The sequence below is a fragment of the Methylomicrobium lacus genome (assembly GCF_041897535.1).
GTDB lineage: Bacteria > Pseudomonadota > Gammaproteobacteria > Methylococcales > Methylomonadaceae > Methylomicrobium > Methylomicrobium lacus_A.
The window spans coordinates 3776065-3832844 of sequence record NZ_CP169217.1 but is presented as its reverse complement, the minus strand read 5'-3'; the positions used below and the strand labels follow the sequence as shown (position 1 = coordinate 3832844).

Annotated in this window: 58 protein-coding genes and 3 tRNA genes (2 of these 61 only partly in view); 39 read left to right on the top strand and 22 right to left on the bottom strand. The window is 54.9% G+C overall.

Going from position 1 to position 56780, the window contains the following annotated elements:
• From ACEPPP_RS17225 to argB, 12 genes are all read left to right on the top strand, one after another.
• Positions 1–183: the end of an NADP-dependent methylenetetrahydromethanopterin/methylenetetrahydrofolate dehydrogenase gene (locus ACEPPP_RS17225; protein ID WP_374088595.1), read on the top strand. 675 nt of this gene lie to the left of the window's left edge; only the last 183 of its 858 coding nucleotides appear in the window; the start codon falls outside the window, past its left edge; it ends in the stop codon at positions 181–183.
• Between the two features lie 28 nt (positions 184–211).
• Positions 212–1588, top strand: coding sequence for a glycerate kinase (locus tag ACEPPP_RS17220; RefSeq protein ID WP_374088594.1), 1377 nt, complete (start codon positions 212–214; stop codon positions 1586–1588).
• 60 nt (positions 1589–1648) lie between these two features.
• Positions 1649–2905, top strand: coding sequence for a serine hydroxymethyltransferase (gene glyA, locus ACEPPP_RS17215; protein WP_374088593.1), 1257 nt, complete (start codon positions 1649–1651; stop codon positions 2903–2905).
• Between the two features lie 113 nt (positions 2906–3018).
• On the top strand, positions 3019–4692 hold the full coding sequence (locus ACEPPP_RS17210; RefSeq protein ID WP_374088592.1) for a formate--tetrahydrofolate ligase: 1674 nt from the start codon (positions 3019–3021) through the stop codon (positions 4690–4692).
• Between the two features lie 150 nt (positions 4693–4842).
• Positions 4843–6423: an alkaline phosphatase gene (locus ACEPPP_RS17205; protein ID WP_374088591.1), complete on the top strand. Its 1581-nt coding sequence runs from the start codon at positions 4843–4845 to the stop codon at positions 6421–6423.
• 113 nt (positions 6424–6536) lie between these two features.
• A complete protein-coding gene (locus tag ACEPPP_RS17200; RefSeq protein ID WP_374088590.1) occupies positions 6537–6674 on the top strand; it encodes a hypothetical protein in 138 nt (45 codons plus the stop codon).
• Positions 6675–6884: 210 nt separating this feature from the next.
• Entirely contained in the window at positions 6885–7550 is a 666-nt protein-coding gene (locus ACEPPP_RS17195) for a hypothetical protein (protein WP_374088589.1), read from the top strand.
• A 320-nt stretch (positions 7551–7870) separates the two neighbouring features.
• On the top strand, positions 7871–8302 hold the full coding sequence (locus ACEPPP_RS17190) for a YeeE/YedE family protein (protein ID WP_374088588.1): 432 nt from the start codon (positions 7871–7873) through the stop codon (positions 8300–8302).
• Positions 8299–8715, top strand: coding sequence for a DUF6691 family protein (locus ACEPPP_RS17185; protein WP_374088587.1), 417 nt, complete (start codon positions 8299–8301; stop codon positions 8713–8715). Before ACEPPP_RS17190 ends, ACEPPP_RS17185 begins: the two co-directional genes overlap by 4 nt.
• 170 nt (positions 8716–8885) lie before the next feature.
• The gene (dut, locus tag ACEPPP_RS17180; RefSeq protein WP_374088586.1) at positions 8886–9344 is read left to right on the top strand and encodes a dUTP diphosphatase; all 459 of its coding nucleotides are present in this window, start codon (positions 8886–8888) and stop codon (positions 9342–9344) included.
• A gap of 117 nt (positions 9345–9461) precedes the next feature.
• Positions 9462–12065, top strand: coding sequence for a phosphomannomutase/phosphoglucomutase (locus ACEPPP_RS17175; RefSeq protein WP_374088585.1), 2604 nt, complete (start codon positions 9462–9464; stop codon positions 12063–12065).
• Between the two features lie 19 nt (positions 12066–12084).
• Complete coding sequence (gene argB / locus ACEPPP_RS17170) at positions 12085–12975, top strand: acetylglutamate kinase (protein ID WP_374088584.1); 891 nt, start codon at positions 12085–12087, stop codon at positions 12973–12975.
• On the opposite strand, the gene ACEPPP_RS17165 is transcribed toward argB, so the two are convergent.
• The 5 genes from ACEPPP_RS17165 to ACEPPP_RS17145 form a co-directional block, all read right to left on the bottom strand.
• Positions 12958–13986: a DUF4124 domain-containing protein gene (locus ACEPPP_RS17165; protein WP_374088583.1), complete on the bottom strand. Its 1029-nt coding sequence runs from the start codon at positions 13984–13986 to the stop codon at positions 12958–12960. The genes argB and ACEPPP_RS17165 overlap by 18 nt on opposite strands.
• 118 nt (positions 13987–14104) lie before the next feature.
• Positions 14105–14683 carry a YggT family protein gene (locus ACEPPP_RS17160; protein ID WP_374088582.1) on the bottom strand — a complete coding sequence of 193 codons (579 nt, stop codon included), beginning with the start codon at positions 14681–14683 and terminating at the stop codon, positions 14105–14107.
• A complete protein-coding gene (proC, locus tag ACEPPP_RS17155) occupies positions 14683–15510 on the bottom strand; it encodes a pyrroline-5-carboxylate reductase (RefSeq protein WP_374088581.1) in 828 nt (275 codons plus the stop codon). Before proC ends, ACEPPP_RS17160 begins: the two co-directional genes overlap by 1 nt.
• 257 nt (positions 15511–15767) lie before the next feature.
• A complete protein-coding gene (locus ACEPPP_RS17150) occupies positions 15768–16250 on the bottom strand; it encodes a YchJ family protein (RefSeq protein ID WP_374088580.1) in 483 nt (160 codons plus the stop codon).
• Between the two features lie 27 nt (positions 16251–16277).
• On the bottom strand, positions 16278–16700 hold the full coding sequence (locus ACEPPP_RS17145; protein WP_374088579.1) for a type IV pilin protein: 423 nt from the start codon (positions 16698–16700) through the stop codon (positions 16278–16280).
• 319 nt (positions 16701–17019) lie between these two features.
• On the opposite strand from ACEPPP_RS17145, the gene ACEPPP_RS17140 reads away from it, so the two are divergent.
• The 4 genes from ACEPPP_RS17140 to ACEPPP_RS17125 are packed head-to-tail and all read left to right on the top strand — an operon-like array spanning position 17020 to position 21757.
• Positions 17020–17559, top strand: a complete 540-nt coding sequence (locus ACEPPP_RS17140) for a GspH/FimT family pseudopilin (protein WP_374088578.1) — start codon at positions 17020–17022, stop codon at positions 17557–17559.
• An 11-nt stretch (positions 17560–17570) separates the two neighbouring features.
• Positions 17571–18224, top strand: a complete 654-nt coding sequence (locus tag ACEPPP_RS17135) for a prepilin-type N-terminal cleavage/methylation domain-containing protein (RefSeq protein WP_374088577.1) — start codon at positions 17571–17573, stop codon at positions 18222–18224.
• A 32-nt stretch (positions 18225–18256) separates the two neighbouring features.
• Positions 18257–19528 carry a PilX N-terminal domain-containing pilus assembly protein gene (locus tag ACEPPP_RS17130; protein ID WP_374088576.1) on the top strand — a complete coding sequence of 424 codons (1272 nt, stop codon included), beginning with the start codon at positions 18257–18259 and terminating at the stop codon, positions 19526–19528.
• 24 nt (positions 19529–19552) lie between these two features.
• Positions 19553–21757: a hypothetical protein gene (locus ACEPPP_RS17125; RefSeq protein ID WP_374088575.1), complete on the top strand. Its 2205-nt coding sequence runs from the start codon at positions 19553–19555 to the stop codon at positions 21755–21757.
• A gap of 143 nt (positions 21758–21900) precedes the next feature.
• Here ACEPPP_RS17125 and ACEPPP_RS17120 read toward each other — a convergent pair whose 3' ends face one another.
• Together ACEPPP_RS17120 and ettA are read right to left on the bottom strand one after the other, a co-directional pair.
• A complete protein-coding gene (locus ACEPPP_RS17120; protein WP_374088574.1) occupies positions 21901–23049 on the bottom strand; it encodes a hypothetical protein in 1149 nt (382 codons plus the stop codon).
• 361 nt (positions 23050–23410) lie between these two features.
• Complete coding sequence (gene ettA / locus ACEPPP_RS17115) at positions 23411–25078, bottom strand: energy-dependent translational throttle protein EttA (protein ID WP_374088573.1); 1668 nt, start codon at positions 25076–25078, stop codon at positions 23411–23413.
• A gap of 329 nt (positions 25079–25407) precedes the next feature.
• On the opposite strand from ettA, the gene csrA reads away from it, so the two are divergent.
• The 6 genes from csrA (at position 25408) to ACEPPP_RS17085 (ending at position 27732) form a co-directional block, all read left to right on the top strand.
• Entirely contained in the window at positions 25408–25605 is a 198-nt protein-coding gene (gene csrA, locus ACEPPP_RS17110) for a carbon storage regulator CsrA (RefSeq protein ID WP_374088572.1), read from the top strand.
• Positions 25606–25616: 11 nt separating this feature from the next.
• A tRNA-Ser gene (locus tag ACEPPP_RS17105) sits at positions 25617–25709 on the top strand.
• An 89-nt stretch (positions 25710–25798) separates the two neighbouring features.
• Positions 25799–25875: transfer RNA gene (locus tag ACEPPP_RS17100), tRNA-Arg, on the top strand.
• A gap of 23 nt (positions 25876–25898) precedes the next feature.
• A tRNA-Asn gene (locus ACEPPP_RS17095) sits at positions 25899–25974 on the top strand.
• 337 nt (positions 25975–26311) lie between these two features.
• Positions 26312–26935, top strand: a complete 624-nt coding sequence (locus ACEPPP_RS17090; protein ID WP_374088571.1) for an N-6 DNA methylase — start codon at positions 26312–26314, stop codon at positions 26933–26935.
• Positions 26932–27732 (top strand): hypothetical protein, encoded by an 801-nt coding sequence (locus ACEPPP_RS17085; protein ID WP_374088570.1) that lies wholly within the window; start codon positions 26932–26934, stop codon positions 27730–27732. The genes ACEPPP_RS17090 and ACEPPP_RS17085 overlap by 4 nt, the downstream gene beginning before the upstream one ends.
• A 29-nt stretch (positions 27733–27761) precedes the next feature.
• Here ACEPPP_RS17085 and ACEPPP_RS17080 read toward each other — a convergent pair whose 3' ends face one another.
• On the bottom strand, positions 27762–27965 hold the full coding sequence (locus ACEPPP_RS17080; protein WP_374088569.1) for a tyrosine-type recombinase/integrase: 204 nt from the start codon (positions 27963–27965) through the stop codon (positions 27762–27764).
• Entirely contained in the window at positions 27962–28564 is a 603-nt protein-coding gene (locus ACEPPP_RS17075; RefSeq protein WP_374088568.1) for an excalibur calcium-binding domain-containing protein, read from the bottom strand. The genes ACEPPP_RS17080 and ACEPPP_RS17075 overlap by 4 nt, the downstream gene beginning before the upstream one ends.
• A 1051-nt stretch (positions 28565–29615) precedes the next feature.
• Between ACEPPP_RS17075 and ACEPPP_RS17070 the strand changes: the two genes are divergently transcribed.
• Positions 29616–30065, top strand: coding sequence for a GNAT family N-acetyltransferase (locus ACEPPP_RS17070; RefSeq protein ID WP_374088567.1), 450 nt, complete (start codon positions 29616–29618; stop codon positions 30063–30065).
• Positions 30066–30186: 121 nt separating this feature from the next.
• On the opposite strand, the gene ACEPPP_RS17065 is transcribed toward ACEPPP_RS17070, so the two are convergent.
• Positions 30187–31350: a lytic transglycosylase domain-containing protein gene (locus ACEPPP_RS17065; protein WP_374088566.1), complete on the bottom strand. Its 1164-nt coding sequence runs from the start codon at positions 31348–31350 to the stop codon at positions 30187–30189.
• A gap of 246 nt (positions 31351–31596) precedes the next feature.
• On the bottom strand, positions 31597–31890 hold the full coding sequence (locus ACEPPP_RS17060; RefSeq protein WP_374088565.1) for a hypothetical protein: 294 nt from the start codon (positions 31888–31890) through the stop codon (positions 31597–31599).
• On the opposite strand from ACEPPP_RS17060, the gene ACEPPP_RS17055 reads away from it, so the two are divergent.
• The 3 genes from ACEPPP_RS17055 (at position 31878) to ACEPPP_RS17045 (ending at position 35382) form a co-directional block, all read left to right on the top strand.
• Positions 31878–32027 (top strand): hypothetical protein, encoded by a 150-nt coding sequence (locus tag ACEPPP_RS17055; RefSeq protein WP_374088564.1) that lies wholly within the window; start codon positions 31878–31880, stop codon positions 32025–32027. The two genes, ACEPPP_RS17060 and ACEPPP_RS17055, sit on opposite strands and share 13 nt — an antisense overlap.
• Positions 32028–32181: 154 nt before the next feature.
• The gene (locus ACEPPP_RS17050; RefSeq protein ID WP_374088563.1) at positions 32182–33024 is read left to right on the top strand and encodes a murein L,D-transpeptidase family protein; all 843 of its coding nucleotides are present in this window, start codon (positions 32182–32184) and stop codon (positions 33022–33024) included.
• 513 nt (positions 33025–33537) lie between these two features.
• Positions 33538–35382 carry a HEAT repeat domain-containing protein gene (locus tag ACEPPP_RS17045; protein ID WP_374088562.1) on the top strand — a complete coding sequence of 615 codons (1845 nt, stop codon included), beginning with the start codon at positions 33538–33540 and terminating at the stop codon, positions 35380–35382.
• A gap of 756 nt (positions 35383–36138) precedes the next feature.
• On the opposite strand, the gene ACEPPP_RS17040 is transcribed toward ACEPPP_RS17045, so the two are convergent.
• The 3 genes from ACEPPP_RS17040 to ACEPPP_RS17030 form a co-directional block, all read right to left on the bottom strand.
• Positions 36139–37164 carry a proline racemase family protein gene (locus ACEPPP_RS17040; RefSeq protein WP_374088561.1) on the bottom strand — a complete coding sequence of 342 codons (1026 nt, stop codon included), beginning with the start codon at positions 37162–37164 and terminating at the stop codon, positions 36139–36141.
• An 11-nt stretch (positions 37165–37175) separates the two neighbouring features.
• Positions 37176–38066 (bottom strand): DMT family transporter, encoded by an 891-nt coding sequence (locus ACEPPP_RS17035; protein ID WP_374088560.1) that lies wholly within the window; start codon positions 38064–38066, stop codon positions 37176–37178.
• A gap of 139 nt (positions 38067–38205) precedes the next feature.
• The gene (locus ACEPPP_RS17030) at positions 38206–40167 is read right to left on the bottom strand and encodes a PAS domain S-box protein (protein WP_374088559.1); all 1962 of its coding nucleotides are present in this window, start codon (positions 40165–40167) and stop codon (positions 38206–38208) included.
• Positions 40168–40421: 254 nt separating this feature from the next.
• Here ACEPPP_RS17030 and hisB point away from each other — a divergent pair, with 254 nt between their 5' ends.
• From hisB to tatC, 9 genes are all read left to right on the top strand, one after another.
• Entirely contained in the window at positions 40422–41015 is a 594-nt protein-coding gene (hisB, locus tag ACEPPP_RS17025) for an imidazoleglycerol-phosphate dehydratase HisB (RefSeq protein ID WP_374088558.1), read from the top strand.
• An 88-nt stretch (positions 41016–41103) separates the two neighbouring features.
• On the top strand, positions 41104–41739 hold the full coding sequence (hisH, locus tag ACEPPP_RS17020) for an imidazole glycerol phosphate synthase subunit HisH (RefSeq protein ID WP_374088557.1): 636 nt from the start codon (positions 41104–41106) through the stop codon (positions 41737–41739).
• Positions 41740–41799: 60 nt separating this feature from the next.
• Positions 41800–42531, top strand: coding sequence for a 1-(5-phosphoribosyl)-5-[(5-phosphoribosylamino)methylideneamino]imidazole-4-carboxamide isomerase (gene hisA, locus ACEPPP_RS17015; RefSeq protein ID WP_374088556.1), 732 nt, complete (start codon positions 41800–41802; stop codon positions 42529–42531).
• 2 nt (positions 42532–42533) lie between these two features.
• Complete coding sequence (gene hisF / locus ACEPPP_RS17010) at positions 42534–43310, top strand: imidazole glycerol phosphate synthase subunit HisF (protein WP_374088555.1); 777 nt, start codon at positions 42534–42536, stop codon at positions 43308–43310.
• A complete protein-coding gene (gene hisI / locus ACEPPP_RS17005) occupies positions 43307–43699 on the top strand; it encodes a phosphoribosyl-AMP cyclohydrolase (RefSeq protein WP_374088554.1) in 393 nt (130 codons plus the stop codon). Before hisF ends, hisI begins: the two co-directional genes overlap by 4 nt.
• Positions 43696–44013 carry a phosphoribosyl-ATP diphosphatase gene (locus ACEPPP_RS17000; RefSeq protein WP_374088553.1) on the top strand — a complete coding sequence of 106 codons (318 nt, stop codon included), beginning with the start codon at positions 43696–43698 and terminating at the stop codon, positions 44011–44013. Before hisI ends, ACEPPP_RS17000 begins: the two co-directional genes overlap by 4 nt.
• Positions 44014–44274: 261 nt before the next feature.
• The gene (gene tatA, locus ACEPPP_RS16995; RefSeq protein ID WP_374088552.1) at positions 44275–44487 is read left to right on the top strand and encodes a twin-arginine translocase TatA/TatE family subunit; all 213 of its coding nucleotides are present in this window, start codon (positions 44275–44277) and stop codon (positions 44485–44487) included.
• A gap of 3 nt (positions 44488–44490) precedes the next feature.
• The gene (gene tatB / locus ACEPPP_RS16990; protein ID WP_374088551.1) at positions 44491–44817 is read left to right on the top strand and encodes a Sec-independent protein translocase protein TatB; all 327 of its coding nucleotides are present in this window, start codon (positions 44491–44493) and stop codon (positions 44815–44817) included.
• Positions 44804–45571, top strand: coding sequence for a twin-arginine translocase subunit TatC (gene tatC / locus ACEPPP_RS16985; RefSeq protein WP_374088550.1), 768 nt, complete (start codon positions 44804–44806; stop codon positions 45569–45571). The genes tatB and tatC overlap by 14 nt, the downstream gene beginning before the upstream one ends.
• A gap of 30 nt (positions 45572–45601) precedes the next feature.
• Here tatC and ACEPPP_RS16980 read toward each other — a convergent pair whose 3' ends face one another.
• The gene (locus ACEPPP_RS16980) at positions 45602–45973 is read right to left on the bottom strand and encodes a winged helix-turn-helix transcriptional regulator (RefSeq protein WP_374088549.1); all 372 of its coding nucleotides are present in this window, start codon (positions 45971–45973) and stop codon (positions 45602–45604) included.
• Between the two features lie 113 nt (positions 45974–46086).
• Here ACEPPP_RS16980 and ACEPPP_RS16975 point away from each other — a divergent pair, with 113 nt between their 5' ends.
• The gene (locus ACEPPP_RS16975; protein WP_374088548.1) at positions 46087–46806 is read left to right on the top strand and encodes a glutathione S-transferase family protein; all 720 of its coding nucleotides are present in this window, start codon (positions 46087–46089) and stop codon (positions 46804–46806) included.
• Between the two features lie 20 nt (positions 46807–46826).
• On the opposite strand, the gene ACEPPP_RS16970 is transcribed toward ACEPPP_RS16975, so the two are convergent.
• The 3 genes from ACEPPP_RS16970 to ACEPPP_RS16960 form a co-directional block, all read right to left on the bottom strand.
• Positions 46827–47165 carry a DUF2956 domain-containing protein gene (locus tag ACEPPP_RS16970; protein ID WP_374088547.1) on the bottom strand — a complete coding sequence of 113 codons (339 nt, stop codon included), beginning with the start codon at positions 47163–47165 and terminating at the stop codon, positions 46827–46829.
• 88 nt (positions 47166–47253) lie between these two features.
• The gene (locus tag ACEPPP_RS16965; RefSeq protein WP_374088546.1) at positions 47254–47838 is read right to left on the bottom strand and encodes a class I SAM-dependent methyltransferase; all 585 of its coding nucleotides are present in this window, start codon (positions 47836–47838) and stop codon (positions 47254–47256) included.
• Positions 47810–48877 carry an NAD(P)/FAD-dependent oxidoreductase gene (locus tag ACEPPP_RS16960; RefSeq protein ID WP_374088545.1) on the bottom strand — a complete coding sequence of 356 codons (1068 nt, stop codon included), beginning with the start codon at positions 48875–48877 and terminating at the stop codon, positions 47810–47812. Before ACEPPP_RS16960 ends, ACEPPP_RS16965 begins: the two co-directional genes overlap by 29 nt.
• Before the next feature lie 241 nt (positions 48878–49118).
• Here ACEPPP_RS16960 and ACEPPP_RS16955 point away from each other — a divergent pair, with 241 nt between their 5' ends.
• On the top strand, positions 49119–50105 hold the full coding sequence (locus ACEPPP_RS16955; protein ID WP_374088544.1) for a MerR family transcriptional regulator: 987 nt from the start codon (positions 49119–49121) through the stop codon (positions 50103–50105).
• A gap of 60 nt (positions 50106–50165) precedes the next feature.
• On the opposite strand, the gene ftsH is transcribed toward ACEPPP_RS16955, so the two are convergent.
• From ftsH to smpB, 4 genes are all read right to left on the bottom strand, one after another.
• Positions 50166–52073, bottom strand: coding sequence for an ATP-dependent zinc metalloprotease FtsH (gene ftsH / locus ACEPPP_RS16950; protein ID WP_374088543.1), 1908 nt, complete (start codon positions 52071–52073; stop codon positions 50166–50168).
• Between the two features lie 118 nt (positions 52074–52191).
• The gene (locus ACEPPP_RS16945) at positions 52192–53568 is read right to left on the bottom strand and encodes an RNA polymerase sigma factor RpoD/SigA (protein ID WP_374088542.1); all 1377 of its coding nucleotides are present in this window, start codon (positions 53566–53568) and stop codon (positions 52192–52194) included.
• A 562-nt stretch (positions 53569–54130) separates the two neighbouring features.
• Positions 54131–54484, bottom strand: a complete 354-nt coding sequence (locus ACEPPP_RS16940) for a HopJ type III effector protein (protein ID WP_374088541.1) — start codon at positions 54482–54484, stop codon at positions 54131–54133.
• 40 nt (positions 54485–54524) lie between these two features.
• Positions 54525–55010 carry an SsrA-binding protein SmpB gene (smpB, locus tag ACEPPP_RS16935; protein ID WP_374088540.1) on the bottom strand — a complete coding sequence of 162 codons (486 nt, stop codon included), beginning with the start codon at positions 55008–55010 and terminating at the stop codon, positions 54525–54527.
• Positions 55011–55116: 106 nt separating this feature from the next.
• Between smpB and ACEPPP_RS16930 the strand changes: the two genes are divergently transcribed.
• Both ACEPPP_RS16930 and ACEPPP_RS16925 read left to right on the top strand, forming a co-directional pair.
• Complete coding sequence (locus ACEPPP_RS16930; RefSeq protein ID WP_374088539.1) at positions 55117–56478, top strand: sodium-dependent transporter; 1362 nt, start codon at positions 55117–55119, stop codon at positions 56476–56478.
• 2 nt (positions 56479–56480) lie between these two features.
• On the top strand, positions 56481–56780 hold the 5' portion of the coding sequence (locus ACEPPP_RS16925; protein ID WP_374088538.1) for a type II toxin-antitoxin system RatA family toxin. Its footprint extends 132 nt past the window's final position; the window shows 300 of its 432 coding nt (coding positions 1–300); the start codon lies at positions 56481–56483; its stop codon lies beyond the right edge, outside the window.

Sequence of the window (56780 nt, the reverse complement as noted above, 5' to 3'; positions counted from 1 at the left end):
ATCGGCGGCATCGACGTCTTCGACAAAGGCCTGGAACGCCACGGCAAGATCGTCTGGGGCGCGCTCGGCTTCGGCCCGTTGAAACTCGAACTGCACCGTGCCTGCATCGGCAGACTGTTTACCGATAATAAGCTGGTTTTCGACGCGGAAAACATTTTCGAATTAGCCAAGCAAATGGCTTGATCGCCGCTTCCGTACACCGACTCAATCAGTGAAAAACGAATCGACCCTCGCGTTGCGCGATGATGCCCTCGCCATTTACCAGGCGGGCGTGGCGGCGGCCGATCCGTATCTGGCGGTCAAGCACTGCCTGTCGGCCGAAGCGGAGCATTTGGCGATCGGTCTGGATAGCAGTGATCCGAACCCGCAGCGCCGGGGCAACTGGCGGAAAATCCATCTGATCGCTTTCGGCAAGGCCGCCTCGGCGATGGCGAAAGCGGCCGAAGAGGCGATTCCCGAAGCGTTGTGGGCCGGCAAGGGCATCGCGGTGACCAACTACGAGAATGTCGCTGAACTGACTCATACCGATGTCTTCGGCGCGGGCCATCCGTTGCCGGATGCGGCAGGACTCGACGCCGCCAGGCGGATCGCCGAAAAAGTCGGCCAGGCAGAGGCCGGCGAACTGGTGCTGACGCTGGTCAGCGGCGGCGGCTCGGCCCTGATCCCCTGCCCTGTCGAATCCGTATCCTTGTCCGAAAAATGCGCGGTCACGGGCTTGCTCCTGGCCAGCGGCGCGGACATCAACGAGATCAACTGCGTACGCAAGCATTTGTCGCAACTGAAAGGCGGCGGCCTCGCAAGACTCGCGGCGCCTGCCGACCTGCATGCGCTGATTCTCTCCGATGTGCTCGGCGACGATCTGAGCGCGATCGCCAGCGGCCCGACCGTGCCCGACCCGAGCACCTTCGGCGAGGCAATCGCTATCTTGCAAAACCGGCAGATTTGGGAACGGCTTCCCGATGCGGTCCGCGACCATTTACAAAACGGTGCAAAGGGGCAAGTTCCTGAAACCCCGAAATTGAATGATCCCGTCTTTCAGAAAACCGACCACACGCTGATCGGCAGCAATGCGATCAGCCTGCATGCCGCCGCCAAACACGCGCGGCAACTCGGTTACGAGACCCGAATCTACAGCGAGCGCTTGTGCGGCATCGCCCGGGAAGTCGCAGAGCAATGGGTCAACACGATCGCCGCGCTGCCGCCAGTCGGCAGGCCGAACGCCTTGCTGGCCGGCGGCGAAACGACGGTCAGACTGACCGGCGACGGCCTCGGCGGCCGCAATCAGGAAATGGCGCTCGCGTTCGCCTTGGCCGCGGAACGCCAACAGCTCGACGCGGACTGGGTGTTTCTGAGCGCCGGCACCGACGGCCGCGACGGCCCGACCGATGCAGCGGGCGGACGGATCGACCCAGGCTCCTTGGCGAGGATGCGCGCCGAAGGCGTCGATCCCGACGCCCGGCTCGCCAACAACGATTCGTATCACGCCCTTCAGGCATCCGGCGATTTGCTGATCACCGGCGCGACCGGCACCAATGTGGCCGATTTGCAGATTTTACTGCTTTACCCGAAAACGACGGCCGGTCGATAACGCTTTGCACCGCAGCCCCGACAAGCCCTAAAATATCCCAAATTCTTTATGGAGATTTGCATGTTTAATAAATCGATGACTATCGAAGGTTACGACGATGAACTGTTCCAGGCGCTCGAAGACGAACGCCGGCGCCAGGAAGACCACATCGAGCTGATCGCATCCGAAAACTATTCCAGCCCGCGCGTTCAGGAAGCGCAAGGCAGCGTGCTGACCAACAAATACGCGGAAGGCTATCCGGGCAAGCGCTATTACGGCGGCTGCGAGCACGTCGATGTCGTCGAGCAATTGGCCATCGACCGCGCCAAGCAACTGTTTGGGGCCGACTGGGCGAACGTACAGGCGCACTCCGGTTCGCAAGCCAATGCCGCCGCCTATATGGCGCTGATCCAGCCGGGCGACACCATTCTAGGCCTGGCGCTGTCCGACGGCGGCCATTTGACGCACGGCGCGAAACCGAACTTCTCCGGCAAGATCTACAACGCCGTGCAATACCATCTGGATCCCGCCACCGGCCGGCTCGACTATGATCAAATCGAAGCCCTGGCGCGCGAACATCAACCGAAAGTAATCGTCGCCGGTTTCTCCGCGTATTCGCGGATCATGGACTGGGCGCGTTTTCGCGCGATCGCCGACGCGGTCGGCGCCTACCTGCTGGTCGATATGGCGCACGTCGCGGGCCTGGTCGCCGCAGGCGTTTACCCGAACCCGGTGCCGTATGCCGACATCGTCACCACGACCACGCACAAGAGCCTGCGCGGTCCGCGCGGCGGCATCATCCTGGGCAAGGCGAACGCCGAAATCGAAAAGAAAATCAATTCGATGATCTTCCCCGGCATCCAGGGCGGCCCTTTGATGCACGTGATCGCGGCCAAGGCCGTCGCCTTCAAGGAGGCCCTGGATCCTGAATTCAAGACCTATCAGCAGCAAGTGGTGAAGAATGCGCAGGCGATGGCGAAGGTCTTCATCGATCGCGGTTTCGACGTGGTCTCCGGCGGCACCGACAACCATTTGATGCTGGTATCGTTGATTCCGAAAGGCATCACCGGCAAGGCCGCCGACGCGGCGCTCGGCAAGGCGCATATCACGGTCAACAAGAACGCGGTGCCTAACGACCCGGAATCGCCGTTCGTGACCAGCGGCATCCGCGTCGGCACCCCGGCGCCGACCACGCGCGGCTTCAAGGAAGAACAGGTGATCGAAGTCGCGCACTGGATGTGCGACGTGATGGAAAACATCGACGATGAAAACGTGATTGCGGCGGTGCGCGAGAAGGTTGCGGCCTTGTGCGCGCGGTTTCCGGTTTACGGCGGCTAATTAAGCCTGCCCGGCAACATCCAATTTTTTAAAGCGGACAAACCGCTTTACGTTCGCCCCTTAAAATATTCACTTACGGTGGGCAGCAAAGCTGCCCACCCTACGAGGAAAGCATGTCAGACATAGAAATCGCCCAACAGGCCAAAATGAAACCGATCATCGACCTGGCGCGCGAACAATTCGGCATCGACGCCGAACATCTCGACCCTTACGGTCATTACAAGGCCAAACTGTCGCTGGATTATGTGGGCAGCCTCGCCGACAAGCCGGACGGCAAGCTGATCCTGGTCACCGCAATCAGCCCGACACCCGCCGGCGAAGGCAAGACCACCACCTCGGTCGGCCTCGGCGATGCGCTGAACCGGATCGGCAAGAAGACGATCATGTGCCTGCGCGAGCCTTCGCTCGGCCCCTGCTTCGGCGTGAAAGGCGGCGCCGCCGGCGGCGGCCATGCGCAGGTCGTGCCGATGGAAGACATCAACCTGCATTTCACCGGCGACTTTCATGCGATCGGCGTCGCCCATAATTTGCTGTCGGCGCTGATCGACAACCACATCAACCACGGCAATGCGCTCGGCATCGACCCGCGCCGGATTCAATGGAAGCGCGTCGTCGACATGAACGACCGCGCGCTGCGCCACATCGTGGTCGGCATGGGCGGACCCGCGAACGGTTACCTGCGCGAAGACGGCTACGACATCGTGGTCGCCTCGGAAGTGATGGCGATCCTCTGCCTCGCGACCAGCCGCGCCGATTTGAAAGAACGCCTCGGCCGCATCGTGATCGGCTACAAGACCGACAACAAGACGCCGGTATACGCGCGCGACCTGAATGCGCACGGAGCGATGGCCGCCTTGTTGAAAGACGCGATCAAGCCGAACCTGGTGCAGACGCTCGAAAACAATATCGCCTTCATCCACGGCGGCCCGTTCGCGAACATCGCGCACGGCTGCAACACCGTCACCGCGACCCAGACCGCGCTGAAACTGGCCGATTATGTAATCACCGAAGCCGGCTTCGGCGCGGACCTCGGCGCGGAAAAATTCGTCGACATCAAATGCCGGATGGCCGGCTTGAAGCCGTCGGCGGCGGTGCTGGTCGCGACGGTGCGGGCGCTGAAATTCCACGGCGGCGTCGCGAAGGAAGAATTGAATCAGGAAAACCTGAGCGCGCTCGACAAAGGCTTCGCAAACCTGGAGCGGCATTACCGTAACATCACCGAACATTACGGCCTGCCCTGCGTGATCTGCATCAACCATTTCACCTTCGACACCGAGGCCGAACTGGACTTGTTGCAGGGCAAGTGCCGGACGCTGGGCGCGGTCTGCATCATATCGAAACACTGGGCCGAAGGCGGCAAGGGCGCCGAACAACTCGCGCATGCGGTCGCCGAAACGGCCGACCATCATCACGACGGCTGCCGTTTCGTTTACGACGACCACCTGAGCCTCTGGGAAAAAATCGAAACGATCGCGACCAAGCTGTACGGTGCGGCGAATGTCACCGCGACAGCGAAGGTCAAGGCCCAGCTTGCGGCCTGGAATGCCGAATACGGCCATTTCCCGATCTGCATGGCGAAGACGCAAATGTCGTTCTCGACCGACGCCACGGTCAAGGGCGCGCCCTCCGGACACACGGTCGAAATCAGGGAAGTCAGATTGGCGAACGGCGCCGGCTTCATCGTCGCGATCGCAGGCGACATCATGACCATGCCCGGCCTGCCGAAAGTGCCGGCGGCCGAGAAGATCGACATCGACGAGAACGGCCGGATCAGCGGCTTGTTTTAAGTAGCGGGAAGCCTCGATGTCATGCCACGGCATCGAGGCTTCCGCGATGCGTCTGTCCGACCGGCTTTAGCCCCCCATAAACTCATGGCGGCGGCGTCCCGGCAGTCGACAGAAATGATTCCCCATCCTTGCCCCCTCACGCTTAAACCGATGAAAGATTACCCGTCTGCGTTACCGAAACTCATCCTGTTGGGAATCGCCGGTTTTTTGCTGACTGGCTGTTCGACAATTGCCGAGAAAACCGCCGCAGCCCCGAAGATCAAGAACGTGATCATGATCATCGGCGACGGCATGGGGCCGCAGCAGGTCGGCTTGCTGCTGTCCTATGCCCGGCAGGCGCCGCATGGGGTGCTCAGGAATCACAAAACCGCGCTGGACAGGATAATCGAAAACGGACGCATCGGCATCTCGCTGACCTATCCCGACGGCGCCTTGGTCACCGATTCGGCGGCTTCCGCGACGCAACTCGCGACCGGAAAATTCGCCAAGGCCGAAATGGTCGGGCTGGATGCGGAGGGGCGTCCCGCGGAAAACATCATCGAAAAAGCCAAACGCTGGGGCAAGGCGACCGGCCTGGTTTCGGACACCCGGATCACGCATGCGACGCCCGCCGCATTCGCCGCGCACGAAACGCACCGCAGCCACGAAACCATCATTCCGGAAGGCTTGCTCGCCACCGACGCCGACCTGATGTTTTCGGGCGGCCTCGATTATTGGCTGCCTAAGGCCGCCGCCGAAAAAGATTCGGCCGTGCATCGACAGCTCGAAACGATGACCGAACATGCCTTCAAGATCGGTTCGGCGCGCAAGGACGACAAGAACTTGCTCGATACCGCCCGGAAACAGGGCTACCGACTGGTCTTCAACGCCCGGCAATTGCGCCAGGCAACCGGCAAAACCCTGGGCCTGTTTGCAGGCTCAGGGATGAGCGACGGCATTATGGAAAGCCGAAACCGGCTGAACCCTAACCATGCCGAGCCGACGCTCGCGGAGATGAGCGAACAGGCCTTAAAGATTCTGGAGCGCGACGAACAGGGCTTCTTTTTGATGATCGAAGCGGGCCAGATCGACTGGGCCGGGCACCGGAACGATGCCGGACTGATGCTGCATGAAATGCTCCGCTTCGATGCGATGCTGCACAAGGTTCTGGACTGGCTGGGCGAGCGGGAAGACACCTTATTGATCGTGACCGCGGATCATGAAACCGGCGGCTTCGGTTTCAGCTATTCGGGCAAGAATATTCCCGAACCGAAACGTCTGGCCAGCGGCCATGTCTTCAAGCCCAATTTCAATTTCGGCAGTCCCGACATTCTCGACAAACTGTATGCGCAAAACCTCAGTTATCAAGAGATCTTTGCCGAATTCGACGCGCTGCCGCCCGCGCAAAAGACGGCGGGCGTCCTGGCCGAACGGGTCAACCGCCATACCGGATTCAAGATCGATACCGACGAAGCCAATAGTCTCCTGGTGACCCAAACGAATACCAACAAATTGCCGGGCAACAGCACATTTTTAGTGTACACGAAGGACAATCGCGAAAAACTTCTCGCCGAAATTCTGAGTGCAAAACAACAGGTCGTCTGGGCCAGCGGCGCGCATACCAGCACGCCGGTCTTCGTGTTTACGAAAGGCAACGAGCGCGCGACCGAGCCGTTTGCGAACATCCTGCATCACACCGACATTGGCCGCTTGATGATCGATGCGCTGAAGCCCCAAGGCGCGGTGGATTAAGGCATTTCCCATGGGCTCAGGCGCGGTTCACGTAACTGTCACCGAACCGTCGTGAAACTGTAACTCAAGCGCCGCACAATGAAATCCTCTGCAACTCGACAGGAATCATTGTGATGCAAACCACCCAACGCAACCCTTGGCAGGATATCCGCATCAACCTGCTCTATGCGGCGCTCGGCTTGTCGGCGTTCAGCCTGCTGGTCGCCTGGTCGGTCGAACGTCTGGCCGAAACGCTATTTCTGAACTGGTAATCCTCCGTTTTGCCCTGCATCACGCAGGGCTTCCCGCCCCTCGTCTCGTCCGGAACACCGCCGGCATGAAGCAACTCCCATCCTTTTTTCTCTACGTTTCATTACCCATATCTCTCTTTTATTCAATAAATTAAGCAATAAATCTATTTTAAATTATAGTTTTCGGGGTATGATTAGGCTTAACCTTTTTTTAATCGTAGGTGATGTGCCATGAAACGCTTCTTCGCATTATGCCCTTTAATTTTTTTGGCCTGGGCGACTTCTTCGCATGCTGAGTTCATAACAATGGAACTGCCGGTTGATAATAAGGATGTCGACATTGTTTATTATGATCTGCCGAAAAATTCTGACGATAATTTTACCGGCAGGGACAAGAAAAAGCTGGACGGCAAGGACCTTTTGAAAGACCCCAAAAACAACCATTTGGAACTTGTCGTTAATTATGACCGATTGAAAACCGCCGATAACATCACATGGACTCTGGAAGAATGGGAAGGGCCAAGTCATTACGACCGTGACCCGACTACCGAGCTAGTTGCCGAAAGTGAAATCTTCAAAGGCAACGGAAGATTATTTATCAAAAAAAGATTGCACGGTACCATCCAGGGAGATGATCTGAAGAACAAAAAAGTGCTTGGAACCACTAATTTTGAAGCCGGCAATGCGGCTTTGTTACCCTTCCAAGCCGATACGATTTCGCTCGGTGGACACCAGGGTTCCGTTTCCGTAACGGGTAAACTGGATTCCGCTGGCGAAGCCAAAATCGTCCAGTTCAAAGGCGATGTCACCGGCACGGCCTTCATTGGCGATCCTGCGGCTAATCATCAAGTGACTTTGACCATCAAAATCAAAGCCAAACTCAAAAAGTCGCTTTGACCCAAAAAATCAAAGCTAAACTCAAACGCTAGCATAAGGGTTTACCTAAATTCCCTCCTCTCGATTGAATCCGGCATGGATTGCCGGAAGCCAAGGAAGGCCCCTGATTCCTATCCCTTCCGCTCCCGAATCAATGACGGCAACTCATGGAGAGGAAGCAAGGAAAATGCCGGCAAAACCTAGAGACAGGCTAACGGAAATTTGCTATTCTCAGCAGCAAATAGAATTTCACTTTGATTTAAAAGTAGAATATACTAATGTTCTACTTTTAAGCAGACCCACTGTTTGCTCCTTTTTATTTAGCCTGCGGAGGCCAAGCAATGGAAAATTTCACCCCTTATTCCGCTCTCGCCGGCGGCGCCCTGATCGGCATCAGTTGCGCCTTGCTCCTGTTTTTTAACGGCCGCATCGCCGGTATCAGCGGCATCATGAACGGCGTGTTCTTCGCCCCGAAAAACGACAGGGCCTGGCGCCTGTTGTTCCTGGCCGGACTGGTCATCGGCGGATTGTTTCTGCAAGGGCTTTTGCCAGGCTTCAATACGCCGCGGCAAGGCTACCCGATCGGCTTGCTCGGCATCGGGGGCTTCCTGGTCGGGTTCGGAACCCGCATGGCGAACGGCTGCGTCAGCGGTCACGGCGTGTGCGGCATCGCCCGTTTGTCGATCCGCTCGATCGCGGCGACGCTGACCTTTATCGCCAGCGGTATGGTAACGGTCTATGTGATCCGTCATCTGTTGGAGGTGGCCGCATGAAAACCCATCTGATCGCGCTCCTGAGCGGTATCTTATTTGGCGCGGGCTTAGCGCTCGCGCATATGGTCGACCCGAATAAGGTGCTGAATTTTCTCGATGTGACAGGCCACTGGGATCCCAGCCTGCTGTTCGTGATGGTCGGTGCCCTGTCCGTTGCGATGATCGCATTCAAATTGATTCTCAAACGCCCCGCGCCGCTTTGGTCGGCGTCTTTTCATCTCCCCCCAAAGACGTCGATCGACTTGAAGCTGATCGCCGGGGCGGCCATTTTCGGCATCGGCTGGGGCATGAGCGGCTACTGCCCAGGCCCTTCGGTCACCGGCTTGAGTTTGTTCTCGTCTGAATCGGTGATCATGATATTCACGATTTATCTTGGCTTTTTCGCCTATGACCGCTTGCTGAATCGGCCCTAACCCATCCCCATCCCGGCAATGATCCACCCGGATCGTTGCCGTCTTGCTTCCGTTTTTGGCTTCATCATGGATTTATAGGATGTCCGCAAGGAACAGGAATGTTAAAATTGCGCTTTTGCCCACGCCAATCAGGCGCTTTTTTAGCCAAGCGAATTCCCCATCCCTGTACCATGAAGCGATTGATAGAAACCAAATTAGTAAATCCCCTGCTCGAACAATACGGCGTTCCGTCCTATAAAACCGTAGGCTCCGCAGGCATGGATCTGGTGGCGTGCATTCCCGAACCGGTCGCGATCGGCGGCCGCCAGCACAAGCTGATCGGCACCGGCCTTGCGATCAATATCCAGGATCCCGGCTTGGTCGCGGTCGTCGCGAGCCGTAGCGGGCTGTGCCTGAATCATCAAATCCGGGTCGGACAAGGAATCGGCATCATCGATTCCGATTATCATGGCGAAATCGGCGTGATCCTGCATAATGACGGCGAAGACGATTATGTCGTCAATCCGGGCGAAAGAATCGCGCAACTGCTTTTCATGCCGGTAGTGCAGGTCGCGCTCAAAATCGTGCCTGAATTCACCACCCTCAGCGAGCGCGGCAGCGGCGGCTTCGGCTCGACCGGAAAAGCCTAATCCTATTGCGGTTATCGACTATCCTTAAGCGAATTTGAGATGCGTTGACTCATTAAAGTTGGCCCGCGCCGCTCGTTCATAACCTGTCAGTTTAATTTCTATTTGAAGGGATAGAGAATGTTTCGACTTTTCTCTTATTTGGCCGCCTTATCCGCGCTGTTGCTTCTGCTATCGAGCTCCGGCGTTTTCTGGATCGCATCCAGCGCCATGGAACAAGCGAAAGAGGACGCAGTCGCCGGGCTCGCCAAGGGTATCGGCCTATCGATTGCCACGCAAATCGACCTGCTGGATAACAGCCTCGACAAATTGGCGCAGGACGCCGAAACGGTGCAGGTGGTCGCCGGTCAAAACCCGGAATCGATGCGCCTGACTGCGGCCAAGCTAATGCAGCATCTTCCCCACGCGTTGAATGTCCGGCTGCTGCTGCCCGGCATCACCGAACTGGACGACAAGAGTTCGCCGCCGATGACTTACGCCGATCTGAATATGGTGCGCGAAACGCTCTCCACCAACCGCAACCCTTTGCCGGCAATTCATCAGGGTGACGATCCGGCCAACAGACACCTGGCGATAGCCAGAAGGGTCGTGCAGGGCGAGCAAACGATCGGCGTGCTTCTGGTCAGTTTCGACGATGACATCATCCGCAAAAGCATAGCGCAGGCGCAGGTCAGCGATGGCTATATCCGCCTGCATCAGGAGAAATTGTTATTGGGCGCGTCCGGCGAGCCCCCCGCCGGAGAGGACGGCAGCCGCCTGCAAATCCCGATTGCAAACACCAATTGGGAAATCAGTTACGGGACGTCCGGCTCGGCGGTCACGCTCGACTACGGCCTGATGCTCAGTTTCATCCTGATTCCGCTGGGCCTGATGGCGGCGGCTTTTCTGCTGAGCTATCGTCTGTTATCGAAGATGCTGAGCGAAGACTTGAGCAGCACGATGCGGGCATTCAAAGATTTGATGAAAAACAAATTTCAAGGCAGCTATTCGACCAAGCTGACCGAAATGCACGGCTTTATTTCGACCTTGTCGCAATACAAGCGGGTTTTGGACCACGACGGCAACGATGTCGCCGTTGCCCCACTTAACGCAGCCGAAGACGACCTCGGATTCAGCGACTTTTCATCGGATATGGGCGATTTCGGATTCGACACGCAACCGGCAAAGAAGGCAAAACCCAAGACTCCCGAACGCCGCAACGAAAAATCCGAAATATTTAAGAAGCCTGTCCCGGCTTCACTCGGCAAAAAACCGGAGCCCAAGCCGGCGGCAAGCGCCTCGAACGAGCCCATCGCTTTAGACAAACCGAAAATCGAAGCCACGATCGTCCCTTCGGCAAAAGCCGTTGACCCTAAGGACGCCATCTTCAGGGCCTACGATATCCGCGGTATCGCCGGTGAAGCCTTAACGAAAGACATCGTCTACGATGTCGGCCGCGCGCTCGGTACGGAAGCCAAAGCGCGAGGTTGCGATACGATCGTACTGGCGCGGGACGGCCGCAACTCGAGTCCCGAACTGTCGGAAGCGGTCGCCCGCGGCATCGTCTCCACCGGTTGCGACGTGCTCGACATCGGCATGGTACCGACGCCGGTGCTGTATTTTGTCGCGCATCACACCGAAGACCGCTGCGGCGTGATGATCACCGGCAGCCACAATCCGGCCGAGTATAACGGCATCAAGATGATGATCAAGGGGGAAACGCTCGCGGAAGAGCGCATTAAAAGCCTGAAAAGATGCATCGACAACCAGGCCTTTACCGTCGGCGGCCCCGGCACGATCGAAACAGACAGCCGCTACGGCAACGAATATATCGGCACGGTCGCAGACGACGTGCACCTGGGCCGGCCGATGAAGGTCATCGTCGATTGCGGCAATGGCGTGGCCGGCGACATGGCGCCCAAATTGCTCAGAACGATCGGCTGCGAGGTGATCGAATTGTGCTGCGAGATCAACGGTGCGTTCCCGAATCATCATCCCGATCCGAGCCAACCCGAAAACCTGGAAGAGCTGATCATGGCGGTCAAGCATTACCAGGCCGACCTCGGCCTGGCCTTCGACGGCGACGGCGACCGGCTTGGCGTGATCGATTCGAACGGCAAGATCATCTGGCCGGACCGGCAAATGATGCTGTATGCACAAAACGTATTGGCCGCGCGGCCGGGCGCGGAGATCATTTTCGACGTCAAATGCAGCCGGCATTTGGCCGTCCAGATCAAAAAATTAGGCGGCCGGCCGACGCTCTGGAAAACCGGACATTCGCTGATGAAGGCGAAAATTCAGGAAACCGGCGCCAGCCTCGCCGGCGAAATGAGCGGGCACATTTTCTTCAATGACCGCTGGTTCGGTTTTGACGACGCCTTGTACACCGCCGCCCGCCTGATCGAAATCCTGTCCGAGGATACCCGCACCAGCGCGGAAGTCTTCGCGGCGCTGCCCGACAGCATCAATACCCCGGAATTGAACATCACGCTGGAGGAAGGCGAGAATTTCAGGATCATCGAAAAACTGTTGCAGACCGCCCAATTTTCGGGCGCCGAAGCCACCACGATCGACGGCCTCAGGATCGATTTCCCTGACGGCTTTGGTCTGGTACGGGCCTCCAATACGACGCCATCCTTGATGTTCCGTTTCGAAGCCGACAACCGAGAGACATTGAAAAAAATTCAGCAACAATTTAGTCAGTTGCTCAAAACGGTAAAACCCGGTATATCACTTCCTTTTTAAGCATGGAAATCCAAAAACGATGCAAAACCGAAAAGCTCACCAAATCGCCGATGTCCTGATCGAAGCCCTGCCCTACATTCAACGCTTCAAAGGCAAGACCGTGGTCGTCAAATTCGGCGGCAATGCGATGGTCGATGAGGCCCTCAAGCACAGTTTCGCGCGCGACATCGTGCTGATGAAACTGGTCGGCATCAATCCGATCGTGGTGCACGGCGGCGGCCCGCAAATCGGCCGCTTGCTCGAAAAGCTCGGCAAGACGACCGGCTTTATCGACGGCATGCGGATTACCGACAGCGAAACGATGGACGTGGTCGAGATGGTGCTCGGCGGACTCGTCAACAAGGAAATCGTGAATCTGATCAACATTCACGGCGGCAAGGCCGTCGGGCTGACCGGCAAGGACGGCGATTTCATCCGCGCGAAAAAGATTCAACTGACCAAAGCGGACCCCAGCGCACAATCGCCCGAAATCATCGATCTCGGCCATGTCGGCGAAGTCAGCAGCATCGATCCTGCGGTCGTCGAGATGCTCGGCCAGAGTGATTTCATTCCGGTGATCGCGCCGATCGGCGTCGGCGCGGAAGGCCACTCCTATAACATCAATGCCGATCTGGTCGCCGGCAAAGTCGCGGAAGTGTTGAAAGCGGAAAAACTGATTCTACTGACCAATACCGCCGGCATTCTGGACAAGGAAGGCAACTTGCTCACGGGCCTGACCCTGAAAGACGTCGACGATCTGATCGCCGACGGCACGATCTCGGGCGGCATGATCCCGAAAACGCGCTGCGCGACCGATGCGTTACGCGGCGGCGTCGGCAAGGTGCACATCATCGACGGGCGCGTCGAGCATGCGGTATTGCTTGAATTATTTACCGATCAGGGCGTCGGCACCTTACTGCTGAGCCGTTAGCTGCTTAGCCCCTGCTCCCGCAACGCCGTTCTCGATAAACGCCCTGAAAGAGGAACGAATATCGCGCACCTTGTCGCTGGCGCAGAGTTCCGTGCCCAGCGACGACTGCCGGCAGCGGATATCCAGAAACAACTGCTGTTGCTGATTGCCCATATCGATCTTCGAGACCGATAGGCTCAAATCGGAGTCGGCCTGAGGCTCTGCGGTCATCAGCAGTTTGTCGTTATCGATGTCGGGGGGCGTCGTCGAGAAGGTGCGCACAAACTGATGCGCGCTTGCCCAGGCGTTTTCGCACTGCACAGGACTGCCGCAAAGATACAGGCCCAGTTCGACGGCGGCCTTCATTTCCGCGCTTTTGTCGCTCAATTCCTGCGGTGCTTCGGTGTCGGAGTGGGTCAGAAATTTATAGCGCTCGATATCGGCGTCGAAAGCGGACTTGACCTGGCGTTTCTTCGCTTCCTGTTTCTCGATCTCCGCCTCGACCGTCTTGATCTGCGCCTTCGCTTTATCGATGTTCCGGGTCAGCGCCGCGGGGATCTTTTCGCCACTGCGCTCATGACTCGCCGCATGTTTCAATTGATTTTCGAGTTCGGTTTCTGCCCGGTTTTTATTGCCGCGCAGGATCATGGTCTGCGCATCCATCGCGAGCATTTTTTTCTTTAACGCCTCCTGCATATCGTTCAGGTTGCGAAAAGCGCTCAACAAGACCTTGTCGTTGACCTTTTGTTTGGCGATGACCTCTTCCTGAGCCTTTCGCAAGGCTTCAAGACGCCGATCCAGCGCAATCTGCTCTGGGGTTTTCGCCTTTTCGGTGACCTGGACCACGCGGCCCTTGTCGCTCAACTGCTCGCGGCGATGCTGAACCTGTTCCGGCGGCACCTGGTCGGATAAAAACGTTTTGCCGTTCTCATCGACCCAGCGATACATCTTCTTGGCATAGGCCGTCTGCCAGGCAGTCAGGCCCAACACGGCAAACATCAACAGACTGATCGAAAAAATGCGGTCTTGCATGACTTGTAATTGAATAAACGGGAATCTTGAGAAGTATAGCGAAAGATCGGCATGTTAAAACGGCAGCCAGCCCCATTGAGCCGCTCCGGCAAAGGTCGTGTTGCCGGAGCGGCAGCGGTTACCAGGCGATCAGCGCGGCCAACTGACTCAGCGGCGGCAGGATGATCATGCGGGCGACCTGCATGAACAATAACGCGGCCAGCGGCGACAGATCGATACCACCCAGATCCGGAATGATCCGTCTGAAAATATTCAACAAAGGCTCGGTCAGGCTGTACAGGATCGACGAAGCCGCATCGAAGCGCCCCGGATTCACCCAACTCATCACCGCCCTGGCGATAATCGCGAAGATGAAGACGTTGAACAGCAAATTGATCAGTTCCATGATCGCGATCACGGTCAGGGCGCCGATGCCGAGCGTCGCGCCTTGCAGCAGTCCGATCGAAAAATTGGCCAGCATCTGCAAGCCCAGCATCAGGATCAGCGAAGACGTATCGATCTTGCCGATCGGCGGCACATAGCGGCGCAACAGCCTCAAAGGCGGCTGGGTCGCCTTGACCAGAAACTGCGAGATCGGATTATAAAAGTCGGCGCCGCACCACTGCAGCAGAAAGCGCAGCAATACCGCCAGGATATACAACGAGGACAGCGCCTCGATGATCAGCACGATCGGATCGGTAAAATAGCTTGCACCCATTAATTGAACTCCGGTTGATTGGACATTTCGATCGAGCGGTCGCGCGCTGCGTGTAACGCTTTCGAAACCAGTTCGCTGAAACCGCCTTGCTGGAAGGTTTCGATCGCGCGCTGCGTGGTGCCGCCCGGCGAAGTCACGCGTTTACGGAGCAGTTCGGGGCTTTCGGACGACTCCAGCGCGATTTTGGCCGCGCCCAAGGCGGTTTGCAACACCAACAGACGCGCGGTATCCTCGGTCAGGCCCAGTTCCACCGCCGCCTGCTCCATCGCTTCCATCAACAGAAAATAATACGCCGGTCCGCTGCCGGACACCGCGGTCACCGCATCGAGTTCCTTTTCCTCCTTGACCCACAGTGCGATACCGACCGAACGCAAAATATTTTCGGCCGTGTTACGTTGCTCGGCGTTGACTTTATCATTCGCGTGCAGCGCCGTCGCGCCGGTCAGCACCAATGCCGGCGTATTCGGCATGCAACGCACGATCGCCGTCTCGGCGCCTAGCCAGGCGCTCAGACTGCGCTCGCTGATGCCGGCCGCGATCGAGACGACCAAGGATTTGCGTTGCTGAATCGCCGGGGCGACCTGCAATGCGACATCGCGCAAAGTCTGCGGCTTGACCGCCAGCACCACGACGTCGGTCTGATTGACCACCGTGTCGTTCGATGCGGTCGTATTCACTTTCAGACGTTCGGCCAGCGACTTCAGTTGCTCGGCATTAATATCCGAAACCCAGATATTGCCCGGCTCGTGACCCGACGCGATCAAACCGCTGATCAGGCTGCTCGCCATGTTGCCGCCGCCGATAAATCCTATTTTTTGTGTTTTCATTTTTACCCTGCTTTGATGGTTCCGGAAATATTCTACCCTATATAAGGCTCAGAAAATCAATCACAAGGCAATAGTGGAAATTCCGTACAAAAAACCGTCGTTCGGCTTGAATTCAGGCCCAAAACTGGACATGGAAAAGCCCTCACGGGCCATTCTTAGCTGTGAAGAAAGCTTCAAAGGTCGATATTTTCACGGCAATGGCGGATGCAAGCGCCGGATGCGGGAACGCTCGTGAGAAAGGAAGAGCGAAACCGGCTTTATGCCGCCGCACCGCAGCAACGCTTGAACTTTTTACCGCTGCCGCAAGGGCACGGCGCGTTTTTGCCGAGGTTGACGGTAGCTCCGATCTTGCCGAGCGACTTGATCACCCCGTCCAGATAAAACCAGCGCCCTTCCTTTTTGAGGAAACGGCTGACTTCATGCAGCGCGCACTCGTCGCCGTCCTGCAGATAGTAAGCCTTGAATTCGACGATACCCTTGTCGTCCTGAGGACCGCCTTTTTTGGTGTCGAGCACTTCCAGCCGCTGCCACACCGCCGTCTCGCGGGAAAAGTCGATCACATCCGGGCATTTGCCGCTGTCCCAGGTAGCTCGCAGATAATCGGCATCACGTTGCGCATAAGCCGTGAAGCGCGAACGCATCAACGCTTCGGCGGTAGGAGGGGCCGCATCCGTGTGATGATAAACTCCGCAGCACTGGCTGTAGACAATACCGGAGCCGCATAAACATAATTCAGTCATCTTAATGTCATGTGTCATCCGAACATTTTACCAACATTTTGCGGTATCGTAACCACTTGCATAGGTTTCAGCCACCAGAGATTTGGCGCCGCTTTGATCGATTTGAAAGTCTCCACAATTATCATCTGTTTGCAAACCTGTGCGGGTGGCTGTCGCCGTATAAGCTGTGCCGCTTAAGGTGTCACCGTCAATCGCAATGGTGTAATACTGATTCGGAGATGTATCGGATACGCCAATCTGCGCCAGTGTGCCATAGCTGGTATGGTTTGCCCGGTATTTCTCTTCTGCAAGCTGAACTTGAAAAAGGGCGGATTTTGCATCGGCGCGGCGGCCTTTCTTGACATATTCCGTATAGCTCGGATAAGCGAGCCCTGCCAGAATACCGACGATGGCGACAACAATCATCAATTCAATCAAAGTAAATCCGGCATTTCGTTTAAAAGTGCTCATGGCATCCTCCTCGGCTAATTTTATCCATGTAAGCTTAGCAGAGAGCGTATTTTTGTGGATACGCGGAAGATATCACGCTTTTGACAAACGCCGAGTTTCGACCGATCTGACTCAATCGTCACCAATTTTGCAAATCGATGCCCTCGGCAAGGCGGCGCCCGTACGTATCCGCGTAAAAATTTGGATCTAACGGCCGCTTTGTGAAGCGTCCTGCAAAATTAATAAATTCCGCTCGTATTTTTGCGCAGCCAATCACTTAATTATCAATTAAGCTCGATTATACTCGACTGCACAGCTATCCATATTAAGGTGGTCAAGTATGAAAAAGCACAACACCGGTTTTACCCTTACCGAGTTATTGATCGTCGTTGCCATCATCGCGATTTTAGCGGTGCTGGCGGTACCTTCATTCCAGAACGCGATGCGTGCGCAACGCGCCGAAGGCGCGGCGGAAGCTTTTTTGGCGGCGTTGCAAAATGCCAAGATGGAAGCCATCAAAACCAACTCGGATATGCGCATCGCATTTAGCCCGGCAACACTGAACACGGCCCATAACACCTGGTGTTATGGCATGACCCAGCCGGGCACCACGACTTGCGACTGCAACACCGCCAACAGTTGCGCTGCGGGCAGCGTCGTGCGCAGCACCGATTATGCCGGCGTGTCGGCCAAATTTAATAACTACAGCTATCGGCTTTTCACCTCCTTGCGCGGCACGTCGAATACTTCGGGAACCGTGACTTTCAACGGAGGAAACAATAAAACGTTAGGCGTCAGAACGAGCACGTCGGGAAGAAACCGCATCTGCAGGCCAGACAGTACGACCATGTCCAGCTACCATGACAATCCGGATTGTTAGCCAACATGAGAATGAAAAGATCGGTTAAATCCATCCGCAGGCTTTACGGCCAACAGGGCATCACCTTGTTGGAGCTATTGATTTCGATGCTGATTGGGCTCTTTATCTTGGGCTTGGTGGTCGGCTTGTTCGCATCGATGATCAAATCCGATAGCGATAACATCAAAGCCATCCAACTGAATCAGGAACTGCGCTCGGTAATGAGTTTAATCACTCGCGATCTGCGCCGGGCCGGATCAAACCGGAACGCAGCGGTGAACGCCGCCGTGTCGCCTACCAATCCGTTTTCCGAGGGTAGCGCCCGCCTGACTATCTCCCCCAATGATCAAGGCGTCGCCAAATCCTGCGTCACCTATGCCTACGATTCCACCGCTACGTTCGGAACCATCCAAGCAACCGAACTTTACGGTTTCCGTCTTGACAGCGACAATCATACCGTCGAAACCCGTGCCAGCGGCAATGCTTGCGATGATTCAGGATGGACAGATTTGACGGACAGCACGCTCGTGAATATTTCAGGACTCACCTTCGACGAATCAACCGTCAGCGAAGCCGGCATTACCGTTCGGCAAATTACGATCACTTTGAGCGGCAATTTAGTCAGAGACGCCAACGTATCCCGCACCATTACCGAGACCGTTAAATTACGAAACGACTGGTATTAACAATCGCTCGTCAAAACCCTAAGAGGCATCCGATGACTATGAAGACGGCAACCCGATACCGCCAAACCGGCCTGGCAACCTTGGCGGTCACCGTAGTGATTTTGCTTATTATTTCCCTGATGGTGTTCTTCGCCACGCGCGTCGGCACCCTAGAGCAGCGCATGGCGGGCAATGAAGCGCGTTATAAGGAAGCTTTTTCCACCGCGGAAGCCGGACTTGATTTTGCGACACAGCGCTTCATCAATCGATTTCAAACCGGCTTCACCGGAACGGCGTCAATGGCCAACATTGTGAATAACACGCTGATTACCAACGGCACCGAAACGGACGGCACGGCGGCCGAGGCCGGCGAGCCTTCGTTTGGCGTCGCCATCAACAATACCGGCGCAAGCTATGCCGGCATGGCAATTTACGAATTTGTCTCGACGGGATTAGGTGCGGACGGAACCGGGACGTCAACGTTACGCCGCCAAATCACCATGAAAAAAATTCTCGGCGGCTCCTCCCCCGATGTTCCAGTCATTGTCGCGGGCTCCGTGGGAACCGGAGGCGACTTTAACATTGCCGCGAATCCCAATGGCGGCGGCAACGGTGTGCCGGTGTCGATATGGACGGGGAAAACCAACGCCAATGTTGAGATGACAGGGTCATCGGCAACGTGTCAAATGGAATTTTTCAACGGCAACAACCCGCAATGCAGCAATCCATCCGGCAATACCGAGCTGATTTCCGATGGAGACGGCACTACCCTGACCGCCTACAGCAGCACGTTCCCTGATGTGTTGCCCAATGACCCTAATTTTCCCAATGACTTATTTCAATTTTTGTTCGGCGTACCGAGAGCGGATTGGGCTACCGTGAAAGCGATGGCCGCCACCTATAATCACGTGATCGACAATTGCAGCGGCCTGAGCAACACGGCAGGGCAAACATTCCGCCTATGGTGGATAACCGGAAACTGCGTCATGGGCTCCAATCAAGTGATCGGATCACAAACCGATCCGGTGATTTTGATCATGGACGATCATTTGTTGGAAATGAAGGGCAACGGAGGAAGAATTTATGGCGTTGTCTATATTTTTAACAACCCGGATGATCCATACGCCGACTCCACATCCCCGAGCACCGATTTCAACGGCAGTTCTGTGATATACGGCTCGCTTATTTCCGAAGCCAGCGGAGAAGATATGGATGGCAGCTATTCGATTGTTTATGACTCAATGCTCCTCACCAATCTGACTTCAAACAATGACAGCGCCAATTTTGGCATTGGCTACATCCCTGGCAGTTGGCGGGATTTTTAAGCGTTAATCACTACAGGTAACACTATGAAACCGATTTATCACCAAAAGGGCGTCGGCCTCATCGAAGTCTTGGTTGCCGCCATTGTCTTTGCGGTAGGAATATCTGCTCTCGTCAGGCTACAGGGAAATTTTTTTAAAAACAGCAGCGCGGCCAATGGGCGTTCGATCGCGATGAGTATCGCAGAAGAAAAAATGGAGGATTTACGCGGATTTCAGATTACCGATGCCAGCGACGCCGATATATTTGATTTTACCAGCATCGCGGCGAATACCGGCGGACGCTGCGATGCAACCGATGATGATGCTTGTGCTCTCGCCTTGCCTTCAGGTAATGTCACCCGAGACAACCTGACCTTTACCCGCAGCTGGACTTCGACCCCCTACTATTACAACGGCACAACGCTGACCGCGACACCGAACGGCAATATCATACAGAAACAGGTTACCGTCAATGTCGCTTGGACGGATACCGACGGCACGGCGCAAACCGCCTCGCTGAGTTCGGTCATCAACAGCACCAGTTCCGCGGCGGCGACCGGCGCGATAGGCAACAATGTCGGCGGAAGCGGAGAAAAACCTAAAGTCTTTTATACCCCGCAGGCGGCGCCCGACGTTATCGCCCAACCCAGAATCGCAACGACGAGCAGTTCGACTTCTACGACGGGAAGCACAACGACATCAGGCGGCACAACGACGTCAGGCGGAACTTCCTCTTCAGGCGGTAACTGCACCATTTACACCGAAACCGACAAACCCGATCCGACGATCGACGCCAACAGCGGAGGTGTTGCCGACAATAATTTAATCAGCTTTTCGACCACGACCTATAAACAGTGCACCGGCTCGACCCCAGTGGAATTGAAAAAAGAAGAATTTTTCACATTAAACTGCTCGTGTGAATTGTCCAGCAACTCAGGAACGGGCTATGACCAGGGCCACAATTCCGTGACCAAAGCCAAAACGGGAACCAAAACAGGCCAGAGCAATCAACAAAATGCGCTGTGCGACACCTGCTGCCGGGATCATCACGAAAACACCACGGGCGATAATGTTTGCGACTATTCATCAGAGGAAAACCGCAAAAAGTGTTACACCCCTTTTAGGAACGACTTTACGGATAACGATCACAACCATTATGCCTCCTCAAGCGCTACGTCTGCGGTGACTTCCGGAACCTATCTTGAGTCATGCCGATTAAAACGGGTGAATGGCTATTGGACGGTGGTCAATGATTGGAATTTGGTCGGCTTGAATGCCTTTGTCCGCAGCGACCTGACTAACTCCGCTAACGTAGCCAGCTACCAAAACTATGTGGCCAGCACCGTCAATGCGTATGTCAGCAGTGGCACGACGGCTACAGCCTGGACCGCGCCTACCCCGACAACGCCGGCAAACGGCACGCAAATGATGGCGCGCGGCATCTTTGTCGATTATATGGCGCCTTCCGAAAAAACGGGGTTGAGCTTCAACCAGACAGGCTTGGTGCCGCAAGAAGTGCCTTTTTATGAATACCACGTCTCCAGTTTGGCGGATTGGAAAACCACCAAATCCGACGGCACCAGTCCAAACACCAGCACGGCCAGCCCTTGTCCGTTGACCGGCAATAACGCCAGCGCGAACAAGACCTGTGTCGACAGCCCGACGGTGGCGCAAGTTGCAAATGCCAATCAAAACCAAACGATTACCAAAGCCGTGTTTAGAATGGATTCAACCAATGCGCCGACCTCGAACATCAAGATCGTTGCGGAAATGAAGCAAAGCAATTCGGGGGTAACGGGAACAGCCGCGATCAACGCATTGGACACGCCGGTAAAATCCGCATCGGTGACCGTGCCGTTTTCCGGCACCGGCGGCGGCACGACCTATTCGATTTCCCTGGCCTCATCAGCCATTAATAATTTTTCATGTCCGGATAAGTGGGGGAACGATACCTACAAAACTCAGTACACCAGTACTTGGAGCGGAATCAGTTTGAGTTGTTCGCCGTCGTCCGGCAATACCTCGTCCTGTTTGAATTTTTCGAGCTCTCAATCGAACGTGACCGTGACGGCCTCTAATACCAATAACTTACAGTGTGTTTATGTGGACAATAAGAATGTCACCTCAACCTATACCTGCCCATCACCGATATCCTTAACGGTTCCGTCGTTAAGCGGAACCAAAACCTGCACGATTGCAATGAGCAAATCGGGAAATCCGCCGGTATCATGCGCATTGGTTTGCCAATAACGCATTAGACGAATAGCCTGATCGACAATTTAACTTTGCCATAAAAGACGAAGCGGTTTCCAAATTGCTTGCGCAAAGCACTTGGCCGCCGCTTCGTGATCTCTCCCACCTTACTGATGGTTGACTGCATGAGTCAAACTTCATCATGGCTGCATCACATCCGCAATCAACCAACGCCTGATGTGCGGGTCGCTCATCCGCCACAACACATGATCGATGAAGTAGTGATGGATGTTGATGAAGAGAGTGGCCGTCAAAAAACAATAGGCGATACCATGCAAGGCCTTCGTATTTGCCATATCCAGGCTGCGCGGCAAATATTCGAACAGCAGCCAGCCGCCGGCCAGCAATCCCAAAATGATGACGGTTGCGGCGATAGCTTGGCGTGACTGCCGTTTGAGGCGGTTGTTTTCTACCGTGTAGACAAACGCCAGATACTGCAGGGAATGGAAAAATGGCACCCAATAGCCATAAAAATCGGCCTGCCGCGTCCAGGGCAACCACCATATATAGAGAGCTACGCCAGCCACCAAGAACTGCGGGCTGGGTTTTTTGCCGCTCTGTCGATAGACCCGATACAGCACCACGCAGATGGCTGCCAGCCCCAGCAAAACCAGGAATTGGCTCAGCGGCCATAGAAAATCGGGCAAATCCAGCGTCATATAATGGAAACCCGAGAATTGCGCCGTGGTCTGGCGGATGTTTCCGCTAATAAAACTCAACCACCAAACCGACAACAAGGCATAACGGATCACCAGCCGCTGCGGTTTGGATAGCGGATAATGGTCGTAATGCGCATACACCATCATGCAGCCGAAAGTTTGCTTGGTGTAATGCCAGCCGACGGTAAAAAACATCAGGTTAATCAGCAAACCCAACACAAAATCGCGCCAATAAGGCGATGGGTAGAGGATCCCGACGCTGAAGCCTTCCGCCTGGATTTGATGAACGAGCCGCTCCCATCCGCTACCGGCAATTTGTTCGTCAAAACCCATATAGCCGGCAATGATCACAAACAACAATAGACCTGGCACTAGCACCAAAGCCAGTGGGTGTTGGCGAATAAAACCGCCGTTACGGGTATAGGCGAGCTTATACGAGGCGATAAAATGCGGGTAATTGACCACTAAAGCCAGCGAGGCCGTGATGTAAGGCGTGTTGGAAAAATAGGGCTGGATGGCGGGATGGCTACGGTCGAACTGTAAAAGTGTCATGATCAGCCAAAGCAACAAGCTAGCGCCGCCGAGTAACCAAAAATCCAGCGTTCGGGTAGTGAGTGATCGAGTATTCATTTTTTTCTGTCTCTGATAAGGATCTGTTATCGAACCGCAATCCCCTGCGCAGCTTCGAAAAATTGACGCCACACCACTCTTTCGGCAATGGCATTGTCATTCGCCATCAAAAATGCCAGGGATGAGCTTTTAACGGTCGCTCGGCATATCCCCAAGTTAGGCGCAGAGTGGATGCAAACGTCATTTTTCGCCGCTTCAACGCTTTGAGGTTTGACTGACGTTTATCCTTAGCGGCTTATGCGGATGATGTTGCCCATGCGAGAACGGAGCGGGGGCGTTTTTTCCTACAATCCATTGCAATCCCCTAACGGCGCGGGACGCGATAAAGATCACGTCCCGCGCCGAGAAAGTGGCCCGGATTTTACTGAGTCAGCTTCTTATACTTGATCCGGTGCGGATTATCCGCATCGCTGCCCAATCGGCGGTGCCGGTCGGCCTCGTAATCCTGATAGTTGCCTTCAAACCAGACCACCTGACTGTCGCCCTCGAACGCCAGCATGTGCGTCGCGATCCGGTCCAAGAACCAGCGGTCATGCGAAATGACCACCGCGCAGCCGGGGAAAGCCAACAAGGCTTCTTCGAGCGCGCGCAGGGTTTCGACGTCCAGGTCGTTGGTCGGTTCGTCCAGCAGCAGCACGTTGCCGCCGCTTTTCAACAGCTTGGCCAGATGCACCCGGTTACGCTCGCCGCCCGACAGATCCCCTATTCTCTTCTGCTGATCCGCGCCCTTGAAGTTGAAGCGGCCGACATACGAGCGCGACGGCGTTTCATATTTGCCGACCGTGATGATATCCAATCCGTCCGAGATTTCCTCGAACACGGTTTTGTTCGGGTCCATGTCGTCGCGGAGCTGATCGACGTAAGACAGTTGCACGGTCTGCCCCATCGTCAGCGCGCCCGAATCCGGCTGTTCGAGGCCGGCCATCATCCGGAACAAGGTCGTCTTACCGGCGCCGTTCGGCCCGATGATGCCGACGATGCCGCCCGGCGGCAGTTTGAAGCTCAGGTCGTTGATCAACAGCCGGTCGCCGAAGCCCTTGCTGATATTGTCGGCATGGATCACCACATCGCCGAGACGCGGTCCTGGCGGAATATAGATTTCCTGAGTCTCATTACGCTTTTGCACTTCGACCGATGACAATTCCTCGAATCGGGCCAGACGCGCCTTGCTCTTCGCATGGCGGCCTTTGGGATTCGAACGTACCCATTCCAACTCGGCCTTCATCGCTTTCTGGCGAGAAGTTTCCTGCCGCTCTTCCTGCTCCAGACGTTTTTCCTTCTGTTCCAGCCAGCTCGAATAATTGCCTTCCCACGGGATGCCCGCGCCACGGTCGAGTTCCAAAATCCAGCCGGCGACATTGTCCAGGAAATAACGGTCGTGCGTGACCGCGACGACGGTGCCCGGATAATCGTGCAAAAAGCGTTCGAGCCAGGCGACCGATTCGGCATCCAAATGGTTGGTCGGCTCGTCCAGCAGCAGCATGTCCGGATTCGACAACAGTAGCCGGCACAGCGCGACACGGCGTTTCTCACCGCCGGACAGTTTCGTCACGTCGGCGTCCCAGTCCGGCAAGCGCAAGGCATCGGCAGCCACTTCGAGGCGGCGGTCAAGATTATGGCCGTCGCAGGCATTGATAATGTCTTCCAGACGCGCCTGGTCGGCAGCCAGTTTGTCGAAATCGGCATCGGGCAGCGCGTAGGCCGCGTAAACGGCATCCAATTCGGCCAACACGTCCTTGATGTGCGCGACCGCTTCTTCGAGATTGCCGCGCACGCTCTTATTCGGGTCGAGCTGCGGCTCTTGCGGCAGATAACCGATATTGATGCCCTTTAGCGGAATCGCCTCGCCTTCGATCTCCTTATCGATGCCGGCCATGATTCTCAGCAGCGTCGATTTACCGGAACCGTTCAGACCCAACACGCCGATCTTCGCGCCGGGAAAGAAGGACAGCGAGATGTCCTTCAGGATGTATTTCTTGGGCGGAACGATTTTTCCGACCCGATTCATTGAAAAGATGTATTGCGCCATTTTGTTATGCAAATGCAAGTGGGGAAACGATAGCCTCAAATTATCCCATGTTTTCTCGCCGAGGGGTAACCCAACCGTTCCATAAAGCACGCAAAAATGTCCAACAGCGATCATGCGGCGCCATAATCGATAATAATCATTTTACATTCAATGTCTTAACATAAAATCGCAAAGGCGCAAGCATTGCCGTGTTAAGCAAAAACCCCGCCACAATGAAAAAATAATGTGCGATGGGGTTTTCCATTCTTAAAAATTGATGATATACTTTGCGCTTCTGAGTTGGACGCTGTGTAAACAGTGCGTTTTCAATGTGATTAGGGAGAGGGGCTATGCTTATCTTGACTCGTCGGGTAGGTGAGACATTAATGATAGGTGATGAGGTCACCGTCACAGTTCTTGGAGTCAAAGGGAATCAAGTACGGATTGGTGTCAACGCACCGAAAGAAGTCTCAGTCCACAGGGAAGAAATTTACGAACGCATTAAGAAAGAACAATCTGAGTCAACAGACGCAGACGACTCGAAATAGAAAACCGAATTGGAGGGATGGCCGAGAGGCTGAAGGCGCTCCCCTGCTAAGGGAGTATGGGCCTATAAAGCCCATCGAGGGTTCGAATCCCTCTCTCTCCGCCAAGGTTTTTTTAAAAAGCTCATACAATAAAAAAATTAACGGAATACTTGACAAGGAAATCAAATTACTGGATAATGAGTGGATCAATTAGGCGCCCGTAGCTCAGCTGGATAGAGTACTCGGCTACGAACCGAGCGGTCGGGAGTTCGAATCTCTCCGGGCGCGCCATTTTTGAAATATCGACATACCATTCCCCTGTAGCTCAGTCGGTAGAGCAGGTGACTGTTAATCACCGGGTCGGCGGTTCGAGCCCGTCCGGGGGAGCCAAATAAATGAAGGGCTTGCAGAGATGCAAGCCCTTTTTTTTGCCCTCTTCCGGTCCTCCTCTGGGGAGAGCGGCGTCTAGCTCAGTCCGGTTCCGTCTAGCTTGTTCCACGCTTCATCTGACTTTTCAATATTTTACGGCTTTCACCAGCTGAGGTTTTGCCAATGTCCCGCTGTGACACTGGTTCAATTTTCTGGTTGATTTGAAAACTCGTACCATTCCGGCTATGATTCGGAGCAAGGACCTGCTAACCGATGCCCTGCCCTTCGGTTAAACGGATTTTGCTCTCGTTATTGTTTGCCATGCCGGCAAGCGAATCATCAGAAGAAATACCACTCAATGGCCATCAAAAAATCCGAGCTCTTTGGCTCGCCATGGAAAAGCTGCGACGAATTGCGCGACGGTATCGATGCATCCCAGTACAAGGACTATGTGCTGGTGTTACTTTTCGTCAAATACATCTCCGATAAGTACGCCGGGCAAAAAGATGCCTTGATTGAAGTGCCGCCCGGTGGCAGCTTTACCGACATGGTGGCATTGAATGGCGATAAGATAAACAAAATCATCAGCCATCTCGCCGAAGCCAACGATCTGAAAGGCGTAATCGACGTCGCCGACTTCAATGACGCCGAGAAGCTGGGCAAAGGCAAGGAGATGGTAGATCGACTCTCCAATCTCGTTAGCATCATCAACACGCCGGGACTGGATTTCAAAGGCAACCGCGCCGAGGGCGACGATATTCTCGGCGATGTCTACGAATATTTGATGCACCACTTCGCCACCGAATCCGGCAAAAGCAAGAGCCAGTTCTACACCCCGGCGGAAGTCTCGCGGATCACGGCGAAAGTGATCGGCATCGGCAGCGCTAATCAAACGATGTACGACCCGACTTGTGGCTCCGGCTCGCTATTGCTCAAAGCCCACAACGAAGCGCGCCATAATACCGGCCTGGACATCAAATGAATTCATATCAAAGCCCCCACGCAGAAGCATATCTAGTTCAACTAATATACCAATATGGAGGATTTGCCGTCGCTGACACCTGCGCGGAAATAGCCAGAATTTGTGCAAACTCAAGTCATGCTGAAAACTGCCATAATGAAGAATTGGAGGAAATGAAAAATAAATCAGATTTGTATGCACAGTTTTGGTGGGATCTACGAAAAGCCAGCCAAACAGAAGACCTTGAACCGATAGCAACCAACGAAGATACCGACATCGATGAGCAGTATCATAGGGAATTTAATAAGTTATGCTACGAAATAGGTGTCATCAAGAATCGGTTAAATCGCCTTTCTGAATTAACAGGCTACCCATCTTTTCTGCAAGATATAATAAACGCTATGGGTGGCCCAACCGCAACTGGCTCCCCCCCCATCTTAGATATTCCGGACAACCTTGGACATGAACCCGAAATCCAATTCTTTCAAAATAAACTACCGGAGCTACTAGGCAGGAACATTGATTACTTCTTTAAACAACCAAGCAAACCCGGCCACCGACTCGATTTTCTGGAAGAACGCGACAAGCTAATTCAAGCAAAGGAAAGCAAGTCGTCATTTAACATCACTCGCTCCAAACTAATCGGGATATTGGAGGAAAAAAAGCTTAAAGAAGAACAAAAACGAGCGAAGAAAGTCTTAATTCAGCGCGCTTTAGATAAGATTCCTCATGAAAATTGGCTTCCAGACTCCTATTGTAAAGAACTGGAACGGGAACTGGCTTGTCGCCTCCATCGAACGTTAGAAAAAACAGCCTAAGCTCATACTGAGCTAAGGCCATTATCGTTTTACGCCATCGCATTCTGGATCGTCTTGGATACCTTGTCCGACACCCGCCGCAGCGCTTCATCGGCCAGATGCGCGTAACGGGTCGTGGTCTTTGCCTGGCTGTGCCCGAGCAGATTCTGCACTTCGTACAGCGAGGCGTCGTTGTTGATCGCGATCAAGGCATGGGTTTGCCTGAGGTCGTGGATACGGAACGGGGCCTTCAAAACTGATTTTCACAAGGCACACCATCCCCGTCGCCGTCCATCTTCGTACCGGGGCAGTTATCCAAGTAGAACTCGGCTTCTTCGCGAGAAGTCATCTGCGAACAATAAACCTTGCCTTGGCACTGGAAGTGTTGTTCGGGCATCACAGATTCCACTACTGGCTGAGTCGTTGGCTGATCGACGACTGCGACAGAGCGATGGGCCAACTTGTCGTAAGCATAAACACCGCCAACGATCAGCAACAGGAACAGAAACGGTAGGCTACCAAATCTCTTTTGCTGTCGAGTTATCCCCTGCTTCGGCTTTTGCTGTGGCCTATCATATTTGGCTGGACCGGTCGGCAACTCGCTCTTTCTCGCGACGGGTTCCAATGTCAGTGCTTGGGGTACGCCTTCGATGCGGGCATGGATGGCGCGGCGTTTGCCACTGGCGTCGAACTCGGTCTGGTAATGGATAGTATCGCCGACCACCGGAGGACGACTCATACCCCTCAAGGCGGAGATATGGATGAAGAGGTCATTGTCCCCGGCGTCGGGCTTGATGAAGCCGAAGCCTTTGTCGTCGATCCATCGAACCAGTTTGCCTGTTTCTGTCTGCATGGTTGCCGTTACCAAGTAGTGTCTGGAGCCGTAAGTATAGCCACGGTGGCCCGACCCGCAGTATAAAAAGCCGTCAACGACCTTCGGGGATGGCTATTTTTTGATCAACTTGAGTCAACGCCTTGAAAAACCAAAGACTTGACGCAACGAGTCACGAATTGGTCACACAGTTATCCACAGTTTTTGTGGATAAGGCAACAAAAGCCTTAGCAGTCCGAGCTTAGGCCATGTTGCTTCTTAGCCGACCGCATTCTGGCGACATCCAGGCGGCGCCCGGTTAAAACCAAGACTAGCGGTTGCAAACCCAGGCCTGGACAACCACCGGAAAGCAGGATTGCTTGGGGAAACGATCATTTCACAGAACTGCAACAATACCCCTTCATACTGATCATCACGCGTCTGACCGGACAGAAAAACTAGCTACTCGATAAAAGACCATGAAAGGGCAATCGCTGGATAATGACACCTTGATAAACCAGGCGCGAGAGCTTTATGTCCTGTTGCTGATCAGACGCAACGCACATCCCATGGCAAGTGATCGTATTGACAGCTTGATTCTGTCAGCCCATCGCCGCTATGTACGCCGGTTAAATCGCTGTGCTGTTTGTTATCAACATCGCCTATATGACTGCAACCGCGAGCCTGGAAAAGATCATACGCCTTGCGAGCGTCGTCGCTCAGCAGATCATTGACATCCGTCGACAAATCGTACGCTTTCAAGCGGTCACTGATTATCTACGCTGACAACGAGTTAAACAAATTCGCTAAGGATGTGGCTAAAAACAACTTCCTGAAATTCAGCCTGATCGCTCCCACGCTCTGCGTCACTGCCATTAAGTTAAGGATTGCCGGTTCCTTCTCCCTCCGCACCCACAGGGCATAAAGGAGAAGGCTAGGATGAGGGGATCAAATTAAAGTATTTTTCCTTATTTTATTCCCTTCACCCCGACCCTCTCCCGGTGGGAGAGGGAGTTTTGCCCTTAACTTAGCGGCGGTGACGCTCTGCGTGGGAACCATGAGGGGAGTTATTATCGACCAAATTGTTATAAAAATGAAAACCTACACGATACGCCCTTTAGATACCACTTCGCTCGCATTATCCGATGCGGTCGATTTGCTCTGTTCCAATTGCCCCAGCGAATCTGACCGCTACGAGAAAAGCCGGTTAGTCAACGAGATACGCCCGCTGGATGCGCAGCCTTTCTATAGAAAATTTTTCGGCGCCTATGATTTTGACGGAACGTTGATCGGAGTGGGAGGCATTAAGGCGGCCGATTGGGCTTCGGATACACATATTCTCTACATGATGGCCGTAAATAAAGACCATCGCGGTAAAGGAGTTGGGGCTGATTTGGAACGTGCCCGGATAGAGTGGGCGCTAAACAACTTTCCTCACGGGCGCTGCCTGGTAAGCACCAGCCATAAAAAGCGCTTTGAGCGCTGGAGCTTCAAAACGGTGAGCGAAGTGAACAACAGGCATCTAATGATCTTGGAATTTTAAGTGAAACAGTAAGCAGGCGTACATGAATAAAGACTAACGTATTGATTTATGAAACAAAGCCCATCCGCATTGCACACAAGGGGTAACAACACGGCTATTGGTTGTCAGTAGACGAGTCAGTTTATTCCGCAGTCAGATATTGCCTAGACAGCCACGGTGTTTTGTATTGCACACTTTCCGGAAAATACTGCATCGGGTTGTTGGCGATTTCGAGCGCAGCCAGAAATTGTGCGTAATAGTTGCGGGAGGCAAAACCGAACGCTGGGCCGCTATAGGACTCTATGATGCGGACAAAATCGCGGCCGACTTGATTCTGCGCCCTTTTCATGCCACTGATACCGTGATTGTAGGAGGTAATCGCCGTAGGCCAGTCGCCCAGTATACCGTAGGCGTGACTCAGATAACGGGCCGCGCCGATGGCGGAAGCAAAAGGATCGAGGCGCGGATCAATTCTAGGCCTATGACTTACTCTATGGCTATGACTCACTCTACGGCTATGCCTTTGCTTATGGCTATGGTGATGGCTGCTGCCACGGCGTTTCTTATCGCCATGTCGTCCCCTACTGCTTTGTTTATGACTTTTCGCATGGCTAGCGGGCATGAAAGTTCGCGCTGAGGCTTGGGTGAATTGCCACATGCCCACGGCGCCGGCGGAGGATTTGGCCGCCGTTTGAAACGAGGATTCGACATGCGGCAGGCAGGCCAAATCTTCCGGCAAGCCGGCGTCGCGGAATATTTTTCTAAATCGCCGGTCGTAGCGGCGACTGACCTCGAGTCCGCGCATGAAACGTTCGCGGGTACCGCGCTGCGAACGCACCCGCTCGGCGGCTCCGTTCAATACGCCGTTAAGTTGCCTGCCGCTACCTTCCAGTTTGGCGATCAATTGCCTGTCATTGGCATTCAACGGCACGTTGTAGCGCAATTTGCTCTCCAGAGCGAGCAATTGGGCTTTCCAAAAGTCGCGGCGTTCGTTGACTATTTCCTTTTGTTCGGCCGTCAGGCTATCGTCGACATCGCCGGGCAGCACCATCACTTCGTATATCACATCCAGATAGCGGTCGTCATGAAATGCGACTTCCGAGCGATGCCACACCGTATAGGTTTTGCGCCAGAATTCAACCGCCGGTTCCAGTGCGTAAGGTTTTTGAAATGGGCCATAGTAAGCCGCCGAGCGATAGATGTTTTGCCGTAAAGTCGTCCGCGGTTGAGTGTCGGCGTCAGTTGCCGAATCATAGACGCTTTGTGGTGGAGCCGTCCGTGGTGGAATCATGTTTCGGTAGGCCATGGCGTTATCGTGCGTGACCGTAGGTGCAGTGCTGCTACAGGCATCCAACACCAATGCAATCTCCAAAAAAAATAAAATTCGCGTAATCAATCGGGTCATTTTGTAATCATTGCGCAAAGGAGCACAAAAAAGAACGGCTGAGCCGCGTGATGCAGCTACCTGCCGCCGCACCCCAAGTTGAAGCGCGTTGGCTCGCCGATGTTGGCCCACACCAATTGGAATGCGACGGCACTCGGTAGCGCCGAATCAATCGTTCTGTTTAATCTTACGGCCGGCTTCACGGGCGTCTTGTTTGATTTCCCGTTTTTCTTGCCGACATTCCGACCGATTCTCGCCAGCGTCCTTGCATGCGTCCTTGGCATCTCTTGCCGTTTCTCGCCCCTCCTGCCTTATGTCCTGCGCACCCTGCCGGTTATCCCGGCGATCATCGCGCCGCTCCATGCCTTCCGTTTCGGAATAGGCGGGCACTGACCAAATCAAAGATCCGGCTACGCCAAAAGCCAAAGTTAAAATGCCGACTTGCAAACATGTCTTCTTCATACTCTCTCTCCGGTATTTGTGCGTATAATATTGCACAGGTGTTTTTGGCTTATTCCATCGTTGCTGGCGCATTCTTAATGCAAGCAAAAACATTTGATCAAATAGAAATTGATTATGCTATTGGTACAAACACCTAAACATCGCTCGACTCAAAGCAAGGTATCTGGCGGCAGAGGCTCTCGTAAGGCGTCGATACCAAAAAGCAAGGACTGCCGGGTGATTTTTCCCGTGACGGCCATACTCATACACAGACGCCGGTTGAAATCCCCGGTCATGGTTTTCCCAGCGCACATGATGAACTCAACACCCAAAATCATTGCCACCTTGGCCTTGGCAGGATTGCTCGGCGCGTGCTCCGGGCACCAGCCTCCCGCTCCCATTACGAAGGCCATTCCCCCCGCCGTCACCCCCCAAGCGCAGACCCAGACCGACCGGAAAGTGTATTACATCCCGGCTCCCAATCTGCCCGGCCAACGGACCGTGGCGGATGTTCTGCGCGTTTACGGCGAATATGCGAAGAGCAAGCTCAATCCCTATTTCGCCAAGGCCAAGGTGCCCTACCCGCCCCGGGAAGTCACCTTCGTCGCTTTGAAACAGGAAATGAAACTGGAGCTCTGGGCCAGAGACAACGGCGACTTCCGCTTCATCCGCGACTATCGCATCAGGGCCGCCAGCGGCGTGTCAGGCCCCAAATTGCGCCAGGGCGACATGCAGGTACCGGAAGGCATTTACCGCATCGAAGGGCTAAATCCCAACAGCCATTACCATTTGGCGATGAAATTAAATTACCCCAACGCATTCGACCTCTTCCATGCCGAGTTGGACGGGCGCACCGATCCGGGGTCGGACATTTTCATCCATGGCAGAGCCAATTCCATCGGTTGCCTGGCCATGGGCGATGAAGCGATAGAGGAACTTTTCGTCCTAACCGCGCAAGTGGGCGCCGAAAATGTGAAAGTGGTGATTGCCCCGCACGACCCGAGAGTCTTCCCGCTGAAGGCTAACTCCGTAGACCTTCCGGAATGGACTTCCGGGCTTTATTCGCTCATCTCCCGCGAAATCAATGCCCTATCACCTGGAGTGAAGCCGGCAAAACCGGATTATGACCATCAAGACGGGATTGTGCTGCGTTAATTTCTTTCGGGTGTGGCTAGGCTATTTACGTGGCCTTTTAGGACATGCCCTTATACACAAATGCCGTCATACCCGCCGGGAAGCGGGTATCCAGGGCCAGGGATGACAAGCCCGATACATCCCTGTAGCCTGGATTCCGGCAATCCCTGCCGGAATGACGGAGTTGTGTATAAAGGTATGCTTTTAGGAGGCCAACGCTTGAGAGGATGCAAAACCAATCCTCCAATGAGACTTTATTTAATCCATCAGCAGCGCATACGCGATAGAGTTTGTGTATTACGCGCATGCGCTGGGACTTAATCACCGGCCCAGCATCCTGATCGCTTATTTCTAAGCGTGGCGCGGACCTGCTTATTTTTATGTATTAGGCTATTCTTTTATAGTGAAAAGCAATGGTATGCGTTTGGTAAGTCATGGAAAAAACCGCATCACAGATTTATTAAAATCAATTATTAGGATTGCATTGAGGTGTTGTATTTCAAGCCTACCCCCACTGGCAAAAGTTTATTATTTATGAAAAAAATACTCTATTTTATTTTCTCCATCAGTTTATTTTTAGTAAATAATATTGCTATGGCCGAACAAGCCAAAGACTGTTTTAATCAGGCATCCGGATCTGGAAAAAAGTGTTTGGAAGGCAAAGGCAGCCTAAGCAATAAAAGATCGGATATATTGCAGTTGTTGCAACAGTTAGCCGAACAAAAAGCGATTTCCAGCATTATCCCTCTTTTGCAAGATAGCGAGCCCTATGTCCGTGATGCGGCATTAGAAGTATTAGGGCAATTACAAGCAAAAGAAGCAATCCCCAGCATGATTCCTCTGTTGCAGGATACGGACAGCCATGTGCGCAGCAGAGCAATCGATGTATTAGTGCAATTTCGCGCCAAGGAAGCGATTCCCAGCATCATTCCTCTTTTGAAAGCAAAAGATACCAAAGTGCGCATCAGCACGATGGAAGCCTTATTGCAATTGAAAGCCAAAGAGGCGATTCCCCATATCATTCCTCTCTTAAATGACGGCGAGAGTAATGTACGCATGGGCGCGATGAACACCTTACTGGAAATGCAAGCCAAAGAGGCGGTTTCCGGCATTATTGTGTTATTGAAAGATAGCGATAAAAATATCCGTATTCGCGCCATAGAAGTATTGAGCGCATTGCAAGGAAAAGACGCCATTCCTGAAATGACTTCTCTTTTAAAAGACAACGATGATAATGTGCGTTTGAGCGCAATCAAGGCATTACAGGATTTAGGCGCCAAAGAAGCGGTTCCCAGTATTATTTATCTTTTGCAGGATAGCAATGCAAAGATGCGTTCTACGGCGATCAGCATGTTACGCAGTACCAAGGCCGAAGAAGCGATTCCTCGTATTCTGCCTCTTTTAGAAGATAACGATACTGACGTGCGCAGTAACGCCATATCGGCCTTAGAAGAACTACAGGGCAAAGAAGCAGCTCCCAGTATTGTTCCGCTGTTAAACGATCCTATTGGAAATGTACGCCTTCAAGCGCTCAATTCATTAGCGCGCTTGCAAGAAAAAGAAATAATCCCTCGAATTATTTCCCTCTTGCATGATCATGACGAACGTGTGCAAATCCGAGCGATGGAATTATTGCAACACTTTCAAGCAGAAAATACGGAAATCCCCAAAAAAGAAGCGATTTCCAATGTCATGCCCCTCTTGCAGGGCTACGACAAAAACGTTCGCTATACGGCGGTCGCTACATTAAAGGCATTACAGGCGACAGAAGCGATTCCAAGTATTGTTCCTCTTTTGCGAGACACGGAAATCCCTGTGCGTTTAGCGGCGATAGAGACCGTTGCGCAACTGCAAGCAAAGGAAGCCATCCCAACCCTTGTCTATTTTGTAAAAGACAAAGCCCCCAATATACGCATTGCCGCCATGGAAGCACTGATAGCATTACAAGGCAAAGAGGCCATTCAAAGCATTGCTCCGCTTTTGAAAGATGACGTCATTGAGGTGCGCAATGCAACGGAAGAGAGGCTGTCACAGATACAGAATCCATTGTTAACCGCTTTGATTAATAAGACGACAGGCCTGTTAATCGCGATATGCCCTATCCTGGCGTTTTTGCCGTTGTTTCTGACGAGAAAAAAGCTCTATGCGAGCATCGCCGCTTTGATCGCTGCCCTATTTTTGTTCCGACTGCTGGTTAATATTTCTCCTGACTATCCGCATCTTAGAGAAGGAACGATGTTGGGCAAAATATACCAGGCGGGAGTATTCATTGTATTTGCAGTTTCAATGTTTTTGAAATTCAGTTGGACTCTCATAACCGATTTACTGAAACGCTCTCCCGACAGCGATGAGGAGAATTTAAATGTGGAAAAAAATTAACATCCGTGAATGAAACAATAATTACTTCCCTCATGGTTCCCGTGCTCTGCGTGGAACCGGGATAAGGACGCACTGCGTCCCGAACCGCAGAGCGTGGGAACGATCAGGCTGCATTTCAGGAAGTTATTTTTAGCCACATCCTTAGCTTGTTCAGAACCCGCTTCCATTCCCAACCCGACCATCGAGTTACGATCGGTCCGGCAATTTTTGGATCACCCTACCGTCCCCCATCACGAATCATCCGGCGTATGCGCCGGCTCGGCTCCGATAAAATGCGGATTTTCGACGCTTATTCGCCTCATCCCAGGCGTAGCTTTATTGTTGTTTACCACGGATTGCCCTAACATCTACCAAAGCTGATCATCAATTCCATAACCCGAACAAGACAATGTTTTTAATGTAATTTTTACTCAATTTCATACCTAAAAACCATCTTATTCAAGGACACTATTCAGCACCAAATATTGCTAACATCAATAATTTGTTGCAAATAAACCTTAAAATAGGGAAGATATAGAAAGACGGCGTAATCATTTCTTAATCAAATAACACGTCGCTCGTCCCCATCAATTTTTTTATCAAACCGCTGACTTTCAGTCGAGGGGCTTATCATGAATAAACTTTCTGATGAACTCGCCAACACTTCCGTCTGTCCTCAATGCTTCAAGAATAATCATACGAATTTCATTGAGCCAGACCCTCAAATGTCCCTTATGTGCCCCTCCTGCGGCTGTAACTACTTTCCCTTCCGTATTTCTATCGATGAACCGTTGAACCGACCAGGAAACCGTATTTAAACGGATCATTGGGATCGGCCATAAACTGCTGCATCCCCGTGATATAAGACGCTCCGGTCACGACGGGCTCGACCGCGACGAAATCGCCCACGCGAACTTCCCTCAGGAGTTTTCCTTTGAATTGAGTGCCGATGATGCTCTGATTGATAAACTCGGTATTCAACGCCAACTCACCCTTCGCATAAAGCGCCGCCATCGCGGCAGAAGTTCCGGTCCCGCAAGGACAACGGTCCAACTGACCATCGCCGAAGATGACCACGCTTTGGGCAAAGGGACCGGAGGCTTCGGGTTTGTCGTAGATCTTGGTCAACTCAACCTTGGTGATGTGAACGAGAGTCGGGTGCTGCACGGCGAGTTTGGCGTTAACCGCCCTTTTCACCGCCACGCCCAGTTCGATTAGCCGGCTTGAGTTGCAAGGCTGGACCGCAAGCCCCAAAGCCTTGGCCGGAACCAAGGCGAAGAAATTGCCGCCAAACGCCACGTCGACGTAGATCCTGCCTATTTCAGGCAAATCGATTGCCACGTCCCTGGCGTAGAGGAATGCAGGGACATTGGCAACGGCGACCTCGATGACCCGGTTACCCACGACACTGGCGTGCGCTTCGATCAAGCCGGCTGGGGTGTCGAAAACAACACGGGTTTCCGGCTCGATCGGCGAAACCATGCCGGTCTCGATGAGTGCGGTGGCAGCGCTCATGACGCTATGGCCGCACATGTCGATATAGCCCTCGCTGTCGATGAACAGCAGGCCGTAGTCGGCTTTCTGGTGAGTCGGCGGAGTCAGGATGATGCCGAACATGTCCTGATGCCCTCGTGGCTCCTGCATCAGGAGGGTTCTATAGTGATCGAGCCGCGACTTCAGGTACTGCTTTTTTTCCGCCATGGTGTTACCCAGAATAGGCGGCAGGCCGCTGACGACAATGCGGGCGGGCTCGCCTGCGGTATGGGTATCTATGGCTGATATGATGTGGCAAAACTGGGCCATGGCCAAACTCCTTAGGGGCTGCGGGTGGCTGGGGAGCGGTTGGCAGGGCTTGCCCAAATCTGAGCGAGGCCGCTCAAAAGGATGAGACTCCCCCCTACCGCCTGAAGTGGCGACATCGGTTCGGCGTAAATCATCACGCCAATCAACGTGGCGATGACCGGCTCCAAATAGGACAGAATGCCGAACTCGTAGGCCGTCAAATGCCGAATGGCGAAGATCATGAAGGTCAATCCGAGAAAGCCTTGAAAAAAACCCGCCGCGAGCAACCAAGGCAGATCCTCCAGGCTCACATCGAACTCATGCCCGGCTAAAAAAGGGATGAGCGACAGTGCAGCAATCAGCAGTTGGTAAAAAGCGCGCCCCAATGGCGGCACCCGTGCCGGGATCTTGCGGTTGGTTATGATGACCAAGGCGTAGCTAAGAGCCGACAACACCCCATAGACATAGCCCAAAGCACCCTCCCCCGAAAAAGAGAAGCCGAACCGAAGCACGAACAGAAAACCCAAGAATGCCAGACTCATCAACAGGCCGTTGCAAAGCGCGATGGTTTCCCGCAGCACAAAATAGGCAAAACCGACAGCGAATATCGGGCCCAAATAAAGCAAGAACACGGCATTGGCCAGCGAGGTGTGAGCCATCGCCTGGATGTAGAACCAAACGCAAAAACCAATCGATAGCCCGCTGGCCATAAGGCAAGGAGACATAGCGACCTTGAGCGCATGGAGACTCCTGGTCAGCCCCAAGAATCCGAGCAGAAACACGCAACCCAGACCCATCCGGGCAAACGCGATAATTGAAGCATCCGCCGAAATGCTGCGGACAACAAGCCCCAGCGACCCCATCAAAACGGCGGAGAAAATGGCGGCGCAGTAGGCGTATTTTTTGTCGCGCGATCTCGTCATGACGTGGTTGGCGCAATGCCAAGGCTTGGGTTTTCGGTTAGCTGCGGTTTGGCATTGAGATAATTAATTTTGTACTCGACTCTCCCGGATTCTTATAAGTCCAGACAGCCCTCATCAGACGTGGTTTCCATCGGAATCGTCATAAACATTTAAAAACCATCAACGTAATATCATCACTGAACGAATCGGTCCGGCAAAACTGTTTCAAACGCTCCAGGCAGACATTGATCAGCGTATCCGGGGTCTCCCGGCAATACTCGCTCAGCAGACTTTCCACCCGGTCGATGCCGAAAAAATCGCCTTGCCCTCCTTCCGCCTCGATCAAGCCATCGGTATAAAACAGAATCAGGTCGCCGTGCTCTATCGGCAGCGATTTTTCTTCGAAATAGACCTGTTGATTGACGCCCACGATCAAGCCGTCCGCATCCAGCCGCAGACAGGCGTTTTGACGCGGCTTATATAATAAAGGCGGCGGGTGACCGGCATTGGCATAGCGGATAAGCCGGTTGTCGATATCGTATTGCAGATAAAACAGGGTGATGAAAAAATCCGACTTGTCGAGGTCTTCAAACAGAAAACGGTTCAACTGATCGAGTTTGACGGCCGGCGACTCGACGCCGGCGGCATTTGCACGAATCGCACTGCGCGTTTCGACCATGAACAGCGCAGGACCGATAGAATGCCCCGACACGTCCGCGATCACCATGTCCAGATGGCGATCGCCGCGGCAGAAATAATCATAATAATCGCCGCCGACCTGATCGGCCGGCAAACAGCGGCCCAGCACCTCGAAATGCCGGTTTTTGATCGGCGTTGAAGGCGACAGCGTCGCCTGAATCTTGCGCGCAATATCGATTTCATTACGCGCGATCGCGAGTTTGACCTGCGCCTGGCGAATCTGCTGCTCGGCAGCCTTGCGCGCGCTGATGTCATGGATGAAACCGCTGAAGATGAAGACATTGCCTTCCTTCAAAGGCGAAATGCTGAGCTCGATCGGAAATTCCGCGCCGTCGCGCCGCAAGGCCGTCTGCTCGATCAGACGGTTCAGGATGCTGCCGTTGCCGCCGCGCAGGAAATTGTCGAGTCCCAGGCGGTGTGCCTTGCGGAAGCGTTCCGGGATGATCAGTTCATCGAGGCGCTGGCCGATGGCCTCATCGCGGCGCCAGCCGAAAATCTGTTCCGCCTGGCGATTCCAGTCGCGGATGATGCCGTAGGAATCCATGATCACGATCGCACTCAGCGAACTCTCGATGATCAGGCGGATGCGTTTTTCGCTTTCGATCAGCGCATCCTGAAATTGCTTCCTGACGGTAATGTCGCGATCGACCCCGCGCCATTTGAGCAGCTTTCCTGCCGCATCGGTGATCGGCAAACCGGTCGATTCCGTGACCACCAGATGGCCGTCCTTATGCTGGTAATGATTGATCAGGCTGTAGAACGGCTGCTGGCTGGCCGCGTAAAACTGTTGTTCGGCCTTGTCCTGCGCGGTCAAAAATTCGGTGTAATGCCTGCCGACGACCTGGTCAGGGCTATACCCCAGGATCTGCTTCACCGCGGTGCTGCAATAGATATAAAAGCCGCCGGGGTCCTGCTCCCACAGCCATTCGCCGGTCATCTCGGCCATTTGCCGAAAACGTTCCTCGCTTTCGACCAGCGCCGATTCGACATCCCGGCACACATTCACGCCCATGCCGGCGATGCCGGGAGCGTCCACGCCGTCGATTTCGGCGAGTTGTTTGCCGTTGAATTCCTGAATCAGCATCAGGATAGCGACCCGCTCCGGAACCTGCGTCAGCAACCGCGACAGCGACACCTGCGCCTTGATCATCCGGTTGGCCCGGGTCGCCACGCCGGCGATCACAGATTGATCGACACCGGTCTCGATCAGTTGCGTAAAAATTTGCCGCCAGGGCTGCTCCTCGCTTTCCGGACAGAGGCGATGGAAGGATTGATCCGCCAGTTCCTGCTCCTCGAAACCGAGCAATTCGGCCGCCGCCGCGTTGACATGCTTGATTCTCGGCGGCCAGGCGGCAACATCACCCGCACGGTCCCACTCGACGATCACGATCCTGGCTTTCGGAAATTCGTTAGGCTGCTGCAAGAGTCATATCTCCCAAGGCGGGCGGACATCTGTTTTCAAAGTTTCCCGAAATAACCTGTTGTTGACGAAGTGAAGGCTAAGCGTCAACATTATTTATAATCATATCATAGCCTATCGCTTGCAATGCCGGCCGACTGATGCCAGAATGCGGCAGTCCTGGCGGAAATTCGAGTTGCCGGCCAGCATCAGCAACTACTGCAAAAATACTTGAGTTCAGTGTAAAATGGCCCACTATGCCATCTCATAACCCAATCATGGAACCACGCACCGCAGCAGTCGAGCGTAACACGCTCGAAACGCAAATTAAGATCAGCCTGAATCTGGACGGCACCGGCAAATCCCGCTTCGTAACCGGCGTGCCGTTTCTCGATCACATGCTCGACCAGATCGCCCGCCACGGCTTGATCGACATGGATATCGAAGCCAATGGCGATCTCGAAATCGATGCGCATCACACGGTCGAGGACATCGGCATCACACTTGGTCAGGCCTTTGCGCAGGCGGTCGGCGACAAGAAAGGCATCGTCCGTTACGGCCATGCCTATGTGCCGCTCGATGAAGCCTTGTCTCGCGTCGCGCTCGATTTGTCCGGCCGTCCGGGGCTTTTCTATGACGTCAAATACCCGCGCGCGACGATCGGCCGCTTCGATGTCGATCTGTTCCGCGAATTTTTTCAGGGCTTCGTGAACCACGCCGGCGTGACCTTGCATATCGACAATTTGAAAGGCGTCAACGCGCACCATATCGCCGAAACGATTTTCAAGGCCTTGGGCCGCGCGCTCAGGATGGCCATTACGCCCGACCCGCGCATGGCCGGCATCATGCCATCCACCAAAGGCACGCTTTAATTCTTAGAACCCATTATCCTTGTTAAGTTTATTCGGCAATGCCCCTAAATCTTTTTCTTTTTTAGCCTGAGCCTTTCGCCTAAATCTTATGTCATCTGTCGCTGTTATCGATTACGGAATGGGTAATCTGCATTCCATCGTCAAGGCATTGCAGCATGCCGATTCCCGAACCGAAGTGATCTGCACCGCCGATGCCGAAGCCATTCTCGGCGCCGACCGGGTGGTGTTTCCGGGCGTCGGCGCGATTCGCGACTGCATGCGGGCCTTGCACGAAACCGGTCTGGCCGAGGTTATCCGCCAGGTCGCGGCCTCCAAACCGCTGCTCGGCGTTTGTCTCGGCATGCAGGCCTTGCTGACCGACAGCGAGGAAAACGGCGGCATCCAGGGCCTGAACCTGATCCCGGGACACGTCGTCCGCTTTGCCGACAAACTGACCGACGCCCAGGGCAATCAGCTCAAAATTCCGCACATGGGCTGGAATCAGGTGCATCAGACTGCACATTCCCTGTGGCAAGACATTCCGCAGGACAGCCGCTTTTATTTCGTGCACAGCTACTATGCGCGGCCCGACGACGCCAGAGCGACGGCCGCCACCAGCGCCTATCCGGACGACTTCGCCTGTGCGCTCGCCCAGGACAATATCTTTGCGGTGCAATTTCACCCCGAGAAAAGCCAGACCGCCGGTTTGCAGTTGCTGCGCAACTTTTTGCACTGGTCAATCTAATTGATTTTTTTGATCGTTGATCATCATGACTCTAAAAATTGCTGTTGAGGAAATCCGTGTATGTTGTTAATACCTGCAATTGATTTGAAAGAAGGCAAATGTGTCCGTTTGCGGCAGGGGCGCATGGAAGACGACACGGTGTTCTCCGAAGACCCGGTCGCGGTCGCGGGCCGCTGGGTCAATCTCGGCGCCAAGCGTCTGCATCTGGTCGATCTGGACGGCGCCTTCGCCGGCAAGCCGCGCAACGCGGAGGTGATCCATGCGATCGTCGAAGCCTTTCCGGACGTGCCGATTCAAATCGGCGGCGGCATCCGCGACGAGGAAACGATCCAGGCTTATTTCAATGCCGGCGTCGAATATGTGATCATCGGCACCAAGGCGGTCAACGCGCCGCATTTCGTCCGCGACATGGCGATCGAATACCCGCGCCGGATCATCGTCGGCCTCGACGCGAAGGACGGCAAGGTCGCGATCGACGGCTGGTCCAAGCTGTCGCGCCATGACGTAATCGATCTCGCGAAGCATTTCGAGGAAGACGGCGTCGAGGCGATCATTTATACCGACATTTCGCGCGACGGCATGATGCAGGGCGTGAACATCGAGGCGACATCACGCCTCGCGCGCGCGATCCGAATTCCGGTGATCGCCTCCGGCGGCATCACCAATATCGAAGACATCCGCGCGCTCGGCCAGATTGCCGGCGACGGCGTGATCGGCGCGATCACCGGCCGCGCGATCTACGAAGGCACGCTCGATTTCGCCGAAGCGCAAAAGCTGGCCGAGACGTTCTGATCATGAGTCTGGCCAAACGCATCATCCCCTGCCTCGATGTCGATAACGGCCGCGTGGTCAAGGGCGTCAAATTCGTCGACATCCGCGATGCCGGCGATCCGGTCGAAATCGCCCGGCGCTACGACCGCGAAGGCGCGGACGAAATCACCTTTCTCGACATCACCGCGACTCATGACGACCGCGCGACGATGGTGCACGTGGTCGAACAGGTCGCGGGCGAAGTCTTCATTCCGTTGACGGTCGGCGGCGGCATCCGCACCTTGAACGATATCCGCACCATGCTGAACGCCGGCGCGGACAAGGTCGGCATCAACAGCGCCGCGGTATCCAATCCCGAATTCGTGCGCGAGGCGGCCGAGCGTTTCGGCTCGCAATGCATCGTCGTCGCGATCGACGCGAAAAAGGTTTCCGCGCCCGGCGAGCCCGAGCGCTGGGAAATCTTCACCCACGGCGGCCGGAAATCGACCGGCATCGAGGCGATCGGCTGGGCCCGAAAAATGGTCGACTACGGCGCCGGCGAAATCCTGCTGACCAGCATGGACCGCGACGGCACCCGCGAAGGCTTCGATCTGAGATTGACGCGCGCGCTCAGCGAAGCGGTCGCGGTGCCGGTAATCGCCTCGGGCGGCGTCGGCAATCTGGACCATCTGGTCGACGGCGTCATCGAAGGCAAGGCCGACGCGGTGCTCGCGGCCAGCATCTTCCACTTCGGCGAATATACGATTCAACAGGCCAAGGAGCACATGGCCAAGCACGGGATCGAGGTGCGGCTGACATGAGCGAAGCCTGGCTCGACGCCATTCGCTGGACCTCAGAAGGCCTGATTCCGGTGATCGCCCAACAGGCGGACAGCGGCAAGATTCTGATGTTCGCCTGGATGAACCGCGAGTCTTTGCGGTTGACCGCCGCCGAAGGCTATGCGGTGTACTGGTCCAGGTCGCGCAATAAACTCTGGCGCAAGGGCGAGGAATCCGGCCACCGGCAAAAGGTGCTCGGCATCTATCTCGATTGCGACGAAGACGTGATCCTGATCAAAATTGAACAGCAAGGCGGCATTGCCTGTCATACTGGACGCGAGAGCTGTTTTTACCGGCAATTGCAGGGCGAGCAATGGCAGACCGTCGAGCCGGTGCTGAAAGACCCTGAAGCGATATATCGAAAATCATGAGCGACGTATTACAACAACTGGCGGACGTGCTGGAACAGCGCAAGCAACAAACGGCGGACAAATCCTATGTCGCGAGCCTTTATGCGAAAGGCCTGGACACGATCCTGAAAAAGATCGGCGAGGAAGCGACCGAAACGGTGATCGCGGCGAAGGGCGGCGACAAGCAGCAGATCATCTATGAAACGGCCGATTTATGGTTTCATTGCATGGTGCTGTTGGCGCAACAAGGCCTCGGCCCCGACGATGTATTGAACGAATTGCAGCGCCGCTTCGGCTTGTCCGGCATCGAAGAAAAGGCGCAGCGGCAAAAATAGCTCATCGCTCTTACGCTCAGTGTTATACATAAATATCGTCATACCCGCCGGGATACCCAAAGGGCGCAAGAGCGGGTATCCAGGCCAGTGATGGTAAGCTCTAAAACGTCCCTGTAGCCTGGATTCCGGCAATCCCTACCGGAATGACGGACTTGTATAACGATGATCGCTCTTGCAAAGGAACGCAATCCACATCACCCCGTCGGGGCGACAGCCACAACCCCAGCATAAGCCCCCAAACTTCAACAAGAGGTAAAATCCATGGGCATCAGTCTCTCCGAATTAATAGTGTTACTGCTGATCGTGGTGGTGCTGTTCGGCACCAAACGATTACGCACGGTCGGCTCCGACCTCGGCGCCGCGATCAAGGGCTTCCGCAACGCGGTCAAGGATCAGGACGGTCCAGAACAGGTCGCCGAGGATAAAAAACCGATCGAAGGCGAAACGCTGTCCAAGCATCACGAAAAAACCTAAGCGATGTTTGAAATAGGCTTCTCCGAAATCATGATGGTCGCGCTGGTCAGCCTGCTGGTGATAGGTCCCGAGCGGCTCCCCAAGGTCGCCCGCATCGCGGGCTACTGGATCGGCAAGACGCGGCGCATGATCGCCGACGCGAAGGCCGAAATCAGCGCCGAGCTGCATGCCGAGGAACTGCGTCAGGCCTTCGAGCATCAGGACGACCTGAAGCAACTGCAAGACCTGATCGATGAAACCCGGAATGCCGGGAATTCGCTTCAATCCTCGCTCGAACAGCTGACGCAAGACGGACTCACCCAAGACAAAGCCCCGCATGAAGAAAAATAACCCGAACGACGCCCCGGAATTGCCCTTCCTGAGCCATCTGATCGAACTGCGCGACCGCCTGTTGCGTTCGGTCGTCTGCGTGCTGCTGGTCTTCATGGCGCTCGCCTATTACGCGAACGATATTTATGCGCTCTTGGCCGGCCCCCTGATGAAGCACATGCCCGCGAACAGCAGCATGATCGCGATCGAGGTCGCCTCGCCGTTTTTCACGCCGTTCAAGCTGGCACTGGTCGTTTCGATCTTCATTTCGATCCCGTTTCTCTTGTACCAATTCTGGGCCTTCGTCGCTCCGGGGCTGTACCAGCACGAGCGGCGCTTCATCCTGCCGTTGCTGTTCGCCAGCACCCTGCTCTTCTTTCTCGGCGTCGCCTTCGCGTATTTCGTGGTGTTTCCGCTGATGTTCAAGTTCCTGACCGCCGCCGCTCCGGTCGGCGTGACCGTGATGACCGACATCAGCCACTATCTGGACTTCGTGCTGACCCTGTTCTTCGCGTTCGGCATTTGTTTCGAGGTGCCGATTTTCACGATCGTGCTGGTCTGGACCGGTCTCGTAACCCCGCAGGCGCTCGCCGAACAGCGTCCCTATGTGATCGTCGGCGCCTTCATCGTCGGCATGGTGCTGACCCCGCCCGACGCGATCTCTCAGACCCTGTTGGCGGTGCCGATGTGGCTGCTGTTTGAAGCCGGTTTGCTGTGCTCACGTCTGTTTGTGCGCGCAGACGCCGACTCGGGCAAGGAATTGACACCCTCCTAAACCGAACGCGTTGCGTTCACTCTCTCCAATTTACATCTCCGCCGGCCGGATGTAGCGCGGAAACACCTTCGTACCGGGTACATGCTTATCCGCCCAGGCGGCCATCGCTTCGAGCACCGGTATCAGATCCCTGCCCTTTTCGGTCAATTCATATTGATAACGCAGCGGTTTGCGACAATAAGGCGTTTTCGTCACGGTGCCGCCTAGCTCCAGCCTTTTCAGACGCTCCGCCAGAATGTTGGTGGGAATCGCCTCGGCGGATTCGCTGAACTCGCCGAAACGCGATTTGCCCAGCACCAGATCGCGCACCACCAACAATGTCCATTTATCGCCAAACACGTCCAGCACATTCGCGACAGGGCAGCAGGAGCGTTCAAATTGCGTTTGATCTAAATCACTCATTTTTCAATCCGGTTATGTCTCGGTAGTCACTTGCATTTTACAAGGTACAGGACTAGCATAGTGACTTGCAATTTAAAACCAACTATAACACAGGCACATACCGGAGAAAAAAAATGATCACACTCTATCAATTCGCCCGCACCTGGGGGCTGCCGAACCTGAGCCAGTTCTGCGTCAAACTCGAAACCTACTTGCGCATGCACGAGATTCCTTACCAGATCGTCGAAACCTTGCCGCTGAAGGCGCCCAGGGGCAAGTTGCCGTTTATCGATGACGAGGGCCTGAGAATCGCCGATTCCCGCCTGATTTTGCATCATTTACAGTCGAAATACGGCCAGGGTGAAGACGCGCACATCTCACCCGAACAACAGGCGACCGCCAAATCATTTCAGCGCCTGCTGGAAGAACATCTGTATTGGATCAGCATGGTGACACGCTGGGATTATGGCGAAAGCAACTGGCAAGCCAACAAACAGGCGATTTTCGGCGTGCTGCCGCCGATAGCCCGCGATGTGGCCGCAGCGATTTATCGGAAACGAATCAAGAAGCAGATTTTAGGACACGGCATCGGCCGCCTGAGCGATCCGGAAAAGTTCGCGCTCGGCAGCGAGGATATCGACAGTCTGGCGGATTTTCTTGGCGACAAACCCTATTTCATGGGCGCTCAACCAACCAGCCTGGACACCAGCGCCTATGGCATTCTGGTCAATATCGTCGGCAGTCCGATCGAGTCGCCGCTGAAAGATCATGCGAGGAGCAGGCAAAACCTGTATGACTACTGCCGCCGCATGCAGGCCGAGTTTTTCCCGGAACTGCCCTGGCCCGCCGATTGAGAACGGTCGGCGGAGACAGTTCAACGCATCAGCCAGTCAACCCCGATACCCAGCCAGGTCAAGCCCAGCAGCAGCCAAGGCAACCAATGCTGGCGATAAACGATCACCGCTTCGACCGGCGGCTCGTTCGTCTCGGCCGATGGCTCGGTGGGCCGCGAGGCTTTCTTCAGCCGCTTGCTCAGTTCCCTGGCTTTTTCTTTTTGCTGTTTCTTGTACTGGTCGATACCTTTTTGAATGCCCTGGGCGATCAGCTTGGTCTGCTCTTTGGTCTGCGCCGGACGCTGCGTGGCCTTCGCGATTTTGAGCGCTTCTTCCTGCGTTTGCGGCGACGGTTTTTGATAATTCGGTTTATTGGCCATGAGGGTATCGAGAGTCGGATAGGGTCAACGCTTTCCTTGCGCATCAAAAGTGGTGATCATACTGCAAAAAATCGGCGCCCGGAAAAATTCATTCCGAACGCTTCCGGGTCACCGCGAACAGCCGGGGAGCGGCCTCATCGTTCGCTTTGGCATCGATCCGCTCGACCCTGAAGCGTTCACAGTCCAGATGTTTACACCAGCGCCCGACCCGGTCGGTCTCGTGCGCGCCGCCGGGATGGCCGGGATAGGCCACGATCGTGATGATGCCGCCCGACCCCAGCAATCGGCTCGCCGCCGAAAGCGCGGCCAGCGTCGAATCGGTCCGGGTCGTCACGGCTTTATCGCCTCCGGGCAGGTAACCGAGATTGAACATCACCGCACCGATCGCGCCGTGATCCGTCTTGGGGATCCGTTCGAGCATGCGGGCATGGCTGTCGTTAATGAGCGTCAGGCAAGCCTGCAGCGCGGATTCGTTGATTTTGGCTGCGGCGGACGCCAGCGCGGCGCGCTGGATGTCAAATCCGTAGACCCTGCCGCGCGGCGCGACCTGCCGCAGCAGAAACAGCGTGTCATGGCCGTTGCCGACCGTCGCGTCGACCGCGCTGGCCCCCGGACGCAGACGCGCGCGGATCAGTTCATGGGCCTTAGCCACCAGGGAAATGCGTTCTTTCATGGCGCTTAATGTCACAGGAGGACGGTAAGGCCTCGCCGTTGCCTAAATAGTCGGCAAAGCGGCGGCCATACCCGGGGATCATCACGCTGCCTTTCGCGCCGAAGCCGTTGAAGATATGGAGCTGCGGCAGCTTGGGATGCGCGCCGATGAAGGGCTGCCGGTCCTCCGTGCAGGGGCGGACGCCGGCCTCCTGCGCGATCAGTTTGGCCTCCTTCAGGCCCGGAAAGATGCGTTCGCCCGCCTGGAGCAGTTCCGCTTTGGCCTGCCCGGTAATTTGACCGTCGATGTTTTCGCGGTCGAAGGTCGCGCCCAGGCGAACCCGATTACCGCCGAGAGACAGGAGCCAATGGCCGTCATTGAATAAGCGGTCGGGTATCGGCAAGGCGTGTTCCAACGTCAAGATCTCGCCTTTCGCCGGCCGCAGCGGCAGCCATGAGAACCAGGGATTTTCGCGCGCGCGAAAGCCTTCGCAAAAAATGATCCGGCGGGGGCGAAATTCCTGCCATTGCAAAACCGGATCGAAACGCAGATCGCGATAATCAAAATGCGCCTGCCGGTAGGACGAATGGGCGCGCAAATATTCCAGCAGGCAGGACAATAACGGCCGCGTCAGCAGATAACCGGTCTGTTTTTGTTCCAGACAGCCCAAGACAGCGTCCCGCTTCCAAGGCTGGGCAATGCCGCCCAGATAGTCCCGATAAGCGTCATCGTCCAAGCGTTTCCGGCATTGAGCGACGTCCTGCTCGCGGCGCAACAGACGCCACATCGGTTTTTCGACATAAAACGGGCGCTTGAACGCTTCCGCCCAAGCCGCGTAACACGCCTTGGCGGCCGGCAACAGCTGCTCGATCTCGGCGGTCTTGACGAAGCGCAGGCCGGTGACCGGATTGATCAATCCGGCCGCGACCTGCGACGCATTCATTTCGCCGGGGTCTATCACGACGACACACGAGCCGCGCCGAAGCAGCTCCGATGCCAGTAAAGCGCCGGCCAGACCGAAGCCGACAATCAAGAAATCGATGGGTTTTGTTTCCGCCAAGACCTTACCCGCTGTGTTGAAACGGCTGCCATTATACCGCCGTTCCGGCTGCTTGCTCCGGGTACAATCCCGTCTATGTTTTGTACAAGTCATGGTATAATGAAATCATTGGCCGGGCCGTTGTCTCATTGGCTTTCAATGACTTGCGACGTATTTAATGATCGAGAATGCTATCGCACAGCCTGATCGGCCCCGGTTTCCACCCCAATGCTGGGCTTTCTTCGCAGACAAACAGGCGGCTATGACGGATATTAAGGACAATTCGGAGCATTACTTGATCAGCACCGTCTCGAAACGATCCGGGGTCAAAGCCGAACTGGTCCGGGCCTGGGAGCGCCGTTATCAGGCGGTCGCGCCGACCCGAACCGCGGGCGGGCACCGCGTCTATACCGACCTGGATATTGCCCGGCTGAAGCTATTGAATCAAGCGACCCGCGATGGCCACAGCATCAGCCGCATTGCGCGCTATTCGCTGGACGAACTGAGAAAACTGCTGCAAGCCGAAGAAGCCTTCGCGCCGGCAAATCACCCTCTCCCGCCGTCCGGCAGCGACAGCAAAGCGCTTGCGGAAGCTTACGTCCGCAAATGCTATGCGGAAGTCACCGCCTTCGACGCTCGAACGCTGGAATCGCTGTTCGAGAACGCGATCGTCGAACTCGGCATCCAGAACTTTATCGAAGATTTGCTCGATCCCTTGCTGATCCTGATCGGCGAACGCTGGAAATCCGGCGAACTGCGGCCGGTCCATGAACACATGGCATCGTCCATCATCCGCTCCCTGACCTATATCCTGCGCAACAATACGCCCTGCTCTCCTGCGGCGCCCCGAATGGTCGTCACGACGCCGCTCGGCCAATTGCACGAACTGGGCGCGCTGCTGGCCGCGATCATCGCCGAACTGAAAGGCTGGAAAGTCACCTATTTGGGCCCGAATCTGCCGGCCGAAGAAATCGCGGCTGCGGTCAAATTCACCGATGCGGCGGCGGTCACGATCAGCATCAGCTTCAGCACCGACGATCACGTGGTGCAAAAAGAACTCAGAAGACTGCGTAAACTGCTCGGCTACGAAATTGCCATGATTGTCGGGGGACGCGCCGCCCCCTATTACGAAACGGTGCTGAACGAAGTCGGCGTGGTCAAAATTGCAAGCCTTGCGCATTTCCGGCGCTATCTTGACGAAGTGGCGCAGCAGAAAGACAAAATTCCCGTCCAGGAGACAGCAGTTTAGCATCCTAAAAATCCGGGGCAAAAAAAAGGGGGTGATGATCACCCCCATAATGAGCGCACCTCAAACCTGTCCGACCGGCTTATTAGGCTTATTGATATTGACGGCCTTATCCTCGCCTTTGTCCGGCTTTTGCAAGTCAGCTCGTCCGGTCGTATCGCTATCGTCCATCGGCGGACGCGGATCGCGGCCGGCCATCAAGTCGTCGATTTGATTTTTGTCGATCGTTTCCCATTTCATCAGCGCATCGGCCATCTTGTGCAGGATTTCGATGTTGTCCTGCAACAGCTTTTCGGCGCGTTGGTAGTTGCGGTCGATCAGCACGCGGATTTCCTCGTCGATAAGATGAGCGACTTCGTTCGAAAACGATGAACCCGGCGACGCATACCCCATGAACGGCTGACCGCTTTCCTCGCCGTAGACCTGCGGCCCGAGCTTGTCCGAAAAGCCCCAGCGCTTGACCATGTTGCGCGCCAGTTCGGTTGCCCGTTCGATGTCGTTCGAGGCGCCGGTGGTAACGCGGTCGCCGCCGTAGATCATCAGTTCCGCGATGCGGCCGCCGAACAGGCTGGCGATCTGGCTTTCGAGCTTGCGCTTGCTGGCGCTGTACTGGTCGCGTTCGGGCAGGAACATCGTGACACCAAGCGCACGTCCCCGCGGCATGATGCTGACCTTATAGACCGTGTCATGGTCCGGCGACAACTGGCCGACGATGCAGTGCCCGGCTTCGTGATAGGCGGTCAGGCGCTTGTCTTCTTCGGTCATCACCATCGTATGCCGCTCGGCGCCCATCAGGATCTTGTCCTTGGCCTTCTCCAGATCGGCCATCGTGACTTCCTGCTTGTTCGCCCGCGCCGCGAACAGCGCCGCCTCGTTGATCAGATTGGCGAGATCCGCGCCCGAGAAGCCCGGCGTGCCGCGCGCGATGTATTTCAGTTCGACGTCGGCCGCGGCCGGCACCTTCTTGATGTGCACGTTCAGGATTTGCTCGCGGCCCTTCACGTCCGGCAGACCGACGTTGACCTGACGGTCGAAGCGGCCGGGACGCAACAGCGCCTTATCGAGCACGTCGGCGCGGTTGGTCGCCGCGATCACGATGACCCCTTCGTTGCCGTTGAAGCCGTCCATCTCGACCAGGAGCTGGTTCAGCGTCTGCTCGCGCTCCTCGTTGCCGCCCGAGAAACCGGCGCCGCCGCGTTGGCGGCCGACCGCGTCGATTTCGTCGATGAAGATGATGCAAGGCGCATGTTCCTTCGCCTGCGCGAACATGTCGCGCACCCGCGAGGCGCCGACGCCGACGAACATTTCGACGAAGTCGGAACCGGAGATCGTGAAGAACTTGACGCCCGCTTCGCCGGCGATCGCTCGGGCCAGCAGGGTCTTACCGGTGCCCGGAGGCCCGACCATCAGAATGCCGCGCGGAATCTGGCCGCCGAGTTTCTGGAATTTTTGCGGATCGGACAGGAAGTCGACCAGTTCGACGACCTCCTCCTTCGCTTCCTCGCAGCCCGCCACATCGGCAAAATGGATCGTGCGCTTGTCTTCTTCGAGCAGTTTGGCCTTGCTTTTGCCGAAACTGCCCGCACCGCCGGCCTGCTGGCGCCGCATATAGATCACCCAGACCGCAATCAACAGCAGCATCGGGAACCAGGATACGAATATCTGCATCAGGAACGACTGTTTCGGCGGCGCGACGGTGCGGATCTGCACGCCGGCGCCCAACAAATCGTCGATCATGTGCGGATCGTCCGGATTGATCGTTTCCAGATCCTGACCGTCATTCGTGCGTATCTTGACTTGATTGTCCATGATTTCGACGCGGGTGATCTGCTTCGCCTTGACCTTGGCGAGAAAATCCGAATAAGCGATGCTGTCCATCGCCGGCGGCGGCGCATTAAAGCGGTTAAAAACCAATAGCAAACCGGTGATCAGGATCGACCAGAGCAGCAGGTTGTATAGATTCATCTTCATTTTTATCTCTCCTGACCATGTAGCATTTTTAGGTTCTTCGTTGGCGATTTAAAAACCTATTATTTTAATCAATTAATTAGGTATGATCCTTGGTTTTTTCAAGACCAGCAAATACATTTTACAGAAAACTGCTTAAATGCTCGCCATAATGCCGCTTGATTTTGTTTAGCGCCCCGACTTCTATCTGCCTGACCCGCTCGCGCGTCAGATTCAATTCCAGGCCGATCTCCTTCAAAGTCAACTCCCGCTCGCTATCGACGCCAAAATGATCGCAGATGATTTTGGCCTCCCTGGGGTTCAGTATTTTAAGCGCCTGCCCAATCAGGCGCGCAAGATCGGACTGCGCCAGGATGCCGAAAGCGGAAGCGAAAATATCCTGTTCGAGAAAATCGATCGGTGCAAACGCCTCGTCATCGTCGTCCGATGAAGACTCGATAGGCACCGCGGTTTGGGAAATCGCGAGAATCGCGTCGATTTCAGCGGGCGACAGGCCGGTATGCTCGGCCAAATCCTGCAACGAGGGTTCCTTGCCGGTCCGCACCAGCAATTGCTCCCGGTCGCGAAAAAATTTGTTGATCGCGCCGACCTGCCCGCAAGGAATCCTGACCACCCGCTCGCTGCGGGACAATGCCCTGGAAATCGCCTGCCGTATCCAATAACCGGCATAGGTCGAAAATTTGAAGCCGAGCCGGTAATCGTAGCGGTCCGCCGCCTTCAACAACCCGGTCTGCCCCTCCTGAACCATATCTTCAAAATCCAGGAAACTGCCCTTGTATTGATTCGCAATGTACAGCACCAGACCCGAATTGGCGGTGACCAGTTGCTGACGGGATTCCAGCCAGGCGCGTTCTGCCGCAATCAACTCGGCAAGAGAGTAACGGCTGCCTTGCCCCGTGAAAAAAAAACCTAGCGGCCGGCCGAGATGTTGCCGATGCAATTGGAGAATTTGAGCAAAACCGTCGTTCTTATGCTTGGCTCCGCACTGAGTGATTCGCGCGATACGCTCGCGGACTTGGGCATTTTCCTGTTGCAGGTGCCTGCCGGCGTAACCATGCAGATCCACCAGCCGCGTCAGGTCGTTAAAAGTGAAAGGAAAGCATTGCAAGGCCGCCACCATGTCCTCAGCGTTCCGCTCTACCTCACCCGCCGCTTTCTCTACCGTGACGCGCTGATAGCACTGGCGGATGAGGGCCAAAGGCGACGCCAGCTCGGTGGACGATTTGGGCTCTTCCAGCGGGTCCGCGGCCTCTTTGTCAAGATGTTGTTCATGCTCTTGCAGCAGCCACAGCGGCGTCAATGAGGATTGGGCCAAGGCATTGACCAAATTCATCTTACAGGCTTTCAATCGCCTCGCGAGCGATAAATTCGGATCTTCCGCATCAATGCCGGCGCATTCCGCAAAGTCCGGCATTCGATCGAGCAATGCATTACTGCTTTCCGGGTCAATATCCTCCCGCGATACCGAAGGATATTTTTCTACTAACGTGACAGCCATTTGCCAGCCCTCCCCAAACGCCATTTGGAATAGTGATTTATGTATGCCAAAAAAGCGAAAATACAGCGTTTAACACAAAATAAAAGCCATCCCTTTTATTTTAACCGCAGCATCCCGAACAGGGGCTTTGTAAAAGGTTTTGAACAAACCTTTACAAGAATTAGTCAATATACTAGACAACGCAATGCGCAGTTCGTCGGATTTCCGTTCCAACCCATATGAGACAACGTCTTGATAAATTAGTTTATTTTAAGCCAGTCTCATCACTTGACGATCGATGACATCTGATCGCAATGTAGCAATATTCACAATCCATGTCAAAATATATTTATACAAAAACTGTACAAAGCTGGATATTATCGCAGTGCGTTTAAATGACTAAGAACAATCGGATCAATGACGGGACCGGTCAAGGCGCTTAAGGATTGGTTTCCGCTCGCCCTGCATTCCGAACCGCGGAGCGGCTCAGGACGCAGCGATGGGGCTGAATTTCGGAGAATGACGCAGGCGGGGCGGGCTAACTCAACCGCATGGAGAGGTAGGGCGAAGGGGAATGGCCGAACTATTTTTGTTCCAGCGGCATTTCTTCGAACTCGATGCCTTCCCAGCCGTATTTGATGAAATTGCGGATATTTTGATGGCTCTTGCCATCGGGGTCGCCGAGGACATCGACGCGATAAAAGTCGCCGAACAAGTTCAAGGTTTGCTGCTTGTCCAGATCGTGCAGCAGCGCAAAGGCGAAAATCTTGCAGGAGCCTTCATTCACGCCCGCCGAATTGACCAAACAGTCCTCGCCGAGTCCGTTACGGAATTCTGCCGGGCGATAATCGTAGTGTTCGGTGATCACCGCTATCGTCTCCTGGAAGTCGACCGGGACGTTAGTTTTAATTTTTTCTAGGAATTGGGAGAGGGACATGGAAGTGTTGGGCTCAGTGTAGGGAGTTGAGTCAAGGCGATCAACCGTGTTTCAGGATGCGCCCTTTTTCGCGCTGCCAATCGCGGTCTTTCGAGCTGGCGCGTTTATCGTGCAATTGCTTGCCCTTGGCGAGGCCGATTTCGAGCTTGGCGCGGCCATGCTTCCAATACAGCGAGAGCGGCACGATGGTATAGCCTTTGCGCTCGACCGAACCGATCAATTTGTTCAGCTCATGCCGGTTCAACAGCAGTTTTTTCGCGCGCACCGCTTCGGGCTTGATATGCGTGGACGCGGACAACAGCGGCGAGATGTGCGCGCCGGCCAGCCAGGCCTCGCCGCGCCGAAAGGTCACATAGCTTTCCTTCAGTTGTACCCGTCCGTCGCGGAGACTCTTGACCTCCCAGCCTTCCAGCACGATTCCGGCCTCATAGCGTTCCTCGATAAAATATTCGTGCGTCGCCTGGCGGTTGACCGCGATCGTTGCATTTTGCTGAGTCTTGTTTTTTTTGGATTTTTTATCGGCCATGGGGGGCGGACTGTAATTTTTCGACTGACGTAAAACAATAAATTTGTTATTTTACTCGATTAAACTCGATCCAGTGTTTTTTATATAGAATCCGACAGGCACTTTCATGACGAATGCGAAAAAAACGATTCACGGCGAATGGTCATCGCGCTTGGCCTTCATTCTCGCGGCGACCGGCTCCGCAGTGGGCCTCGGCAATATCTGGAAATTTCCGTATATTACCGGCGCGAACGGCGGCGGCGCCTTCGTGCTGGTCTACCTGCTGTGCATCGCGTTGATCGGCATTCCGCTGATGATGGCCGAAACGATGCTCGGCCGCCGCACCCGCCAGGACCCGATCAACACGATGGAAATTTTGACCGAGGAAGCCGGCGCGGACAAGAACTGGCATTATCTCGGCTGGATGGGCGTCGCGGCCGGCGTGTTGATCCTGTCCTATTACAGCGTGATCGCGGGCTGGTCCGCCGCCTATGTGTTGAAAGCCTTTACCGGCAGTTTCTTCGACGCGGACGCCGCGGCGGTCAAGGTGATCTTCGACGATTTCATCTCGAATCCTGTGCGCCTGATCTTCTGGCATTCGCTGTTCATGATGGCCACGCTAATGATCGTCGTGCGCGGCGTCAACAACGGCCTGGAACAAGCCGTGCGCTATCTGATGCCGAGCCTGTTCGGCCTGATGATTTTGCTGCTCGGCTATGCGATGAGCACCAGCGGCTATTTCGAAGGCCTGAACTTCCTGTTCAAGCCGGACTTCAGCAAATTGACCAGCGAATCGGTGCTGACCGCGATGGGTCAGGCGTTTTTCACCTTGAGCCTCGGCATGGGCTCGGTGATGGTGTACGGCTCCTATTTATCGCCGAAGGTGTCGATCGCGAAAACCTCGGTCATCATCGCGGCGGCGGACACCTTCGTCGCGCTGCTCGCCGGCCTGATCATCTTCCCTCTCGTGTTCACGCACGGCCTGCACCCCGACTCCGGCCCCGGCCTGATCTTCAAGACGCTGCCGCTCGCGTTCGGCTCGATGACCGGCGGCTGGTTTTTCGGCGTACTGTTTTTCATCGTGCTGGCGATTGCCGCCCTGACCTCGTCGATCGCGCTGATCGAGCCGGCGATCGCCTGGCTGGTCGAAAGTAAAGGTTACAGCCGCGAGAAAGCCTGCGTCCAGGCGGGATTGGTCGCCTGGGCATTGGGCCTCGGCACGGTGTTTTCGTTCAATATCTGGTCCGAAGCCAAATTGTTCGAGCGGACTTTTTTCGAACTGGTCGATTATCTGACCGCAAATCTGATGCTGCCGATCGGCGGCTTCTGCATCGCGGTGTTTTCCGGCTGGATCATGCACCATCGGCATAGCGAGCAGGAATTGAATCTCGGCCACACGCTCTGGTTCAAGCTCTGGCTGCTGCTGGTTCGTTATGTCGCGCCGGCGGCGGTGTTTTTGGTGTTTCTGCACGTGGTCGGAGTTCTCTGAGCATGACCGTTGTGCAAAAAAGCGCCCTGGTCAAATTTTCGGCGCAGCAAATGTTCGACCTGGTCAACGACATCGAGTCTTACCCGAAATTTTTGCCCTGGTGTTCGGGCAGCCGGATCTTGAAGCGCGAGGACGATATCGTCGAGGCCGAGCTGATCATCGCGAAGGGCGGCTTCAAAAAAGCGTTCTCGACCCGGAACAAGATCGACCCCGGCGGCAAGATCACCGTATCGCTGCTCGAAGGCCCTTTCACCTACCTCGAAGGCGTCTGGAGTTTCATGCCGCTGCGCGAGGATGCGAGC

Coding starts and splice junctions, on each gene's coding strand:
- glyA (WP_374088593.1), top strand. CDS start 1,649: ATGTTTAATAAATCGATGACTATCGAAGGTTACGACGATGAACTGTTC.
- ACEPPP_RS17210 (WP_374088592.1), top strand. CDS start 3,019: ATGTCAGACATAGAAATCGCCCAACAGGCCAAAATGAAACCGATCATC.
- ACEPPP_RS17205 (WP_374088591.1), top strand. CDS start 4,843: ATGAAAGATTACCCGTCTGCGTTACCGAAACTCATCCTGTTGGGAATC.
- ACEPPP_RS17200 (WP_374088590.1), top strand. CDS start 6,537: ATGCAAACCACCCAACGCAACCCTTGGCAGGATATCCGCATCAACCTG.
- ACEPPP_RS17195 (WP_374088589.1), top strand. CDS start 6,885: ATGAAACGCTTCTTCGCATTATGCCCTTTAATTTTTTTGGCCTGGGCG.
- ACEPPP_RS17190 (WP_374088588.1), top strand. CDS start 7,871: ATGGAAAATTTCACCCCTTATTCCGCTCTCGCCGGCGGCGCCCTGATC.
- ACEPPP_RS17185 (WP_374088587.1), top strand. CDS start 8,299: ATGAAAACCCATCTGATCGCGCTCCTGAGCGGTATCTTATTTGGCGCG.
- dut (WP_374088586.1), top strand. CDS start 8,886: ATGAAGCGATTGATAGAAACCAAATTAGTAAATCCCCTGCTCGAACAA.
- ACEPPP_RS17175 (WP_374088585.1), top strand. CDS start 9,462: ATGTTTCGACTTTTCTCTTATTTGGCCGCCTTATCCGCGCTGTTGCTT.
- argB (WP_374088584.1), top strand. CDS start 12,085: ATGCAAAACCGAAAAGCTCACCAAATCGCCGATGTCCTGATCGAAGCC.
- ACEPPP_RS17165 (WP_374088583.1), bottom strand. CDS start 13,986: ATGCAAGACCGCATTTTTTCGATCAGTCTGTTGATGTTTGCCGTGTTG.
- ACEPPP_RS17160 (WP_374088582.1), bottom strand. CDS start 14,683: ATGGGTGCAAGCTATTTTACCGATCCGATCGTGCTGATCATCGAGGCG.
- proC (WP_374088581.1), bottom strand. CDS start 15,510: ATGAAAACACAAAAAATAGGATTTATCGGCGGCGGCAACATGGCGAGC.
- ACEPPP_RS17150 (WP_374088580.1), bottom strand. CDS start 16,250: ATGACTGAATTATGTTTATGCGGCTCCGGTATTGTCTACAGCCAGTGC.
- ACEPPP_RS17145 (WP_374088579.1), bottom strand. CDS start 16,700: ATGAGCACTTTTAAACGAAATGCCGGATTTACTTTGATTGAATTGATG.
- ACEPPP_RS17140 (WP_374088578.1), top strand. CDS start 17,020: ATGAAAAAGCACAACACCGGTTTTACCCTTACCGAGTTATTGATCGTC.
- ACEPPP_RS17135 (WP_374088577.1), top strand. CDS start 17,571: ATGAAAAGATCGGTTAAATCCATCCGCAGGCTTTACGGCCAACAGGGC.
- ACEPPP_RS17130 (WP_374088576.1), top strand. CDS start 18,257: ATGACTATGAAGACGGCAACCCGATACCGCCAAACCGGCCTGGCAACC.
- ACEPPP_RS17125 (WP_374088575.1), top strand. CDS start 19,553: ATGAAACCGATTTATCACCAAAAGGGCGTCGGCCTCATCGAAGTCTTG.
- ACEPPP_RS17120 (WP_374088574.1), bottom strand. CDS start 23,049: ATGAATACTCGATCACTCACTACCCGAACGCTGGATTTTTGGTTACTC.
- ettA (WP_374088573.1), bottom strand. CDS start 25,078: ATGGCGCAATACATCTTTTCAATGAATCGGGTCGGAAAAATCGTTCCG.
- csrA (WP_374088572.1), top strand. CDS start 25,408: ATGCTTATCTTGACTCGTCGGGTAGGTGAGACATTAATGATAGGTGAT.
- ACEPPP_RS17090 (WP_374088571.1), top strand. CDS start 26,312: ATGGCCATCAAAAAATCCGAGCTCTTTGGCTCGCCATGGAAAAGCTGC.
- ACEPPP_RS17085 (WP_374088570.1), top strand. CDS start 26,932: ATGAATTCATATCAAAGCCCCCACGCAGAAGCATATCTAGTTCAACTA.
- ACEPPP_RS17075 (WP_374088568.1), bottom strand. CDS start 28,564: ATGCAGACAGAAACAGGCAAACTGGTTCGATGGATCGACGACAAAGGC.
- ACEPPP_RS17070 (WP_374088567.1), top strand. CDS start 29,616: ATGAAAACCTACACGATACGCCCTTTAGATACCACTTCGCTCGCATTA.
- ACEPPP_RS17065 (WP_374088566.1), bottom strand. CDS start 31,350: ATGGCCTACCGAAACATGATTCCACCACGGACGGCTCCACCACAAAGC.
- ACEPPP_RS17055 (WP_374088564.1), top strand. CDS start 31,878: ATGTCTTCTTCATACTCTCTCTCCGGTATTTGTGCGTATAATATTGCA.
- ACEPPP_RS17060 (WP_374088565.1), bottom strand. CDS start 31,890: ATGAAGAAGACATGTTTGCAAGTCGGCATTTTAACTTTGGCTTTTGGC.
- ACEPPP_RS17050 (WP_374088563.1), top strand. CDS start 32,182: ATGATGAACTCAACACCCAAAATCATTGCCACCTTGGCCTTGGCAGGA.
- ACEPPP_RS17045 (WP_374088562.1), top strand. CDS start 33,538: ATGAAAAAAATACTCTATTTTATTTTCTCCATCAGTTTATTTTTAGTA.
- ACEPPP_RS17040 (WP_374088561.1), bottom strand. CDS start 37,164: ATGGCCCAGTTTTGCCACATCATATCAGCCATAGATACCCATACCGCA.
- ACEPPP_RS17035 (WP_374088560.1), bottom strand. CDS start 38,066: ATGACGAGATCGCGCGACAAAAAATACGCCTACTGCGCCGCCATTTTC.
- hisB (WP_374088558.1), top strand. CDS start 40,422: ATGGAACCACGCACCGCAGCAGTCGAGCGTAACACGCTCGAAACGCAA.
- hisH (WP_374088557.1), top strand. CDS start 41,104: ATGTCATCTGTCGCTGTTATCGATTACGGAATGGGTAATCTGCATTCC.
- hisA (WP_374088556.1), top strand. CDS start 41,800: ATGTTGTTAATACCTGCAATTGATTTGAAAGAAGGCAAATGTGTCCGT.
- hisF (WP_374088555.1), top strand. CDS start 42,534: ATGAGTCTGGCCAAACGCATCATCCCCTGCCTCGATGTCGATAACGGC.
- hisI (WP_374088554.1), top strand. CDS start 43,307: ATGAGCGAAGCCTGGCTCGACGCCATTCGCTGGACCTCAGAAGGCCTG.
- ACEPPP_RS17000 (WP_374088553.1), top strand. CDS start 43,696: ATGAGCGACGTATTACAACAACTGGCGGACGTGCTGGAACAGCGCAAG.
- tatA (WP_374088552.1), top strand. CDS start 44,275: ATGGGCATCAGTCTCTCCGAATTAATAGTGTTACTGCTGATCGTGGTG.
- tatB (WP_374088551.1), top strand. CDS start 44,491: ATGTTTGAAATAGGCTTCTCCGAAATCATGATGGTCGCGCTGGTCAGC.
- tatC (WP_374088550.1), top strand. CDS start 44,804: ATGAAGAAAAATAACCCGAACGACGCCCCGGAATTGCCCTTCCTGAGC.
- ACEPPP_RS16980 (WP_374088549.1), bottom strand. CDS start 45,973: ATGAGTGATTTAGATCAAACGCAATTTGAACGCTCCTGCTGCCCTGTC.
- ACEPPP_RS16975 (WP_374088548.1), top strand. CDS start 46,087: ATGATCACACTCTATCAATTCGCCCGCACCTGGGGGCTGCCGAACCTG.
- ACEPPP_RS16970 (WP_374088547.1), bottom strand. CDS start 47,165: ATGGCCAATAAACCGAATTATCAAAAACCGTCGCCGCAAACGCAGGAA.
- ACEPPP_RS16965 (WP_374088546.1), bottom strand. CDS start 47,838: ATGAAAGAACGCATTTCCCTGGTGGCTAAGGCCCATGAACTGATCCGC.
- ACEPPP_RS16955 (WP_374088544.1), top strand. CDS start 49,119: ATGACGGATATTAAGGACAATTCGGAGCATTACTTGATCAGCACCGTC.
- ftsH (WP_374088543.1), bottom strand. CDS start 52,073: ATGAAGATGAATCTATACAACCTGCTGCTCTGGTCGATCCTGATCACC.
- ACEPPP_RS16945 (WP_374088542.1), bottom strand. CDS start 53,568: ATGGCTGTCACGTTAGTAGAAAAATATCCTTCGGTATCGCGGGAGGAT.
- ACEPPP_RS16940 (WP_374088541.1), bottom strand. CDS start 54,484: ATGTCCCTCTCCCAATTCCTAGAAAAAATTAAAACTAACGTCCCGGTC.
- smpB (WP_374088540.1), bottom strand. CDS start 55,010: ATGGCCGATAAAAAATCCAAAAAAAACAAGACTCAGCAAAATGCAACG.
- ACEPPP_RS16930 (WP_374088539.1), top strand. CDS start 55,117: ATGACGAATGCGAAAAAAACGATTCACGGCGAATGGTCATCGCGCTTG.